We start from the raw sequence: 56,858 nt of genomic DNA, 5'->3' as shown, positions 1-56,858 counted from the left end.
TTTTTCGGCGACGGGCCGAGTCGGGCCTGCAGGCGCAGGCGCAGCTGCTGCAGTCGCCGCAGCCGCTGTGGGCGCTGTGGAAGTTCGGGTCCGATCCCGGTTTCGCCCGGATCTCCATGGAATTCATGGCGCTGGCGAATCATCGCAAGGAAATGCGGGCCGAGATCGCCTACTACGGTGAGCGTTTTCGCGACGAACAACGCCGCGCGGTGTCGGCGGCGTTGCAGCGTTATGCGGTCAACACCGACGATGTGCCGCCGATGGTGTGGACCGTCTTCATGACCAGCCTCTCGCGATTCCTGGTGCTGGAGCAGGCGTTGGGCATGTCGGATGGTCACGCCGAAACCACCGAGTTCGTCGAGCGTCACCTGCGCCGTCTGGAAGGCGAACCGCAGGCGGACACGTTCGGGAGCCAGGAATCTCACCAGGTTCGCAGCGAACAAAGCACGCCCTTGTCCCCGTCCCTGGACACGACGACGTTCCCGTCGACCGACACCGTGCAGTGAAAACCGGGCGTGCCCGGCTGCCGGCCGACGCTGACGCTCACCATGGCCCACGCGTCCGGGTTGATGAGCATCACCTGCTGGCTCCACGGCCTGCCGGGGGCGATGTCGGCCTGAATGTTCGGCGTGAACGTATAGGGATTGTGGCTGTAATCGGAGTACTTCGTCGGATCTTGATCCTGGTAGTAAATGTCGGCGTAGATCGGGTTTTTGGCCGAGATGGTGTACACCACCTGATGCATGGGCGGGTCGTCGTCCGCCGTCGCCTGCCCCGGTGCCGTCAGCAGGCACCCCAGCAGCATTGTTATGCCGAACCGCCGGTGTTTCGTTGAGGTGGTTGTCATTTCGCTCCTCCGGCTGCCGGGCGCGGATTGGCTGTGCGGTTCATGACCCGCCCCGCGGCCGCCCAGTGCGCGTCAGCCACCCACAGCCGTGCAAACGATGCTATCGCCTCATCAGCGGAAACTCCGGTGATTACGCGCTTTATCTCGGCGGCGGGACGGCGGGCCAGCGAGGTGGCGATCGAACGCCATCCCTTGTCGGCCGAGTCGAACGATGCTCGCGGCAGCACCACATCGACGAGCCCGATGCGTTCGGCGTCGGTCGCGTCAAGCGCAGTTCCGCTGCCCGCCAACAACAGTGCCCGGCTCTTGCCGACCAGCGCGGCCAGGCGCTCGGCGCCGCCCCACGCCGGCATGATCTCCAGCTGCACCTGGTTGAAGGCGATCTTGACGTCGTCGGCGGCAACCCGGATGTCCGCGGCCACAGCGACTTCGGCGCCGCCCCCGAAGGCGTGACCGTTCAGCGCCGCGATCACCGGAGCCGGGAACCCGGCGATCCGATCGCAGACGTCGCGCATCCGTTTCGCCATCGCCGCTGCGTCCTGCTCGGTGCGCAGCGCGCTGAGTTCTTTGAGATCTCCGCCGGATATGAAAGCCCGATCGCCGGCGCCCTTGATGACCAGCGCCAGGGCGCCGACGGCCGAATGCAGTGCCTGCTCAAGCTGCCCCATGGTCTCCAGCGCGATGGCGTTGCGAGCATGGGGGCGGTCGATGGTGAGTACCGCCAGTCCGGTGTCGAAATCGTCGAACTCTAGCTCGACCATGCGTGATCACTCCTTGGACGCGAGAACTGCGATATTGGCATTCTCGTTCTTGGAGAATAACATCATCAGTGCAGGTCCAGAACTTGCCTGAGAGGGGTGCCAGGTGCAGAACCGAACCGCGGCGGTGTCGGCGTTGTTCGCCGTCGCCGTCCTCGGCGCCTGCAGCGCACCGTCGCAGGGCCAACTCGCCAGCACCGCGACCGTCAACATCAACGGCACCGAGGTGCGGCCCGACCTGGTCAGGTGCTATCAGCAGGAGTGGTACCGGACGATCGCCCTGGGCAACGACGACTCCGGTGCGACGGCCGTCCTCGACCAGCGCCGGCATCCGACGACCACCATCTCGGTGCGCTTCCATAACCTGGGCGGGTTCACCGGCACCACCACGGCCGCGCCGGGCGGTGGCGGCGCGGCCGAGACCCGCTTCGACGGTGGCAACTTCATCATCAGCGGCACCGCCAACGGCGCCACCACCGCCAAGCCGACCGAAGCCGCGACGGTGGATTTCAAGATCAAGGCCACCTGCTGAGCCTGGGTCCCCGTCTCCGGCGAGCAGACGTAAAAGCCCCTGATTTCGCGTCGAAACAGGGGCTTTTGCGTCTGCTCGCGCGACCTGTCGTTGCGGATGCCCGCGTGAGAGAATAGTATTCTCACAAATCGCGAAGGAGGATTTCATGGGGCAGTTGTCGCACCGGGTGGACGTCCCGTTCCCGCTGTTCGACGCGGATAACCATCTCTACGAACCGCCGGAGGCGCTGACCAAGTTCCTGCCCAAGGAGTACAAGGACTACGTCCAGTACGTACAGATCAACGGCCGCACCAAGATTGCGCTGCGCGGCGTCATCAGCAATTACATTCCCAACCCGACCTTCGAGGTCGTTGCCCGGCCGGGTGCCTGGGAGGAGTACTTCAAGTACGGCAACCCCGACGGCAAGACCAAACGCGAGCTGTTCGGTGAGCCGATGCGCGCGATTCCGGCATTTTTCGAGCCCGGCCCGCGGCTGGAGAAGATGAACGAGCTGGGGTTGGACCGCACCCTGATGTTCCCGACGCTGGCCAGCCTGATCGAGGAGCGACTGCGCGACGACCCGGTCGCCATCCACGTCCTGATCCACGCGCTCAACCAGTGGCTCGACGAGGTCTGGGGCTTCAACTACCAGAACCGCATCTTCACCACACCGGTCATCACCCTGCCGATCGTGGAGAAGGCGATCGAGGAGCTGGAATGGGTGGTCAAGCGGGGGGCGCGGTGCATCCTGATCCGCCCCGCGCCGGTCCCCGGGTTTCGCGGTCCCCGGTCGTTCGCGCTGCCCGAATTCGACCCGTTCTGGGAACGCGTCGTCGAGCACGACCTGCTGGTCGGCATGCACTCCAGCGACAGCGGCTATTCCCGGTACACCTCCGAGTGGGACGGTGCCGACCAGGAGATGCTGCCGTTCCAGACCAACGCGATGGGCATTCTCAACGAGTGGCGGCCGATCCAGGACGCAGTGGGCTCGTGGGTGATTCACGGTGCGCTCTACCGCCACCCCAAGCTGAAGGTCGCGATCGTCGAGGCCGGTTCGAAATGGATGACTCCGCTGCTGGACGGTCTTGCCGAGGTCTTTCGCAAAGCGCCGGAAGCTTTCCCGAGCGACCCGGTCGAAACGGTGAAGAACCGGATCTACGTCAGCCCCTTCTTCGAGGAGGGCATCGACGACCTGATCAGCCTGGTCGGCGTGGACCAGGTGCTCTACGGCTCGGACTGGCCGCATCCGGAAGGGCTGGCGGAGCCGACCTATTACATCAATGCGTTGTCGCACTTACCCGTTGAGTCGCAGGCGAAGATCATGGGCGGTAACCTCGGGCGCCTTGTCTCGGTGTGACGGCCCACCCGGCCAATCAGGTCCACCCGGCCAATCAGGTCTGGCAGACCATCCCTGGGATGGTCTTGAGCGCGGCGGACCGCTTCGGGGAGGCCGAAGCGGTCGTGGACGGCGCGCTGCGCTACACCTTCACTGAACTCTGCAATCGGATCCGCTGTGCCGCAGGTGCGTTCGCTGATCTAGGCATTCAAAAGGGCGAGCGGGTGGCGATCTGGGCGCCCAATTCGGCAGCGTGGATTGTCGCCGCGTTCGGGCTGCTCACCGCCGGCGGTGTGCTGGTACCGGTCAATACGAGGTTCAAGGCCGACGAGGCGGGCGACATCATCGTACGCAGCGGGGTCAGGGCCGTCCTGGTGCAGCAAGGCTTCCTGGGGCAGGAATACCACGCGCCCGCGGGCGTCCCCGTCATCGACCTCAAGTCTGACTTCCTTTCCAGCGGTGAACCTTTCGAACGACCGATCAACGGCAGCGACATCTCGGACATCATCTTCACCTCCGGCACCACCGGCCGTCCGAAGGGCGCGATGATGAATCACCGCCAAACGCTGCGCATGTACGAGGAATGGGCGACCCTGGCGGACCTGCGGGAGGGTGACCGCTATCTGCAGATCAATCCCTACTTCCACACGTTCGGTTTGAAGGCCGGACTGGTCACATCGTTTCTGCGCGGCGCGACGATGTTGCCGGTGGCGGTGTTCGATCTGGATTCGGTGGTGGATCTCATTGACCGCGAACGTGTCACGATGCTGCCCGGCCCGCCGACCCTCTATCACTCGTTGCTGACTGTCGCCGACAAATCCCGGCTCTCGACGTTGCGCGCAGGTGTGACCGGGGCGGCGGACATCCCCGTCGAACTGGTTCGTCGCATCCACGGCGAGTTGCCGTTCCAGACGTTGATGACCGGTTACGGCCTGACCGAAGCCGGCAACGTCACCTTGTCCAGGCCCGGTGACTCCTTCGAAGATGTGGCCACGACGGCGGGACTGCCCTGCGCCGGCGTCGAGGTACGCATCGGAGAGGGCGGTGAGGTGCTGGTCCGCGGCTACGGTGTCATGCAGGGTTATCTGGATGACCCTATTGCGACCGCGGAAGCGATCGACGCCGAAGGCTGGTTGCACACCGGCGACCTGGGCGACTTCGACGACGCGGGGCGGCTGCGCATCGTCGGCCGCAAGAAGGACATGTTCATCGTCGGCGGCTTCAACGCCTATCCGGCCGAGATCGAGGGCCATCTGATCAGCCATCCAGCCGTCGCCCAAGCCGCGGTCATCGGTGTGCCCGACGAGCGGCTCGGACAGGTCGGCAAGGCGTTCGTCGTTCGGAAAAGCCCGGTCGGCGCAACGGAATTGATCGACTGGTGCCGTGACCGCATGGCGGGCTTCAAGGTACCGCGGGCGGTGGAGTTCCTTGAGGCGCTGCCGCTCAATGCGACCGGCAAGGTGGTCAAGGACCTGTTGCGATGAGAAGCCGAGTGCCGATATGTCGCATTTAAGAACGCTATTCCCACTGCATAGTGGTGCTTTATCGGCCGAGACCGGCGGCGGCACCGGTAGCGTGTGGGGTGGAAGGTGATAATCTGCCTCTCCGCCGGGCTAACGACGCAGGTGGTCGCAGGCCGCCCGATTGCTCGCCGCCCTTCCCGGCGCCGAGTAGGGTTTGAGCAGCGGCGGCACCGGTCGCGTTCCGGCGGCAACAAGCTGATTCATCACCGACGGGCAAGCGGTAGAGGAGTTCAATGTGAGCGACGAGCAGCCTCGTTCGCACCTCGGTGAGCGGAGGTGGGCCATGTATTCCCCGACGCCTACGCGAGATTGGTTCCGGTGAAAAAGGGCAACACACCGCAGACCGCCGCGGAGATCCGGTCACTGGCCGACGAGGCCGAGGCCGAGGCCGCCGAAGCTGAGGCTCTTGCCGCCGCGGCCCGCGCTCGCGCCCGTGCGATCAAACTGCGCCGCGAGGCCGAAGCCGCCGATACGAAAAAGGCTGTCGAAGAAGACATCAGCGACGCGCCCGGCGACGACGAAGGCGGGTCGGCGGACACCGAGGCGACTGGAGAAGCTGAGCCGGAGGGGGCCGAGGGTGTCGAGGAACCGGACGACACCGAAGCTGCCGAGGACTCCGCGAGTGCCGACACTCGGGCAGTCGCGGATGCGGCCGAGGATGATTCGCGGGAAACCGTGGCCTTCGGGCCGGGCCGGCGGTGGCTACGCCGGCCGAAGCTGTCGTCGGTTGCCGCGGTGCTCGCCGTCGTCGTATCGCTTGTCGCCGTGGGTGCGAGCGCGGAGATGGCCGTGTTACACAGGCATGCGGTCCGCGAGCGTCAGCAGGTGGCCGAGTACACCGCAGCTGCACGTCAGGGTGTCGTCACCCTGACGTCGCTGGACTTCGAACATGCCAAAGAAGGAGTGCAGAGCATCGTCGAAGTCTCCACAGGAACGTTCAAGGACGATTTTCTCAAGATGGCCGACGATTTCATCAATGTCGTCGAACAGTCGAAGGTGGTGTCGCAGGGCACTGTGCAGGCCACTGCGGTCGACCTTGATTCGATGACCGACAATTCAGCGGTGGTGCTGGTCGCGAGCACCTCGGAAGTCACCAATGCCGCTGGTGCCAAACAGGATCCACGCAAGTATCGGCTGATCGTGACCATGACAAGAGATGGCGGACAGCTCAAGATGTCGAAAGTCGAGTTTGTTCCGTGAGTCCCAAGAAAGCGACGGCCGTCGAGGACACCCAAGAGTCGGATGTTGCTGAGCAATCCGAGGAGTCGCGGACCGGGCGATTCAGCGGGTTCGCCGAACGGGTGAAGAAGCGGTCGTCGAGGAAGCCGGGCAAGTGGTCGGGCAAGATCGGTGCCGCATTATTGATCCTGGTGGTGGTGGGCTCGCTTTCGGCTCTGGCGGGACTGTTCTGGTTCTCCTACCGGCCGGACCGCGCCGTCGATGCCGACGCCGCAAAGGCGGCGATCTCGGCCGCCAGCGACGGAACAATTGCGATCCTCTCGTATTCACCGGACACCCTCGACCGCGATTTCTCCACCGCACGGTCCCATCTGACGGGCGACTTCCTCTCGTACTACGACCAATTCACCCAGCAGATCGTCGCCCCGGCCGCCAAGCAGAAGGCGGTGAAGACGACTGCCGTGGTGTTGCGCGGCGCGCTCACGGAATTCCACCCCGACTCGGCCACCGTGCTGCTGTTCATCAACCAGAGCACGCAGAGCCGCGACCGACCGGAGCCCGCTACGACGTCGAGCAGCGTGCTGGTGACGCTGACCAAAGCTGATGGGAAGTGGCTCATTTCGCAGTTCAATCCAGCGTAGGGGGCGCGATGAGCGACGGCGACATTCACTCGATGGTGATTGCGTCGGACTACCGGATCCCGGATCCGACGCGGGTGTGGCCGCTGCTCGAACGCAACAAGACGGCGCTGGCCGACATCGGCGCCCACCATGTGTTGGTGTATGTGTCGACGCACGATTACGGCCGGGTACTGGTCATGATCGGCGTGCACAGTCGCGAGCCGATCGTGGAACTGCTGCGCTCCCGGGTGTTTTTCGACTGGTTCGACGAGGCCGGTGTCGAGGACATTCCGGCGGTGTTCGCCGGTGAGATCGTCGAACGATTCATCACCACCGCGCCCGCCGCGCCGAAGGTTCCGGGTGTGGTGTTGGCCGCATTCGCGTCGGTCGACGACGTGTCGACGCTGACCGCGCGGGTCGGGCTGGCGATGGACCGATTCACCGCCGCCGGTGTCCGAAAGACCTGGGTTTTCCGGGCTTTTGACGATTCCCATGAAGTCTTGATCCTGCAAGAGTTCCCCGACGAGGAAAGTGCGCGGCAGTGGATCGATCATCCCGACGCCACCGCCCAGTGGATGGGGGGCGGCGCGGGAGTGGGCGCCTACCCGCCACTGTTCGTCGGTCGTTATTTCGACATGATGCGGATCGAGGCGGAGTGATCGGATCACTCGATGTTCGTGTGCCTGTGTAACGGCATCACCAGCCAGATGGTGGCTGACGCCGTTGCGGCCGGAGCGGCGACGACGAATCAGGTGGCCGCCGCCTGCGGAGCGGGTGCCGATTGCGGGCGCTGTCGACGTACCGTCCGGGCGATCATCACGTCGAGGGGTCCGGATCATGCTGCCGCGGAACCGACGGCACCTCCATGTCGACGCGGGATGGGCTCGCCAGGCCCCTGACCCCGGCTTACGGAAACCTTAGATTTTCTCGACACCTCAAACAGCTGACACGCTGTTGCGCGTCAGCAATTGACCTTGTGATGCGTTCGTTATAAAGAAGTAATTATTACGTGATCAAGGAAGATGGCATGTCATATCAGAGCACAGCACCAGAAGCCCTGATGGTGGCCGCAAACTCTATCTCAGAAATCGGTTCTAATCTAGATGCGGTGAATAAAGCCGCGACGGTTCCCACGGCGAGGATACTGGCGGCCGCCGCCGATGAGGTGTCAGGAGCCGTCGCGGGCCTGTTCAACTCCTATGCGCGCTAATATCAGCTGCTCAGCGCCGAAGCTTCGGCGTTTCAGGCTCGAGTGGTCCAAGGGCTGGCGGCCGCTGTCGGGTCTTACACCGCGGCCGAGGCCAGCGGTGCGGCCATGCTGCGAGGAGTTGGTCAGCAGGTGGGCGCTGCAGTGAATGCCCGCACCGACCGTGCCGGCGGTAGTGGCGCTGCCACAGCCGCTTCGACGTCTCCCGACGCCGCGAAAGCGCAGTTAAGTGCGGTGGCTCCCGAGGTGCCAACATCTCAGGCGGCGATGGCTCAGTTTCCCACCGGCATCTCTTCGGGTGCGGCGACGACGAGTGCCGCAGCGTCCGGCGCGGCGGGGGATGGCAGCGCGGGGGTTGCCGTGAGTGCGGCGAGCACCTCGGCCGGCGGCGCCGCGGCAACTACGGCGACGAGCGCGGCGACGGCCGCCACGACGACCGCTGCTGGGGCCGCGACACTCGCCGCCGGCACTGCCGACACCAGTCTGACAGCGACGTATGCGACCTCGTCGCAACGGGGCAACGGGTTTATTGCTAATTACACGATCACCACCACGCGACACCCCTGAGTAACTGGCAGCTGCAATTCAATCTGCCAGCAAATGAATCCATAACCAATCTGTGGAACGGACATGTTTCACAATCGGGCACTCAGTACACCGTGACGCCGGAAAGTTATAACAACACTATTGCGCCAGGCAGTTCGGTCACCGTTGGCTTCCAAGGGGCGCACTCCGGGTCGTACTCGGCTCCTGCAAACCTCCTGGTGAACGGGCATGCGGTCGGTGACCCGGGCGCGGCTGCTGGAATCGGAACCGGAACGGGCACCGCCGGCGGGACGGGCACCGCCGGGGGAACGGGCACCGCCGGGGGAACGGGCACCGCCGGCGGGACGGGCACTACCGGGGGCACTGGCACCACCGGGGGCACTGGCACTACCGGCGGGACGGGCACCGGCACCGGGACGGGGACGGGAAGCGCGGGTGGCACGGGGACGGGCACCGGCACTGGCACCGGCACGACCGTGGGTACGACGACCGGCACTGGAAGCGGCGCCGCCGCCGCCAATGGGCTCACCGCCTCCTACACGGCGACGTCGCGCTGGGACAGCGGCTTCGTGGCCGACTACAAGATCACCAACACCGGAACCGCGCCGGTGGCCAACTGGCCCGGACCCAACGGATACGACTTCGCGACCGCCGCGCAGAACGGGGTCAAGCACGCCACGCTCGCCTTCATCAACGCCGACCCCGCTGGACACCCGGCCTGGGGTGGATACTCGGCGTACGACGTCGCGGGCGGATCGGAGAGTTCGTTCGTCAACAACCAGCTCACCAGCATGCGCAACGCCGGCATCACCGGCACCATCTCGTTCGGCGGCGCCTTCCGGCACCGACCTGTCAGCGGTTGGCGGACAGACGCCCGCTGCGCTGGCGGAACAGTACGCGTCGGTGGTGAACACCTATCACATCTACGACCTCGACTTCGATGTCGAAGGTGCGTTGCAGGGCAACACCCAGGCGATGTCGACGCAGTCTAAGGCCATCGCCCTGCTGCAGCAGCAGATGGCGGCGAAGGGTACACCGGTATCTGTGTCCTACACGCTGCCGGTGCTGCCGACCGGTTTGGTTCCCGGCCAGGGCGGTGGGTTGAGCGTTCTGCAGACCGCGGTCGCCAACGGTGTGAACATCTCGCAGGTCAACATCATGGCCATGAACTACGGTCCCGCCTACGATCAGCCTGGTAACCCGGGTATGGGCCAGTACGCGATCGACGCCGCGACGGCCACCCACGGCCAGTTGCTGACGCTGTACCCGACGATGTCGAGTCAGCAGGCGTGGTCGATGCTTGCGGTGACGCCGCTGATCGGCATCAACGATGACCCACTGGAGATCTTCACCCTGGCCGACGCGCAGCAGCTGACCACGTTCGCCGTGCAGAACCACATCGGCGAGTTGTCCATGTGGGAGTTGCCCCGCGACGTGTCCGGCACGTTGGGCGCGATCGATGCCGTCGACGGCAGCGGGATCGTGCAGACGCCGTTCCAGTTCTCGAAGATCTTCGAGCAGATCGAAGGCGCGCCCCGGCTATGAGCGGGGCGTGGGGTGCATGTTCCCGACCAGTTGGGCAAGCAACGGCGGGATTTCGAGCCGTGGCAACACCACCTCGACGAAGACCATGCGGTCCTTGTGATCGGCGGCCGCGGTGAGGGCGTCGTCGAGTTCGCCGTAGGTGTGCGCCCGGAACGCCAGGTGATTGGCCACCCCCAACGTGCCGGGGACCTGCGTCCAGTTCCAACCGACGATGTCGTTATAGGGGGCGGTCTCGCCGTGAATCGCGCGCTCGACGGTGTAACCGTCGTTATTGACCACCACGATCACGGGCGACAGTCCCTCACGGCAGAACGACCCGAGTTCCTGCACGGTCAACTGCGCTGCGCCGTCGCCGATCAACAGCACAGTCCGGCGCTCCGGGCGCCCCACCGCTGCGCCGAAGGCCGCCGGCAGCGTGTAACCGATTGAGCCCCAAAGGGGTTGGCCGATGAAGGTGACGCCCTGCGGCAGCACATGGTCGGCCATCCCGTAGAACGAGGTGCCCTGGTCGGCCAACACCACGTTGCCGGGAGTGAGTGCCGCGCACAGCCGGTCCCACACCATCGATTGCGTCAGCGGCTCGTCGCGCGGCGGCGTGGGCACCGGTGGCGGGGCTACGGGTGCCGGGACGGGCGGCGACTTGACTCCGCGTTCGGTGAGGATAGCCGTCAGCGCGGTGAGCGCGGCGGCCATCTCCAGCGGCGCGAACACCTCGTCGGCCACGCTGCTCTGGTACTGGCCGATGTCAATCGTGCGCGTCGGGTCGATTCGTTGGCTGAAGAAGCCGCTGACCATGTCGGTGAACACCACCCCCGCCGTCACCAGCACGGGTGCCTGCTCGATGGCGGTGCGGACCCGTTCGGTGCTGGCCGTTCCCGCGTAGATGCCCATGAAGTTGGGTGAGCTCTCGTCCAGCAGGCTCTTTCCCCACATCAGGGTGGCATGCGGCACCACGTCTGCATTCAGCAGGGATTCGAGTTCGTCGACGGCCTGCAGGCGGTGCACCAACAGGTCGGCGAGCACGGTCAATTGATGGTCGCCGATCAGTTTGGCGGCGGCTTCGGTGAACATGGCCAGTGCGCGGGGACTGGTGCCGGCGCAATTGCTCGGCAAGGGGTTGGCCGGGGGTTCGGTGGGGAAGCGCGCCACATCGGTGGACATCAGGATGTAGCCGGGACGCTTCTGTTCGCGGACTTCGCACAGCACTCGGTCGATCTCCCGACAGGCCGTTGCCGGCATGAGATTGGTTTGAGCGCAGGTGATTTCGCGGCTGATGCGGAAGAAGTGCTCGAAGTCGCCGTCGCCGAGCGAGTGGTGCAGTGCCCGGCGGGTGGCCTGGGCGTCCTTCGACGGACCACCGACAATGTGCACAACGGGCACGTGTTCGGCGTAGCTGCCCGCGATGGCGTTGGCCAGCGAGAGCTCACCCACGCCGAAAGTGGTTACGACAGCTGATATTCCGCGAAGCCGCCCGTAACCGTCGGCGGCGTAGCCGGCGTTGAGCTCGTTGGCGTTGCCGACCCACCGCAGCCTCGGGTGTGCCACGATGTGGTCGAGGAATGCGAGGTTGTAGTCGCCCGGAACGCCGAAGATCTCCGAGATGCCGAGCTCGGCAAGGCGGTCGAGAAGATAATCACCGACCGTGTAAGCGGGATCAGTCACGAAAACGACCGTACCCCTCGAAAAAGCCTATTCCCGCCGGGGCGCTGCCCGCGATATCGTGCGGGCCATGGCAATCAAAGAATCCCGCGAGATCGTCATCGAAGCCAGTCCCGAGGAGATCCTGGATGTCATCGCCGATTTTGAGGCGATGCCCGAGTGGTCCGAACCGCATCAGAGCGCGGAGGTTCTCGAGACGGGAACCGACGGGCGGCCCAGCAAGGTCAAGATGAAGGTGAAGGTCGCCGGGATCACCGACGAGCAAGTGGTGGCCTACACGTGGGGCGACAACCAGGTGAGCTGGGAGCTGGTCAGCTCGGCCCAGCAGAAGGCTCAAGACGGCAAGTACGTGCTGGTTCCCAAGGGGGACTCCACGCTGGTCAAGTTCGACCTGCTCGCGGACCCGAATGTGCCGCTGCCCGGGTTCGTGCTCAAGCGGGCCGTCAAAGGGACGATCGATTCGGCGACGAAGGATCTGCGCGAGCGGGTGCTGAAGGTGAAGAAAGGGAAGTAGCCGACAGTGGTTGCCGGGGGGCCACTGGCCGGTGTCAAGGTCATCGAACTCGGTGGCATCGGGCCGGGGCCGCACGCCGGGATGGTGCTCGCCGATATGGGCGCCGACGTGGTGCGCGTGCGCCGGCCCGGCGGTTTGCAGATGCCCGCCGAAGACCGGGATCTGCTGCACCGGGGGAAGCGGATCGTCGACCTCGATGTCAAGGCGCAGCCCGGTGCGCTGCTGGAGTTGGCGGCCAAGGCCGATGTGCTGCTGGACTGCTTCCGGCCCGGCACCTGTGAGCGCCTGGGCATCGGTCCCAACGAGTGTGCGGCCCGCAATCCCCGGCTGATCTTTGCGCGCATCACCGGGTGGGGCCAGGACGGGCCGCTGGCGTCGTCGGCCGGTCACGACATCAATTACCTGTCCCAGACCGGCGCCATGTCGGCGCTGGGCTACCGCGACCGGCCGCCGATGCCGCCACTGAATCTGGTGGCGGACTTCGGCGGCGGTTCGATGCTGGTGCTTTTGGGGATTGTGACGGCGCTGTATGAGCGGGAGCGATCGGGCCTCGGACAGGTCATCGATGCCGCCATGGTGGACGGGGTCAGCGTGCTCGCCCAGATGATGTGGACGATGAAGTCGACCGGCGCGCTGCGCGATGAGCGTGAATCATTCCTGCTCGACGGCGGCGCACCCTTCTACCGCTGTTACGCGACCTCCGACGGTAAGTACATGGCCGTGGGCGCGATCGAGCCCCAGTTCTTCGCGGCGCTGCTGGCCGGCCTGGGTTTGTCGGCCGAGCAGGTGCCCACCCAACTCGACGCCGGCTCCTTTGCTCGCATGCGCGAGTTGTTCACCGAGAAGTTCGCCAGCCGCACCCGCGACGAGTGGACCGCGGTGTTCGCCGGCACCGATGCCTGCGTGACACCGGTGCTGAGCTGGGCCGAAGCTGCCCGGGACAGTCATCTGACCGGTCGATCGACCATCATCACCGCACACGGCGTGGAGCAGGCCGCGCCGGCTCCCCGGTTCTCCCGGACACCGGCCCCACCGGTGGGGCGACCGCCGGCGCAGACCACGACACTCACGGAAATAGGCTGGTAACAAGGTATTTGCGTGAACCGTATCCAGGTTCGCGGCGGCATTGCTAGCTTGAACTCGGTGGCCGTAAAAGCATCGCGAGAAGTCGTCATTGATGCGCCCCAGGAAGTGATCATGGAGGCGCTGGCAGACGTCAGCATGCTGACGTCTTGGTCCCCGCTGCACAAAAGCGTCGAAGTGATCGACTATTACCCCGACGGCCGGCCCCACCACGTGCGGGCGACGGTCAAGATTCTCGGCCTGGTCGACAAGGAGATTCTCGAATACCACTGGGGCCCGGACTGGGCCTGTTGGGACGCGGACAAGACGTTCCAGCAGCACGGCCAACACGTCGAATACAACCTGACCCCGGTGGGTCTGGACAAGACGCGGGTGCGGTTCGACGTCACCGTCGAACCGTCGGGCCCCATTCCCGGATTCATCATCCGGCGAGCGAGCGAACAGATCCTGGATGCCGCGGCCAAGGGTCTGCAGAAACGGGTGCTGGGCGATAACTCGACTCGCGACGCCGACTGACGGTGCGGACCGGTGGACGATTGCTAGTTTGAACAACAGTGGCCATACAAGCATCGTCTGAAGTCGTTATCGACGCGCAGCCTGACGTGATCATGGATGCGCTGGCCGACATGGAAGCCGTGCCGTCCTGGTCGTCGGTACATAAGCGGGTGGAGGTCGTCGACACCCATCCCGATGGTCGTCCGCACCACGTCAAGGTCACGATCAAGGTGGTCGGCATCGTCGACACCGAGTTGCTCGAGTATCACTGGGGGCCGGACTGGATGGTGTGGGACGCGAGGAAGACCATCCAGCAACATGCCCAGCACGGCGAATACAACCTGATTCGTGAGGGCGCAGATCAGACTCGGGTGCGGTTCATGATCACCGTCGAACCGTCGGCACCGTTGCCTGAGTTCCTGGTCAGCCGGGCCCGCAAGAAAATCTTGCATTCCGCACTGGAGGGGCTGCGCAAGCGCGTCCTGGAAGGCTAGGACCCTGGTTGGTTGCGCAGCGCGGTCAGTCGCCTGATCGCCTCGTCCAGGGTGTCCTCTCGCTTGCAGAACGTGAAGCGCACCAAGTGATTCCACAGGTCGGCATGCTTGGCCGCCGGATCGCAGAAGGCCGACATCGGAATCGCCGCCACACCGACTTTCTCCGGTAGCGCCGCGCAGAACGCCGAGCTGTCGTCGTATCCCAGCGGGCGCGGGTCGGCGCACAGAAAGTAGGTGCCGTAGCTGTCGTGGACGCCGAAGCCGATGTCCGTGAGCCCTTGCGCGAGCCAGTCCCGGCGGGCCTGCAGCGAATCGCGCAGGGCTGACACCCAGTGGTCCTGGGTGTCCAGCGCCAGCGCCACCGCGGGCTGGAACGGTGCCCCGCCCACATAGCTCAGGTACTGCTTGGCCGCGCGCACACCGGCGATCAGGTTCGCGGGTCCGCACGCCCAGCCGATCTTCCAGCCGGTGCAGTTGAACATCTTGGCCGCGCTGGAGATGGTGACGGTGCGTTGCGCCATGCCGTCGAAGCCGACGAGCGGGATGTGGGTGTGATCGTCGTAGACGAGGTGCTCGTAGACCTCGTCGGTGATCACCAGTAGGTCGGCGGCGACCGCGACCTCGGCGATGGCCTGCAATTCGGGCCGGCTCAAGACGGCGCCGGTGGGATTGTGCGGCGAGTTGACGATCAGGGCCCTGGTCCGGGGTGTGACCGCGCGCCGCAGCGCGTCGGCGTCGAGCGCGAAACCACGGCCGTCGGCAACCAGTGGCACCGCGACCCGGTGCGCCCCGGCCATCGCCACCACCGGGGAATAGGAGTCGTAGAACGGTTCGATCAACAGCACTTCCGAGCCGGGTTCGACCAGGCCCAGCACGGCGCCGGCGATGGCCTCGGTGGCGCCTACGGTGACCAGCACCTCGGTGTCGGGGTCGTAGTCGATGGCGAAACGCCGGCGGCGCTGGGCGGCGATGGCCTGCCTCAGCGGTGGGATGCCCAGGCCGGGTGGATACTGGTTGACGCCGGCGGCGATGGCGTCCTGCGCGGCCAGGAGCATTTCCGGGGGGCCGTCCTCGTCGGGAAAGCCCTGGCCCAGGTTCACCGCGCCGACCCGCGCCGCCAACGCTGACATCTCGGCGAACACCGTGGTCGCGTAGGGCTGCAGCCGCGTGACCGTCATGGTGATCGAGCTTAGGGCGCGCTGTCAGGGCGTCGAACGTGAAGCCGGCTTCACGTTCGGGGCCGAACGTGCCGCCCGCTTGCCGTTCGCGGCCGCGTGGTCACCGGGCACACAAGCCCTGACCTGCCAGCTGCCGCCCAACCAACAGGTTGGCCGAGGGCCCTGTTAGTGTTCCCCTGCTGGACCTAGTCTTGAAGACGGATCCAAACCCCCCTTTTTGGAACAGGAAACCGACATGTCCGAAGAAGCCTTCATCTATGAGGCCATCCGCACGCCGCGCGGCAAGCAACGCAACGGCGCGCTCAACGAAGTCAAGCCACTGAGCCTGGTCGTGGGCCTCATCGAGGAGCTGCGCAGGCGCAACCCCGACCTCGACGAGAACCTGATCAGCGACGTCATCCTGGGGTGCGTTTCGCCCGTGGGCGACCAGGGCGGTGACATCGCCCGCGCCGCGGTCCTGGCCTCGGGCATGCCCGTGACCTCGGGTGGCGTCCAGCTCAACCGGTTCTGCGCATCGGGCCTCGAAGCCGTCAACACCGCAGCGCAGAAGGTGCGCTCGGGCTGGGACGACCTGGTGCTGGCCGGTGGTGTGGAGTCCATGAGCCGCGTGCCGATGGGATCCGACGGCGGCGCCATGGGCCTGGACCCGGCGACCAACTACGACGTGATGTTCGTTCCGCAGGGCATCGGCGCCGACCTGATCGCCACCACCGAGGGCTTCTCCCGTGACGACGTGGACAACTACGCGCTGCGCAGCCAGGAGAAAGCGGCCGAAGCGTGGTCGGGGGGCTACTTCGCCAAGTCCGTGGTGCCGGTCCGCGACCAGAACGGTCTGCTGATCCTCGACCACGACGAGCACATGCGGCCCGATACCACCAAGGAAGGCCTGGGCAAGCTCAAGCCGGCCTTCGAGGCCCTGGCGGCCATGGGTGGCTTCGATGACGTGGCTCTGCAGAAGTACCACTGGGTGGAGAAGATCAACCACGTGCACACCGGCGGCAATAGCTCGGGCATCGTCGACGGCGCCGCGCTGGTCATGATCGGTAGCGAGAAGGCCGGGGCGGCCATCAACGCTACTCCGCGCGCCCGCATCGTCGCCACCGCGACCAGCGGAGCGGACCCGGTGATCATGCTCACTGGCCCCACGCCGGCCACCTTGAAGGTGCTCGACCGGGCCGGTCTCACGGTCGACGACATCGACCTGTTCGAGCTGAACGAGGCGTTCGCCTCGGTGGTGCTGAAGTTCCAGAAGGATCTCAACATTCCGGACGAGAAGCTCAACGTCAACGGTGGCGCGATCGCCATGGGCCACCCGCTGGGCGCCACCGGCGCCATGATCCTGGGCACCATGGTCGACGAGCTGGAGCGCCGCAATGCCCGGCGCGCCTTGGTAACGCTTTGTATTGGCGGCGGCATGGGTGTCGCGACGATCATCGAGAGGGTTTAAGTACATGTCCGACAACACAATTCAGTGGGACAAGGATGCCGATGGCATCGTCACGCTGACCCTGGACGACCCGTCGGGCTCGGCCAACGTCATGAACGAGGGCTACATCGAGTCGATGGGCAAGGCAGTGGATCGCCTTGTCGCCGAGAAGGATTCGATTACCGGCGTGGTGATCACCAGCGCAAAGAAGACGTTCTTCGCCGGCGGTGACGTCAAGAGCATGATCAAGATCGGGCCGGAGAACGCCGGTGAGGCTTTCGATCTGGTGGAGAACGTCAAGAAGCAGCTGCGTACGCTCGAGACCCTGGGCAAGCCTGTGGTGGCGGCACTCAACGGCGCGGCACTGGGCGGCGGCTTGGAGATCGCGCTGGCCTGTCATCACCGCATCGCGGCCGATGTGAAGGGATCGCAGTTCGGCTTTCCCGAGGCGACGTTGGGCCTGCTGCCCGGTGCCGGCGGAGTCACCCGCTCGGTGCGGATGTTCGGCATCCAGAACGCCTTCGTCAACATCCTGTCGCAGGGAACTCGGTTCAAGCCGGCCAAGGCCAAGGAACTCGGCCTGATCGACGAGTTGCTGCCGACGGTCGAGGAACTGGTGCCGGCCGCCAAGGCGTGGATCAAGGCCAACCCGGACAGCCACGAACAGCCCTGGGACAAGAAGGGCTACAAGATGCCCGGCGGCACTCCGTCGTCGCCGTCGCTGGCGTCCATCCTGCCGTCGTTCCCGGCGTTGCTGCGTAAGCAGATCAAGGGTGCGCCGATGCCGGCGCCGAAGGCCATCCTGTCCGCCGCTGTCGAGGGCGCGCAGGTGGACTTCGACACCGCCAGCCGCATCGAGAGCCGGTACTTCACCACGCTGGTCACCGGCCAGGTCTCCAAGAACATGATCCAGGCGTTCTTCTTCGACCTGCAGGCCATCAACGCCGGCAAGTCTCGGCCGGACGGCATCGAGCCGGTCAAGATCAACAAGATCGGTGTGCTCGGGGCCGGCATGATGGGTGCGGGCATCGCCTACGTCTCGGCCAAGGCCGGCTACGACGTGGTGCTCAAGGACGTCAGCATCGAAGCCGCGGAAAAGGGCAAGAGCTACTCGCAGAAGCTGGAAGCCAAGGCGCTCGAACGGGGCCGCACCACGCAGGAGAAGAGCGAGGCCCTGCTGGCGCGGATCACGCCGACCGCCGACCCCGCCGACTTCAAGGGCGTCGACTTCGTGATCGAGGCGGTGTTCGAGAGTCAGGACCTCAAGCACAAGGTGTTCCAGGAGATCGAAGACATCGTCGAGCCCAACGCGCTGTTAGGTTCCAACACCTCGACGCTGCCGATCACCGGCCTGGCGACCGGCGTCAAGCGGCAGGAAGACTTCATCGGGATTCACTTCTTCTCGCCGGTCGACAAGATGCCGCTGGTCGAAATCATCAAGGGTGAGAAGACTTCTGACGAGGCACTGGCCCGGGTGTTCGACTACACACTTGCCATCGGCAAGACTCCGATCGTCGTCAACGACAGTCGCGGCTTCTTCACCTCCCGGGTCATCGGCACCTTCGTCAACGAGGCGCTGGCGATGCTGGGCGAGGGTGTCGAGCCGGCCAGCATCGAGCAGGCCGGATCGCAGGCCGGCTACCCGGCTCCGCCGCTGCAGCTCTCCGACGAGCTCAACCTGGAGCTGATGCACAAAATCGCCGTCGCCACCCGCAAGGGCGTCGAGGACGCCGGCGGCACCTACGAGCCGCACCCGGCGGAAGCCGTGGTGGAGAAGATGATTGAGCTCGGCCGGTCCGGGCGGCTCAAGGGTGCCGGCTTCTATGAGTACCCCGAGGGCAAGCGTTCGGGGTTGTGGACGGGCCTGCGGGAGGCGTTCAAGTCGGGTACCTCGGAGCCGCCGCTGCAGGACATGATCGACCGGATGCTGTTCGCCGAGGCGCTGGAAACCCAGAAGTGCCTCGACGAGAACGTGCTGATGACCACGGCCGACGCGAACATCGGGTCGATCATGGGCATCGGGTTCCCGCCGTGGACCGGTGGCAGCGCGCAGTACATCGTCGGTTACGAGGGTCCGCTCGGCCGCGGGAAGGAAGCCTTTGTGGCCCGTGCCCGCGAGCTGGCCGAGAAGTACGGCGACCGGTTCCTGCCGCCGGACTCACTCACTTAGAGGCTGCCGACCAGACACAAAGTCGCCCTTTCGCCTAGCGAAATGGGCGATTTTGTGTCTGCTCGCCCAAGTAGAGTCCTGGCTATGCGCTTCGGTCTCTTCATCCCGCAAGGCTGGCGGATGGATCTCGTCGGCATCGAACCCGAGCGGCACTGGGCGGTGCTGCGCGATCTGGCGACCTATGCCGACGGCGGCGCGTGGGATTCGCTGTGGGTCTATGACCACTTCCACACCGTGCCGCTGCCCAGCGACGAAGCGACCCACGAGGCGTGGTCGCTGATGTCGGCCTACGCCGCCGTCACATCGCGAATCAAGCTGGGCCAGATGTGCACCGCGATGAGTTATCGCAACCCGGTGTATCTTGCCAAAGTCGCGGCCACCGTCGATATCATTTCCGGCGGCCGCATCCAGATGGGCATCGGGGGCGGCTGGTACGAGCACGAATGGCGGGCCTACGGTTACGGATTCCCATCAGCCGGGGTGCGGCTGGCGCGCCTGGACGAGGGCGTGCAGATCATGCGCGATGCCTGGCGGGACGGGCGAGTTAGCTTCGACGGCAAGCAGTATCAGGTAGACGACGCGATCGTGGCTCCGAAGCCGTTGCAGAGAAATGGTATTCCGTTGTGGATTGCCGGCGGGGGCGAGAAGGTGACGTTACGCATCGCCGCCGCCTATGCGCAGTACACCAACTTCACCCCCGACCTCGAAGCATTCGCCCACAAGTCCGCGGTGCTCGCCGAACACTGCCGCAAGCTGGGCACCGACTTCGACGCGATCGTGCGATCGGCCAACTTCACCGCCGTGGTGGGCACCTCCGAAGCCGACGTCGCCGACCGCAAGCAGCGGGTGCGCGACCGCTTGGCCGGTTATGTCCCGGACGCGGTGGCGGATTCGATGGTCGGCGGCATGCCGGATTCGGCGATGGGCACCACGGAGCAGGTGATCGAGGGGCTCGGTAGGGTCCGTGATCTCGGCTGCGAGTACGCGATCTGCTATTTCCCGGAGGCCGCCTTCGACCGCTCCGGCATCGAGTTGTTCGAGCGGGAAGTGATCCCAGCGCTGAGTTAATCGCCGGTGCGGGTGAAGGTTTCGTCGAAGGTGGTGTTGATCGCGCACGCCCCGGTCTGCTCCTGGTGTCCGTGTCCGCTGAGTACCGAGATCGGATCCTGCGGCGGTTGTGGTAGCGGGAACTCCGCGATAACGCTGAAATGCGTTGTGCCACCCGCTGGGCACTGGTAATCGGTGTTCGCGGCCAGGGCCCAGGCGCCGTTGGCGAACAACAGCGGAGAGTCGCCCGAGGGTCCGTGGAAGTAGCTCATACACCGCTCGCCGGTGCGCAGGCATGCGGTGGTGACGGCGGAATCTCCTGGCTGCGGGGGGATGGGGGCGGCGAAGGTGCGCAGCACACGATACTGGCCGTGCAACGCTTCGGCCGGGGACACCACCCGCGGTGCCACGGTGGCCGGATCGGCGACGGTGTCAACATCGAGATCGCCTGTGCGGGTGAAGGTTACCGGCCTCTTGTCCCGGCAGTTGCTCGCGCTGGTCCGGCTGAACTCGCCGGTGAGCTTGCCGTCGGGACCCAGCTCCAGGGTGAACACCTGCCAGAATTCGGACGGCGCGGAGCGGCACTGATCGGTGATGACGGCCACTGCCAGCCAGCGTCCGCCGATCTCGTCGAACACCAAGGGCGTGGCGAACCCGCTGCCGCCGCCCAGGTAAGCCGCCGTCGCGACGCATGCGGTGCTTCTGCACGCCGAGCGCAGCCCGTAGCTACCCGTGGCCGGTCCCGGTCCGCCGCCGTTGCCGTCGAGATCGGTTGCGGCGCCGAAATCCGCTTGATATCGGCCGTCCAACGGTCCGGGGGTTGGTGGCAGAGAAGAGGTGCTGGACGGCGTGCCGACCGGTGTGGCAGACGTCGGCGCCGATGATGTGGCCGGTGCTGTGGTGGTGACCGGCTCAGGTGCGAATTTGACCGCGAAGATGCCCCCGGCGACCAGGGCCACCATACCCACGGCGGCGGCGATCAGGACACCTGGTCGTTTCCGGCGCGGGCGGACGAGGGGCGCGGTGACGACGGGGTAGGGCGCGGTGATCTGAGAGCCGGACGCCAGGTGGCCGCGCAGCGCGGCGGCGAACTCGCTGCAGGTGGTGAACCGGTCTGACGGTTGTTTGGCCATGGCCCGCGCGAACACCGGATCGAGCCCGAGCAGCTCGGCACGCTGGGCCCCCAGCGACGGGGGTGGGGCGTACAGGTGGTGGGTGATAACGACCGCGAGGTTGGCGTCCGGGTAGGGGGGCGCGCCGGTCAGAAGGTGAAAAGCGGTGCATGCCAACGCATATTGATCGGCGCGTCCGTCGACCGGATCACCTTTGAGTTGCTCGGGGGCGGCGTAGGCCACGGTGCCGACGGCCACGTTGGTCTCGGTCAGCCCCGCCGAATCGTCAATGCGTCGCGCGATGCCGAAATCGGCCAGATAGATTCGCCCGTTCTGGCCGTCGGGGTCGGCCAGCAGGATGTTCGCCGGCTTGACGTCGCGGTGCAACAGGCCGCGGTCGTGGGCGTAGTCGAGCGCCGACGCGACCGCGGTGACAATGTCGAGTACCTCTTCGACCGGCATGCCCGTCGCGTAGCGCTCGTCCAGCCTCCGGGAGGCGTCGGTGCCGGCCACGTAATCCATCGATATCCAGAACTGGCCGTCGTGTTCACCGCGGTCCTGGACCCCCACGATGTGCGGATGGGACAAGCCCGCGGCCAGGTCGGCCTCACGAGCGAACCGCGCCCGGTACTCCGCGTCGTTGGTGAATTCCGCGGGCAGCACCTTCAGCGCGTCCTCACGCGGTAGCCGCGGATGCGTCGCCAGATACACCGTGCCCATGCCACCGGCACCGAGCACACGCAAGATCTGGTATCCGGCGAACTCCTGGCCGGCGCGCAGTGACACGATGCTAATCGCCTGTGCGCGTGAATATCTCGTCGAAGTCCACGTTGACCGCGCAGGTTCCCGTCTGAGTCCAGTGGCCGTGACCGGCCAGCGACATCAACGTTTCCGGCACCGGTTGTGGCAGCGGGAAAGTTGCGCTGGCCCGCAGCGTCGCCGGGTTGCCGTCCGGACATGTGCCGGTGCTCAGGTCGTCCCACGTCCAGCCGCCACCGGCGAAGATCAGCGGGACGTCACCGGACTTATTGTGAAAGTAGCTCATGCACCGATCGCCGGTGCGTAGGCAATTGGTGGCGATCGCCGACTCGCCCAACTGCTGCGGGTTCCCGCCCGCAAAAGTCCGTGTCAGTTGGTAGCGGCCGTGGAACGCCTCGGCCACCGAGACGACCCGCGGCGGCAGGGTGGCCGGGTCGGGAAGCCCGGGCGCGGCGTCGCCGGTGCGGGTGAATGTCACCGTCCGTTTCTCCTGGCAATTGTTGCGGGCCGTACGGGTCTGCTCGCCGGTGAGGGTTCCGTCGGGCCGGGCCTGTAGCGTGAACACCTCCCAGATCTCGCTGGTGTTGTCACGGCACGGGTGGGTGGACAGGGCCACTGCCACCCAGTTGCCGGCCAGCTCGTCGAACACCATGGTCGAGGCGAATGCCGCGTCGCCCTTCAGGCGTGATGCCGTTGCCACACACCCGGCGCCTCCGCACACCGAGCGCACCCCGTAGGTTCCCGTGCTGGGGCGCGCATCGGGAACCGGTTTGCCGTCCAAGTCGGTGACCGCACCGAAGTCGGCGCGGTAATTGCCGGTGAACGGGCCCTGCGCCGCTGCCGGCGTGGGCGGCGGAGCCGCTGTCGGCGAGCCCAGCGGTGGGGCGGTGTGCTTACCGGAATGGGTGAGTTTGCTGCCGGCGAAGACACCGCCGACGATCAGCAACGCGACGGCCACCAGGATGCTGAACAACACAGCCGGGCGCCGTGCCCAGCCTCTCGGTTCCGGGTCGGTCTGGCTGAGTAGGGAGATCGAGGGCTGGGTCTGCCGGGCGTGCAGGTTGATCGGAGTGTCGTAGTCGTACGGCGCAAGGTGCTTGGTCAGTTCCAGGGCGAAGTCGCTGCAGCTGGCGTAGCGGCCGTTGGGGTCCTTGGACATCGCGATGGCGAATACCGGGTCCAGCGCGCCCAACTCGGGGCGGCGGGTGCCGATCGAGGGCGGTGGCGAACTGATCTGCTGGGTGATCACCACCGTAGGACTGCTGTCGGTGAAGGGCGGAGCACCGGTGAGCAGGTGGTAAGCCGTGCACGCCAGCGCATATTGGTCGGTGCGCCCGTCGACGGGCTCGCCCTTGAGCTGCTCGGGCGCGGCGTAGGCGACCGTGCCCACCGCCACGTTGACGGCTGTGATGGCCGTCGCGTCATCGATTCGGCGCGCGATGCCGAAGTCGGCCAGATAGATTCGGCGGGCCTGCCCGCCGTCGGGGTCGGTGAGCAGGATGTTGGCGGGTTTGACGTCGCGGTGCAGCAGTCCACGATGATGGGCGTAGTCCAGCGCCGAGGCGACGGCGGAGATGATGGCGATGACTTCGTCGATCGGCATACCCCGCTGATAGCGCTCGTTCAGCAGGTGGGAGGCGTCGGTGCCGGCGACGTAGTCCATCGAGATCCACAACTGGCCGTCGTTCTCGCCACGGTCATAGATCCGCACGATGTGGGGATGTGACAAGCCTGCCGCCAGGTCGGCTTCGCGGGCGAACCTGGTCCGGTACTCGGGATCGGCCGTGTATTCCGGCGCCAACACCTTCAGCGCGTCCTCGCGCGGCAGGCGCGGATGGGTCGCTAGATATACCCGGCCCATCCCGCCAGCACCCAGCACTCGCAGGATCGTGTACCCGGCGAACTCCTGGCCTACCTCAAGGGACATGGCCAAATGGTAATTGCTGCCATTTTCCGGCGGTGCCGAACGATCCCTCTGCGCCGGGACGTGCGAGAATGCAATTTCCATTTTTATCGAACACTGTTGTACCTTTTTGTGAGTCGCATTATTCTCGTGCTTCACGGAGGACCTCGATGCAGAAGGCGCTGGCCCCTGAAATCACTACCTGGCCCGACGAGAACCCACAGCTGATCGGCAGCCGCTGCGCTTGCTGCGGGGCAACCACTTTCCCGGTGCAGCGGCACTGTCCGCGCTGTAGTGGCAGCGAGATGGCCGACGTGCTGCTGCCGCGTCGCGGCACGCTGATCGCGTGGACCACTCAGGGCTTCCCGCCCGGTGCGCCGTATGCCGGGCCGGTCGGCAAGGACTTCGTGCCATTCGGGGTGGGGCTGGTCCAACTCGGCGACGTGATCCGAGTCGAGGGCCGGCTCACCGAGAACAATCCGGCCAAGCTGCGGTTCGGCCAGGAGGTCGAACTCACGATGGTGCCGTTGAACCGGGACGACGACGGCGCCGAGCTCATGACCTTCGCGTTCCAGCCGGTCTAGAGCGGGTTGCTGCGTACCGAGAGGAGTCTTCGGATGACCAACGATGTCGCCATCATCGGTGTCGGCCTGCACCCCTTCGGCAGGTTCGACAAGACGGCCATGGAGATGGGCGCCGAGGCCATTCAGTCCGCCTTGGCGGACGCCGGTGTGGCGTGGAAGGACATCCAGTTCGGCTTCGGCGGCAGTCACGAGGTGTCCAACCCCGACGCGGTGACCCGCTTGGTCGGGCTCACGGGCATCACGTTCACCAACGTCTTCAATGCCTGTGCCACTGCTGCCAGCGCCATCCAACAGACCGCTGACACTATTCGGTTAGGCAAGTACGACCTCGGGATCGCGATCGGATTGGACAAGCACCCGCGTGGCGCGTTCACCGATGACCCCGCCAAACTTGCGCTGCCGCAGTGGTATGCGCAGAACGGGCAGTTCGTCACCACGAAGTTCTTCGGCATGAAGGCCAACAAGTACATCCACGACCACAACATCTCCCAGACAACGCTCGCCAAGGTGGCCGCCAAGAACTTCCGCAATGGCGCGATGAATCCGAAAGCGTTCCGCCGCAAGGCCATCCCGGAGGAGGAGATCCTCAACTCGACGGTGCTTAACTATCCACTCACGCAGTACATGTTCTGCGCGCCCGACGAGGGAGCCGCGGCGGTGATCATGTGCCGGGCCGACCTGGCGCACAAGTACACCGACAAACCCGTGTATGTGCGGGCCTGCGAGATCCGCACCCGCCGGTACGGCGCCTACGAAGTGCACGCGACGTTCGCGCCGCTGGACGGCGACGCTTCCCCGACGGTGTATGCCGCCAGGGCCGCCTACGAGGCGGCCGGCATCGGACCGGAGGACGTCGACGTGGCGCAGTTGCAGGACACCGACGCCGGCGCAGAGGTGATCCACATGGCCGAGACGGGACTGTGCGCGGACGGCGAGCAGGAGAAGCTGATTGTCGACGGTGCCACCGAGATTCACGGCTCGATCCCGGTCAACACCGACGGGGGTCTCATCGCCAACGGGGAACCCATCGGTGCCTCCGGGCTCCGGCAGATGCACGAGCTGGTCCGGCAGCTGCGCGGCGAGGCCGGCGAGCGCCAGGTGCCGGGCAACCCGCGGGTGGGCCTAGCCCAGGTCTACGGCGCACCGGGTACCGCGTCGGCGACCATCCTGTCCCTCTAGTCCCACGCCGAACAGACGCTCTTGCGTCTGCTCGCGGTCCTAGATCGCCGGGCCCAGCAGGTCGTCGGCGTCGCGAATGATGTATCCGTAGCCCTGCTCGGCCAGGAAGCGCTGTCGGTGTGCGGCATATTCGGCGTCCAGGCTGTCGCGCGCCACCACCGAGTAGAAGATGGCGCCGCCGCCGTCGGCCTTGGGCCGCAGCAACCGGCCCAACCGTTGCGCCTCCTCCTGGCGTGATCCGAATGTTCCCGAAACCTGCACCGCGACAGAGGCTTCCGGCAGATCGATGGAGAAGTTGGCCACCTTGGACACCACCAGGGTGGTGATCTCGCCACGGCGGAACTGGTCGAACAGGTCCTCGCGTTCCCGGGTCTTCGTCGAACCCTGGATCACCGGGGCGCCGAGCTCGGCACCCAATTCATCGAGCTGATCGAGGTAGGCGCCGATCACCAGCGTCTGCTCGCCGGGGTGATTCTTCAGAATCGACTTGACCACAGCGATTTTGGTGTGCACCGTCGAACACAGCTTGTAGCGTTCCTCGGGTTCGGCGGTGGCGTAGATCATCCGTTCGTTGTCGGTCATGGTGACCCGGACTTCCACGCACTCGGCCGGTGCGATCCAGCCCTGGGCCTCGATGTCCTTCCACGGCGCGTCATACCGCTTCGGCCCGATGAGCGAGAACACGTCGCCCTCGCGGCCGTCCTCGCGGATCAGGGTGGCGGTCAGGCCCAGGCGGCGCTTGGACTGCAGATCGGCGGTCATCCGGAACACCGGTGCCGGCAGCAGGTGCACTTCGTCGTAGACGATGAGCCCCCAGTCACGGCTGTCGAACAACTCCAGGTGCCGATACTCGCCCTTGGTGCGGCGGGTGATCATCTGGTAGGTCGAGATGGTGACAGGCCGAATCTCCTTGCGTTCACCGGAGTATTCGCCGATCTCGTCCTCGGTCAGCGAGGTGCGCGCCACCAGCTCCCGTTTCCACTGCCGGGCCGCCACGATGTTGGTGACCAGAATCAGCGTCGTCGCTTGGGCCTTGGCCATCGCGGCGGCGCCGACCAGCGTCTTGCCGGCACCGCAGGGCAGCACTACCACGCCCGAGCCACCGGCCCAGAACGAGTCGGCGGCCAGCTGCTGGTAGTCGCGCAGTTCCCACCCGTCGGGTTCCAGGCTGATCGGGTGTGCTTCGCCGTCCACATAACCGGCGAGATCCTCTGCCGGCCAGCCGATCTTGAGGAGCATCTGCTTGACCCGGCCACGCTCGCTGGGGTGGACGGTGACCGTGTCGTCGTCAATGCGGGCGCCCAGCATCGGCGCGATCTTCTTGTGGCGCAGCACTTCTTCGAGAACGGCCCGGTCGAAGCTCACCAGCGTCAAGCCGTGCGCTGGGTGCTTGACCAGTTGCAGGCGGCCGTACCGTGCCATGGTGTCGACGATGTCGACCAGCAGCGGTTGGGGCACCGCGTAGCGGGAGAAGCTGACCAGCGCGTCGACCACCTGCTCGGCATCGTGGCCGGCGGCGCGGGCGTTCCACAGGGCCAGCGGCGTGATGCGATAGGTGTGGATGTGCTCGGGTGCGCGTTCCAGTTCGGCGAACGGTGCGATGGCGGCGCGCGCCGCGCCGGCCTGCTCGTGGTCGACCTCGAGCAGCACCGTTTTGTCGGACTGCACGATCAACGGCCCGTCAGTCATGGGCGCTGCTCCTCTCCCCCGCAAGCGGGTGGTGCCCCCAGTCGCTGCGTCCCCGGCAGGCGGTGCGCGGGGAGCAACGTCCATTATCCTTCGTCGGCCGACATCACCGATGTGATGCGGTGGATGGCGAAGTCCCGCATCCGCCCGGACCCCGAGTCGAAGGCCACCAGCTGGCCGCCGCGCACCACGATCGGGGACACCACCCGCTGAGTGGCCACACCCGCGGCGTCGAGATAGCCGATGAGCACCGTGTCCTGGTCTTTGGCGGCACGCTGCAACAGCGACATCGACACCGCCGGGTCGACGCGGATGTTGCCGAACGGGGCGGCGGTCACCTTGCGCAGCACCCCGACGACGGCGTGCAGCGTTTCGCTGTTCGGTCGGGGGACCGGCCGGTAGGCCCGGCGGTGCACCGGTGCGGGTACCCGCGCGCCGCGGCTGCGCACGTCGACAATCGCGCCGGTGGAGTCTTCGGCCGCCGGGGCGAACCCCGCCGTGCGCAACGCGGTGAGCACTTCGGCGATGTTCGCCGGTGACACCGCCACCGTCGGGGCCAGCGCCCGCAGCTGAAGCCCCTCGGTGGCCGGTGCCGCGACCGCCTGCGCCAGCAGCGCCGGGTCCTCACAGCGCACGAACGACGAGGCCATTCCGATTCGCAATTGACCGTGCCGGCGGGCCACGTCATCGATGAGATAGGTAAGGCCCTGTGGCACCGGCGTTTTGGAGTGGTCGACGAAGAACGCTTGCATCCAGTCCCGGGTTCTGCCGATGTCCAGCGCATGCCGGATCGATTGTTCGCTGACTCGGAAGACCATTGCCGCGCCGGCTGATTCGACGGTGGCGACGGTGGCCAGGTCGTCGGCCAGATCACGTTCCAGCGGACCCGGTACCACCACGGTCAGGTCGGCCTGGACCAGGAAGTGGTCGATCGGTTTGGGCAGAGCCCGGGTCATCGCGTCGACGACCACCGCAGGGTCCGCGTCGTCCTCGAGCAGGGCGCGGCCCGGCGTGCTGATCGCTCCCCGCCCGATCAGTCCCACCGCGTGGCCCTCGGCCAGTAAGTCGGCGACCGGTTCGGGCTGTAGCCGTCGGACCCAGCGCGGCCGTCGCCAGATCAACGCTGCCGACGCCGTTTTCGCATCGACACCGGCGCCGGGCGGCAACCCGGCCAGCAATTCCAGGAGAAGTTGCCGGTCCAGCGGAGCCGCGGTGGAGAACAGTGAATTCGACAGTGCGCCGAAGGGTTTGCCGTCGGGACCGCGGCCGCCGATCAGCGTCGGCCGGCAGGTCAAGTCCAGCCAGGTGGTGGCCAGCAGATACCAGCGGTCGGAGCCGGCCAGGGTGCTGAACCGGTCGGCCGCCGGGGTGGGCGCCCAATAGGGTCCTTCGCCGTGGGTAGGTTCGGGATCGGGCATGCCGCTGGCTATCAATCCCGCCGCCGCGGCCAGCTCCAGGATGAGGCCCAGCCGGGCCTCTTCCATCCCGGTCACCTTCGCCAGCCGCTTGAGTTCGCGAATACCTAGGCCGCCGCTGCGCAGCTCGGAAACCGGTGCGCTACTGAGGGTCTCGAGGAGCACGTCGACTTGTCGGAGCAGGTCGATGACGGCGCCGGCGGCCGCGGCGTCGGCGTCGACCGCCTTGACGGTCGACACCACGGGGTCGGGTTCGGTGAGCTGCGCCGGACCGGGCGACTCGCCGCGCAGCACCTGGGCGACGTGCCGGGGCAGGATCACCGTCTCGGCATCGACGCGCCGCAGCAGGCCCGTGGCCAGCAGCTGTGGCACCGGCCGGTCCATCGGAGCGCCGGGCGCCGCGTCACGGGTGCGTCCCATCGGGGACCCTTCGAGCAGCTTCTCCAGGACTTCGCGCTGGGCGTCGTCGGCCGCGGCGATCAGCGCCGCGATCTGCTCCCCGGTGTGCGTGCGGTCCTCGAGCGTCACCTGCCCGGGATGCCACGGCAACGCTGCCCCGGCGTCGGCGGCCACCCGCACCGTGGTTTCACCCCAGACCAGGGCGCGGTTCTTCAGGTCCTCCAGCGCGGTTGTCACGTCCGACTCCGGCGCGAGTTCGCCGAGCAGGGCCGTCAACGTGGTGACCGGGACGGGTTCGGCGTCGGCTTGCAGCACCAGTAGGGCGTCGAGCACCGCCAGCCGCAGAAAATCCAGGTCGTCGGTGGCGGCCTTGACCGACTGACGCGCCTGCGCGCGCGCGGCCAGCGCCGCGATGCTGCCGGGGGGTGGCTGGGCAAGGTCCGGCCGCAACGTCAACAGCAGGATCAGCCGCTCGTCGGGCAGGTCGGCCAGCCAGGACCCCAGCGGGATATCCGGGGTGTGTTCGGTCATCGCTGATCCAGCCTAGGCGTGAGGTTCAACCTTCCGCCGCGGACGGTGGACGGAGGTGTCAGAATAGACCGCGTGGCTGACTCGAAGGCGCGCAAAGAGAAGTATGTGGACCCCGGCTGGCCCACGACGGACCCGGACGACCATGCAGTGAGCGAACTCGTGACGGACCGCACGGGTGCACTCTCGCCGTTCGGTGAAGTGGTGTTTCCGGTGCCTGCCGAGGAGTTGCCCTACGTCCATCCGGTGACGGTCGCCACCTGGTAGGCCGTCGGCATGTCGGGGGCTGGGGCCTACGAAGAGCGCTCTGCGGCCCCCGGGTCGGCGCTGTCGCACCTGGACGAGCGTGGCGCGGCGCACATGGTCGACGTCACGGAAAAGGGCACCACGCGGCGCACCGCCATCGCCGCCGGGCTGTTGCGCACCACGGCTGACGTTGTCGCGCTGATTTCGGCGGGTGGCCTGCCGAAAGGTGATGCGCTGGCTACCGCCCGGGTGGCGGGCATCCTGGCCGCCAAACGCACCAGCGATCTGATCCCGCTGTGTCATCAGCTCGCGCTGACCAAGGTCGATGTTGACTTCACCGTGGGAGAGTCGGATGTTGAGATCGAAGCTACGGTGCGTAGCACCGACCGGACGGGGGTAGAGATGGAAGCCCTGACCGCTGTCAGTGTGGCGGCCCTGACCCTGTACGACATGATCAAGGCAGTCGACCCGGCCGCTCGGCTGGACGATATCCGGGTGCTCAGCAAAGAGGGCGGCCGCAGCGGAAGTTGGACGCGGCCGTGAGCCGCACCGCACGCGTCGTGATCGCCTCGACCCGCGCCTCGGCGGGGGTGTACGCCGATGAATGTGGACCCATCATCACCGAATGGCTGGAACAGCGCGGGTTTCTCCCGACCCACCCTCGGGTGGTGGCGGACGGCGCCGACGTGGGTGACGCGCTGCACGACGGGCTCGAGGCCGAGGTCGACGTGATCATCACCTCCGGGGGCACCGGAATCGCGCCCACCGACACCACACCGGAACAGACGGTGGCGGTGCTGGATTACATGATCCCCGGCTTGGCCGACGCCATTCGACAGTCCGGGTTGCCGAAGGTGCCGACGTCGGTGCTGTCCCGCGGTGTGTGCGGGGTGGCGGGCAAGACGCTGGTCGTCAATCTGCCGGGCTCACCGGGTGGGGTGCGAGACGGTCTCGGCGTGCTCGACGGCGTGCTCATCCATGCTCTCGAACAGCTCGCCGGCGGGGATCACAAGCGATGACGACGGTCCTGCGCGCCGCGGTGACCGACCAGCCAATCTCCCTCGCCGAACATGAGGCACTGGTGAATCATCAGTCCGCCGGAGCGGTGGTTGGATTTGTCGGCATGATCCGCGATCACGCCGGCGGCCGCCCGGTGGTGCGGCTGGAGTATTCTGCCCACCCGTCGGCCCAGGACGTGTTCGCCGAGGTAGTCGCCGAGGTCGCCGGTCACGCCGACGGGGTACGGGCAGTGGCCGCCAGCCATCGCGTCGGCGCCTTAAGCATCGGCGAAGCAGCTCTGGTGGCCGCCGTGGCGGCCGATCATCGTCAGGCGGCGTTCGCCACCTGCGCACGCCTGGTCGACGCCATCAAGGAGCGATTGCCGGTGTGGAAGCACCAGTTCTTCGACGATGGTTCGGACGAATGGGTGGGTTCGGCCTGATCCTGGGTGCGAGCCCTCGAAACAGACCCGAGCTGACTAGCTGACGGGACCCGCTACCAGGGCGTCGAGCGCGTCATTGCCGGCGATGTCCTGGCCGACGATGGCTTGCCACAGCTGCTGGTGGTAGCCGACCTCCGCGACCTGGTGGATCTCCACCGGCGCGTTCTCGTCGCCGGCAGCCGGCTGGAAACCGGTGTCCACGACCACCGGGGCGGGCGGAGCCGGCTCGTCGGCGGGGGCCGGCGACAGGTCGCCGGGCGCGGGAGCCAGGTCGGCCGGAGCGGGCGGCAGGTCGGCCGGAGCCGGTGGCAAGTCGGCCGGAGCCGGCGGCAACTCGGCCGGCGCGGGGGGCAGGTCGGCCGGCGCGGGCGCCAGCGCGAGGTCGTTGCCGGCCATCTGCACCTCGGGCGCGGGGGCCTCGACCGGCGGCGGCGCGTCCGGAACCTGCTCACCGTTGAGCGCGGGAGCGTCGACCGGTTGGTTCAGTGCGGCCGGTTCGGGGTTGCGGGGCGACGGGGCCGACAGCGGGGTTCCGCACACCGGCCAGGCGCCGCGGCCCTGCGTGGCGAGCACGCGCTCGGCGATGGCAATCTGCTGGTCCTTAGTGGCCAGCTGGGCCGACGGGGCGAACTCGGTGCCGCCGTGTGAGGCCCAGGTGCCGGCCGCGAACTGCACGCCGCCGTAGAACCCATTACCTGTGTTGATTGCCCAGTTGCCGCCAGATTCGCAACGGGCAACCGCGTCCCATTCGGCATCGGTGGCTGCCGTGGCCTGACCGGCCATAGCGATGCCGCCGCCACCGAGGACCGCACCGGTGAAGGCGATCTTGGCGACGCTGACGCTCGAGGTAGTGGGCTTGCGGTGACGTCCAGTCATACGCTCGGTAATTCCTCTCGGTAACACGCTTGCGAGGTCAGCTGTCGGGTTCGGATGGGAGAGGTCACCCGGCCAGTCGTTCACCGTTGATACGACGTTGGCTTCACCCCAAGGGGCCGTAACAGCCCCGGTCCGATCTCGGTGGACCTGGTGGGTCCCCCGCCTCCATCCGCGGGTCGGAATCCCTCGCCTACGGGATGGAGCTCAGCGCGCTGTAGGTGAAGGAGAACTCATCGCTCGGGTTGGGTTTGATGAGCCTCCCGAGACGGTAGCGGGTTACGACGATCCCGTCACGTGTGCAATTGATCGGCGTTTTCGTCACACCGGCGGCAGAAAACGCCAGGAATCGGACACGTTTGCGCAGCTCATAACACCCGACACCGGAGCGTGGCCGCGTTGTTATCGTTCCGTTACGTGAGATAACTCACACTTTTTATCCGCCGGCGAAGGGCGGGAGTACGTCAACCGTGTCGCCGGCGGATAACGCCGAGGCCTCATCTCGGACGGCAATTCCGTCGCGCAGATACGAGCATCGGCTCAAAACCGTCGCCAGGTGGGTACCCCGATTGGCGAGCTCTTGAACCAACGCCGCCACGGTCGCACCGGTAGGCAACAGAAGCGTTTCCGACTCGATACCTGCCGCGGCCCTGGCCGCCGCGAAATAGCGGACCGTCACCTCGACCCCACCGCCGCCGTTGGAAGCCGCAGCGGACCTCTCAGCCACCGATGGCGCTCATCGGACGGTCGGGCTGGATGAAGCCCGGTTCGTTGATTCCGTGGCCGGCCGGCTTGGCCCACATCGCCGCGCGCCAGGCCGCCTCGATCGCATCGTCATCGGCGCCGCCGCGCAGCAGGCTGCGCAGGTCCGTCTCCTCGCTCGAGAACAGGCAGCTGCGGATCTGACCATCGGCCGTCAGTCGGGTGCGGTCGCACGCCGAGCAGAACGCGTGGGAAACCGACGCGATGATGCCGACCTTGCCGCGCGGTGTGTCCGGTCCGGAGTCGACCAGCCAGAGCTGAGCGGGGGCAGAACCGCGCGGTGCCGGGTCCGGCTCGAGGCGAAAGTGCGGGCGCAACGCCGCTAGGACGTCGTCGGCGCTCAGCGCGGCGCCGGGACGCCACTGATGTCCCGCATCGAGCGGCATCTGCTCGATGACACGCAGCTGGTAGCCGTTCTCGAGGCAGTAACGCAGCAGGCCGACGACATCCTCGCGGCCGGTGCCGGGATCCAGGACCGCGTTGACCTTGACCGGTTGCAGGCCGGCGGCTTTGGCGGCGGCCAAACCTGCCAGCACGTCGTTCAGCCGGTCCCGGCGGGTGATGGCCGCGAAGTGGGTGGCATTGACGCTGTCCAGCGAGACGTTGACCCGGTCCAGGCCCGCTGCGGCCAGGCCCGCCGCCCGTCGCGCCAACCCCACCCCGTTGGTGGTCATAGAGATCTCGGCGCGGGGGGTCAACGCGGCCACCGCGGCGACCACGTCCTCGAGGTGCCGAACCAGCAGCGGTTCGCCGCCGGTGAAGCGGACACTGGTGATTCCCAACCGGCTGATTGCGAGACGCAGCAGCCGGGCCAACTCGTCCGGCCGGAGCAACTGATGGCCGGGCAGCCAGTCCAAGCCCTGCTCGGGCATGCAGTAGTTGCACCGCAAATTGCAGCGGTCGGTGAGCGAGACCCGCAGGTCGGTCGCGACACGGCCGTAGCTGTCCAGCAACGGCCCGTCCCGGGGCCCTGCCAGGGGCCCGGACGCGGAGCCTGGCCTGGGCACCGTCGGAAGGCCCAGCGCGGTCAGCGTCATGCGGTCACCCGTGCGTCGGCGGGAACGATCTCCTTACCCAGCGGAACCAGGGATACCGGGATCAGTTTGAGGTTCGCCACGGCTAGTGGAATCCCGATGATCGTGGCGGCCATGGCGATCGCGCTGGCCAGGTGACCGATTGCCAGCCACAACCCGAACAGCAACACCCAGATGACGTTGCCGACCAGCGCGCCCGTCCCCGCGCCGGGCTTCTCGACGATGGTGCGGCCGAAGGGCCACAGCGCATATGACGCGATTCGCAGCGCGGCGAAACCGAACGGGATGGTGACGATCAGCAGAAAGCACACCAGGGCTGCCAGCAGATAGCCGAGGGCCAGCCAGAGGCCACCGAAAATCAGCCAGATAACGTTCAGGATCAGGCGCATCTCTCCTCCAGCGGTAATGCCAGCCTACCGAGTACCCGCTAAACCGGGGTGCTTGGCGGACAGGCAGCCGAGTAGGATCTGTGATCGTCATCGCGTCCTGCGCAGGCGGGACGCGTCTTCTATGTCGCATACCAGTGATCCGTCAGACAAGCAGGTGAGAGCAGTGCCGACCGGCAAAGTGAAGTGGTACGACTCCGAGAAGGGGTTCGGCTTCCTGTCGCAAGAGGATGGCGAGGACGTCTACGTCCGCTCCTCGGCGTTGCCCGCGGGTGTCGAGGGGCTCAAAGCAGGACAGAAGGTCGAGTTCGGCATCGCCTCCGGCCGGCGTGGCCCGCAGGCGTTGAGCCTGAAGCTGATTGACCCACCGCCGAGCCTGGCCCGGTCGGCGGCCCGCCCCCGGCGCGACGCGCCGGCCGAGCACAAGCACAGTCCCGACGAGTTGCACGGCATGGTCGAGGACATGATCACATTGCTGGAGAGCACCGTGCAGCCCGAGTTGCGCAAGGGCCGCTACCCGGATCGCAAGACCGCCCGACAGATTTCCGAGGTGGTCAAGGCCGTCGCCCGGGAGTTCGAGGCCTGATTCTCGATCTTGCGGGAGCCCTTTCGGGTGGACCACACAGTCCGCACGGCCGTGGCCCCCGAGGACGTCTTCCCGGTGTGCACGTAGATCATCCCGGCCGTCCCGGCACCCGACGGCTCACCGGTTAGTGCCCGAAACGCTGAACCGCCAACAGTGACAAAAGTCAGGTGGTAAGGCTCGCGCCTACTACGAAGATCTTTCATTTGTAGGTCGGAATCCGCGCCGCGGCGCCTTGTCGCCCTGGGTCCGCCGATGACCGGCGTCGCGTTGGCTACACCAGTGGAATCAGCTCTATCGGGGGAGCGACCCGTTGAATCTGGCGATCGCGAGCAGGAATTCTTGCGTCAAGGAAGCAAACTGACTGTTGGGGTTGAAGAAAAGCCTCTGCAAAACATTGTTGAGATTTTTCAGCGACTCGGCACCGAGACCTCCCGCGGAATTAATGGCGTTAACCCATGCCTCCGCCAGCTCGTCGAGTTGTCCAGCCCGTACGGCGTTCACGATGGTTTTTTCCAGCTGTGCCTCGTCCTTGAGGATCTCTTCGGTGAATGGCTTGAAGGCTGCCGTGACTGTCTGGACCGCGGCCTCTAGGTCGTCGGTGATTTCGTCGGCCAGGTTGATCAGGGGTTGTAGTGCGGTGGTGATCGGCGAGGCGGCTTCGGCGGCGGCGGAGACCTGGCCGGTGAGGCCTGCGAGGGCGTTTTCCCAGGGACTTAGTTGTGCGGCGGCTGCTGAAGCGCCGTCGAAATAGCCCAGCATTGCGGAGATATTTCTTGCCCACATCTCTTGATATTCGATTTCTTTGGCCGCGATCGCCGGGGCGTTGAGTCCAAAGAAGTTGTGTATCGCCAGCGAGGTCATGAGTTGGCGGTTGATGACAATCTCGATCGGGTGGGCTACGGCCGCCTTGGCTGCTTCGTAGGCGCTGGCTGCTGCTTTGGCGCTGGCGGCGGCGGTGCGGCCTGGGTGGACGCCTGGTCGAGCCACAGGGTGTAGGGGGTGGACGCGGCGGCCATTGCCTGGGCTGCCGGGCCCTGCCACGCCGAGCTGGAGACGTTGGCGATATGTGTGGTGAACGAGTTCGCGGCCAGGGACAGTTCGGTGGCCAGGCCCTCCCATGCGCCGGCGGCCTCGAGCATGGGTGTGGTACCGGCGCCGGAGTACAGCTGTTTCGAGGTGAACTCTGGTGCTGAGGTCAAGAAACTCATGGCGGTTATCCTTCCCGGCCGGCCCGATCCAGCCTGCCGTCAGCGGTCAATGTCGGTTTGGCCGGCTACTTTCAGCCAAGCAGGCCCTTCGAACCTTTTGCGCCAGCCTTGCCCGCGCCGCCCTGTTGGCCGCCCAGGCCCCCTAGACCCGGGCCGTAAGCGCCGTTGCCGCCTGCGCCCCCCGATCCGCCGGTGCCGCCAGGGGTGGAAGCGGAGTTGCCCGAGCCGCCGTCGCCAGCTTTGGCGTACTCGCCCGTCGCACCGTTCTGGCCGCCGTTGCCGCCGGTGCCGCCGTTGCCGCCGCTGCCGCCGGCACCGCCGGTGCCGCCGGTGCCACCCAGTCCGGCGATGCCGTTCGCTGAGTTCCCGCCCGCGCCGCCCCCGCCGCCCACGCCGGCCGTTCCACCACCGCCGCCGACGCCGCCGGTACCCCCTGGAGTCTCTGTCACGACACCGGGGAGGCCCGGGAAGCCATTGCCGCCGGTGCCGCCGGTGCCACCGGTGCCACCCTGGCCGCCGGTGCCACCTTGGCCGCCGACACCGCCGTAACCGTTGGTCGAGGACCCGCCCATGCCGCCCGAGCCGCCGGCGCCGCCGGCACCCCCCGTGCCCCCCGTGCCCCCCGTGCCGCCGGGGTCGCCCGGGATGCCGAGGCCGCCCGGGGTGCCGTCGGCGCCTACGGTACCGATCACGCCCAAGCCCCCTTGCCCGCCAGCTCCACCTACTCCGCCGGCGCCGCCATTTCCGCCGATGGACCCGCCGGCTCCACCGGCTCCGCCGTTACCGCCTTGGCCTCCGGGACCGGGCGCGCCGCCCAAGACGCCGGCGACACCGGCCGCACCCGCGCCGCCGGCTCCACCGGCTCCGCCGGCCCCACCGTTTCCGAATAGGCCGGCGTTGCCGCCGGCACCCCCGTTTCCACCGGCAACAAGGGGATTCGGTGACGCCGCGCCCGGTGCGCCGGCCCCGCCGTCGCCGAACAGGATGCCGCCGTTACCGCCCGCCCCGCCATTGCCGCCCAGGCCCGGCAGCGCTGCCCCGCCAGCCCCGCCGCTGCCGATCAACCCGGCGTCACCGCCACGGCCGGCCGAGCTGGTCGCCGTCTGGGCGGCGCCCTGGCCGCCGTTGCCGAACAACCACCCACCGTCGGTGCCTTCGCCGCCGTTGATGCCGGCCACGCCGGTGGTGCCGTTGCCGATCAGCCCGCGGCCGGTCAACGCCACGAACGGCGCGTTGATCACCGGATCCACCACGGCACCCACCGGGCTGGTAATCCAGGCCTGGCTGAGGAATTCGAGCGGGTCGCCGATCAGCACCCCCGGAGCGGCGGTGATCGCCGCCTGCAGCGCGCCCAGCGGTGCCAACTCGACGGTGGCGGCCCACGCGGCATTGGTGGCTTCGGCGCCGGCGAACATCGCGCCGCCCGAGTTCAGGGTCGCGACGAACTGTTGATGAAACGCCGTCATCTGCGCGCTGATCGCCCGGTACTGCTGGCCATAGGCGCCGAACAGGGCCGCGAGCGCCTCCGACACCTCATCGGCGGCGGCCGCGGTCACCGCCGTGGTCGGCGCCAGTGCCGCCGCGTTAGCCGCACCAAGTGTCATGCCGATTCCGGCCAAATCCGAGGCCGCACCGACCAGCAATTCCGGAGTAGCGAACACAAACGACATAGCCTGCCCCTGTTCGATATGGCGGCAGCGGGGCTGCCTGGCCGACCCGATTCGACTGGCTCCTATCGTAGTTCGCTCGGCGGGTAATCAATCGATTGTTTATAAAACTTGACCGATTAAATTTTGGAGTTGGCGAGCCGTTGGCGCGGGCTGGTAGCGGGCCGTTCGCGAACATGTAGACCCGGGCTGCGAAATCAGCGGAGAGGCTCATGCGGTCCCAGCGGTCGGGAGTGGGCGGACCCGATTGACGGTGAGCGCGCTGCGCAGCGCGCGAGCAAGATCTCGAAGCGGTCGCATCATCGCCGGTGGGCGCAGTATTCGGGCAGGCGCCGGGTACGACAAGCCTCGACGGCAATCGTGAGCAAGGAGGCGGCGAGGGCACAGCAAGCGCGCGGGTCGCCGAGGAGCGGGCCAGGGCCCAGGCGGAGAACCGCGTGAAAGTGGCTGGGAAAAAACATCTTTCGCTAGAGATCTGTTCCGCGGTCGCTTTTCTGTTGGAGCTGATTCATCGTCGACCAGTCCGAGGGCACCAGCCCCTGGATCGCGGATTGGGAGCCCGGACCGTCCACCCAGACCGACCTGGCCTAGCGGTTCATGAACGCGTCCGTGCGGCAGGATGGATGTATGGGCTCCTACGTCGCCGGCAAGGGCGAGTTCAACCGCGACACCAACTACATCACCACCCGTATTACCGCCGATGGGCGCGACGGCTATCCGGTTGAGCCCGACCGGTACCGGCTCGTCGTCGCCCGGGCCTGCCCCTGGGCCAACCGGACCATCATCGTGCGGAGACTGCTGGGCCTGGAATCGGTTCTCTCCATTGGTTTTTGCGGACCCACCCACGACGAGCGCAGCTGGACGTTCGACCTGGATTCCGGTGGGGTGGACCCGGTGCTGAAAATCCCGCGGCTACAGGACGCCTACTTCAAACGTGATCCCGACTACTCCGAAGGCATCACCGTCCCGGCGATCGTCGACATTCCGACCGGCGCCGTCGTCACCAACGACTTCGCGCAGATCACCCTCGACTTCTCCACGGAGTGGACGGCCTACCATCGGGCGGGGGCGCCGCAGCTCTACCCGGAGGAGCTGCGCGCCGAGATCGACGAGGTGAGCCAGCGGATCTACACCGAGATCAACAACGGGGTGTACCGGTGCGGGTTCGCGGGCTCTCAGGATTCCTACGAAGCGTCCTACGACCGGCTGTTCACCGCCCTGGACTGGGTGAGTGAGCGCTTAGCCAGGCAGCGATATCTGGTGGGGGACACCATCACCGAGGCCGATGTCCGGTTGTTCACCACGCTGGCCCGCTTCGACCCGGTGTATCACGGGCATTTCAAGTGCAACCGGTCCAAGTTGTCGGAGCTGCCGGTGCTGTGGGCCTATGCCCGAGACCTGTTCCAGACACCGGGTTTTGGCGACACCACCGACTTCGTCCAGATCAAGCAGCACTATTACATCGTGCATTCCGACATCAACCCCACCGGCATCGTGCCGAAAGGGCCTGACCTGTCCAGTTGGCTCACGCCGCACGGCCGGGAAGCCTTGGGAGGCAGGCCTTTCGGTGACGGCACCCCGCCCGGGCCGCCGACCGAGACGGAGCGGGTGCCGGCCGGGCACGGGGCGTAGCGGCTGTCGCGCTGACCGCTACGTCACGGGGGTGTCAACGGAAGCCACGGCCACGGTCCGATCCACAACCCGGGAGGGGTCAGATCCCTTGCGTCGTGGCTGATGCCCCTGGTGCCGGGCACGCCGGTGGTGCCGCCCTGCCCCTTGCCGCCGGATAGGCCGTCGGTGCCTCCGGCCGCCACCGTGCCGTCGCCGCTCGTTCCACCGGCCCCAGCGGCGCCGCCCTCGGCGCCCTGACCGCCGCCCCCGGCGCTCCCGCCGTCCCCGCGGGCGCCGCCGTTACCCCCGGAACCTTCTCCGAAGAGACCCTGACCGCCTTCGCCGCCGGAGCCGCCCTGGCCGCCGCCCCCGCCGGTGCCGCCGTTCCCACCGGCCCCGCCGGCGCCGCCGACGCCACCTGACCCGTTGGCGGACGAGCCCCCGGCCCCGCCTGCGCCACCAACACCCGCGTTTCCGCCGTTTCCGCCGGTACCGCCCGTTCCGCCGCTCCCGCCGTCGCCATTGCTGCTGATGAACCAGTCGTAGCCGCCCGCGCCTCCGTTAGCGCCGTACCCGCCGGTCCCACCGGTGCCACCGGTGCCGCCGGCCCCGCCGGTGCCGCCGGCTCCACCGTTGCCGTTGGTGGCCCCGCCGCCGGCCCCACCGAGCCCGCCGGTCCCGCCAGTGCCGCCATCTCCGGCAAGGCCGCCGTTGCCGCCGGCGCCGCCGCGTGCGCTCGGGCCGCCGGTGCCGCCGGTGCCGCCGGACCCGCCGCTCGCACCAAGGCCGGCGGTCCCACCCGCTCCGCCTTGACCGCCGGCACCACCGTTGCCGCTCACCGTGCCGCCGGCGCCCCCGGCGCCGCCGTTGCCGCCGGCGCCACCGCTACCCGCGTTCGAGGCGCCGGCACCGCCGTTGCCGCCGGTCCCGCCGATCCCACCGCGAGTGCCGCCACCGCCATTGCCGCCGACCCCGCCGGTGCCGGCACCCAAGCCGCCGTCGCCGCCGTCTCCACCGTTGCCGCCGTAGACACCTTGACTGGCTTGGGCAAAGGTCCCGGCATCGCCGCCGTTGCCGCCGGCGCCGCCGGTACCGCCACCGCTGCCGCCGACGCCGCCGTCGCCGCCGGTGCCGCCCGGGCCGCCGGTAATTCGGCCGAGGAGGTTATTCAGCTGACGTGTGAGGCCGAGGCCGCTGCCGCCTGAGCCGCCGGTGCCGCCGGTGCCGCCGGTGCCACCCTCGCTGCCGCCGGCGCCGCCGCTACCTCCGGTGCCACCTACCCCGCCATTCAACCCGCCACCACCGGCAGCACCGCCGGCGCCGCCGAGGCCGCCGCCGCTGCCGCCGTTGCCGCCGTTGCCGCCGTTGGCGCCGTTGCCGCGGAAATGGCCGTCACCGCCAGTACCGCCGGCGCCGCCGGCCGCGGAGACGGTGCCGTTGCTGGCGCCGCCGTTGCCGCCGTTGCCGCCGACGCCGCCGGTCGAGGACCCGACGATGGTGCCGCTGCCGCCGTGGCCGCCGTTGCCGCCGGCCTGTGCGGGTCCGCCGTCGGCGCCGTCACCGCCAGGGATGCCATTGGGGGCGTCGACGTATGGGCCCGTGGCGCCCTTGCTTGCCGGGGCTTGGGGCGACGGCGGAAGGGGCTGCGCCTTCGGGTTCTGCCCGGCCCCACCGGCTGCGCCCTGTCCGCCGTTGCCGCCGGCGCCACCGTTCCCGTTGGTGCCGGCGTCACCGCCGGCCCCGCCGGCGCCGCCGCTGCCGGGAGTGTTGTCGGGGCCGACGAGGCCGCGACCGCCGTTGCCGCCGTTGCCGCCGTTGCCGCCGGAGGCGCCGTTCCCGCCGTGGCCGCCGGCCCCGCCGTCACCGCCGTCCAGCACGCCGGTCTTCACGAATGCCAGGGCGCCGTTGCCGCCGTTGCCGCCTTTACCCGCGATGCCGCCGGTAAAGGCGGTCTCGGCGTTGCCGCCGTTGCCGCCGTTCCCGCCATGGCCGGCGGCCTGGTTGGTATTGACGCCGTTGGTGCCGTTGCCACCGTTGCCGCCGTTGCCGGCTGCCGCCGGGGCGCCAATGGTCCCCGTGTTGCCGCCGTTGCCGCCGTTGCCGCCGTCCCCGTTGCGGAATGTTGGGGTGCCGCCGTTGCCGCCGTGGCCACCGTTGCCGGCGCGACCCAGGTTGGAGTTGGCGTTGCCGCCGTTGCCGCCGTTGCCGCCATCTCCGCCGCGGTCGGTGACGGCGCTTTGGCTGTTGCCGTTGCCGCCGTTGCCGCCGTTGCCGCCGTTGGCCTCCAAGCCGATGCTGCCGGCGTTGCCGCCGGCGCCGCCGTCACCACCGCGTCCGGTTCCGGAAGTGCCGTTGACGCCGCCGTTGCCGCCGTCGCCACCGTGACCGGCGTAGCCGGTCACAGAGTTGCCGCCATCCCCGCCGGCACCGCCGTTTCCACCGAAGAGACCATCGCCACCGCGCCCGCCGGCCCCCCCGTGCGGGACGCCGCCGGAATAGTTGACGCTGGTACCGGAGTTGCCGCCGTTTCCGCCCTTACCGCCGGCTCCGCCGCTGGCGATGAGCGGCCCGGTTCCGCCGGCGCCGCCAGTGCCGCCATTGCCCGCGGTGCCGCCGATCGCGGTGGCATTGCCGCCGCTGCCACCCGAACCACCATCGCCGCCCTTGGAGCCCGCCCCGCCGGTGCCGCCGTCTCCGGCGCTGCCGGTGGTGGCGTTGCCGCCGTTGCCGCCCATACCGGCTGCGACGCCTTTGGCGCTGGTGCCGCCGCCGGTGCCGCCGTTACCGGCTGTTCCGGTGGTGGCGTGGCCGCCGTTGCCGCCGGTACCGCCGGTGGCCGTGTTGCTCAGGCCGCCGGCGCCCCCGTTGCCCGCAATCCCGCTGGTTACATTGCCGCCGTTGCCGCCGGTGCCGCCGATCCCGTTGGTGCCCAGGCCGCCGGTGCCGCCGTCGCCGCCATGACCGCTGATGTCGAAGAAGCCGACCGGGTTGCCGCCACGACCACCATTGCCACCGGTCCCGCCGGTGGTGCCGGTGCCGCCAGCGCCGCCGCTGCCGCCGGTGCCGGCCCTGCTGTTGCCGCCATCGCCGCCGGCACCGCCGGAGCCAGTCAGGCCTTGGCCGCCGGCGCCGCCGGTGCCGCCGGTGCTGGCCTCGCTTTCGCCGCCGTTACCGCCGACGCCGCCGGTGGTGCCGTTGCCGCCGTTGCCGCCGGTGCCGCCGATGCCGAAACTGTTGCCGCCGTTACCGCCATTGCCACCCGCGTCGTTGCGGCCGTCGCCGCCCCGACCGCCGTTACCGCCGGTGCCGGAGGCGCCGTCGGTGCCACCAATCGGGCTGGCGCTGCCGGGATTACCGGCATTACCGCCATTGCCGCCGTTGCCACCGACGCCATTGCCGGTCAGCGGCGACTGGCCGTCTCCGCCGTGGCCGCCGTTACCGGCCGCGCCGCCGGCGAGACCGTGAAGGCCGGACCTGCCGCCGTTGCCGCCGTTGCCGCCGTCGCCGGCGAAGTTGACGATGGCGTCCGGGTAGCCGCGGCCGCCCGTGCCGCCGTCGCCGCCGGCCCCGCCGTTGCCGGCGTCTCCGCCGTCGCCGCCGTTGCCGCCGGAACCGCCCTGTCCGCCGATACCGATGACGGCTTTGCCGATAAGGACGCCGGCATCGGCGCCCCTGCCACCGGAACCGCCGTTGCCGCCGCTGGTAGGTATGACGCCTTTGGTGCCATCGGCGCCGGTGGTTCCGCCGGTTCCGCCTGTGCCCGCGGTGCCTCCGTTGCCGCCGACCCCGACGACCGTGCCGGGGTTCCCGCCGTTGCCGCCGTTGCCGCCGTTGCCGCCGTTTGCGTCGGCAGTGGTGCCTATGAGGCCGGCCGCCCCGGCGCCGCCGTCGCCGCCGACTCCGGCGTTGCCGCCGGCGCCGCCAGCCCCGCCGTCGCCATTGACACCGCTGACGCCATTGCCTTGGGCGTGTCCGGCGTTCCCGCCGTTGCCGCCGTGCCCGCCGGCCGCGCCGGCCCCGCCGTTGCTGCCATTGCCGCCGGTGCCGTTGCCGCCGTTGTCCCAGCTGCCGGTCGCCCCGGTCTGCCCGGCCCCGCCGGCTCCGCCCTGGCCACCCACGCCGCCGACCCCGCCGTCGCCGCCATTGCCCCAGATGGTGCCGCCCATGCCGCCGGTCCCGCCGTTGCCGCCTCGGCCGCCGGCCCCGCCCGTTGCGCCGTTGCCATCCGGGCCGATCCCGCCGGTGGCCCCAGGCGCGCCCGCTCCGCCTGCTCCGCCGGCCCCGCCATGCCCGTACCGCAGGGCGTTGCCCCCGGCGCCACCATTGCCACCTGCGATCAGCGGGTTCGAGGAGGCGGCACCCGGTGCCCCCGCGCCCCCGTCGCCGAACAGCCAGCCCCCATTGCCCCCGTCACCGCCGTTTCCGCCCAGGCCGGGCAACGCGGCCCCGCCGCGCCCGCCGGTGCCGATCCAACCGGCGTCGCCGCCACGACCGGCGGGTGTGGTCGCCGTCTGGGGTGCGCCTTGCCCGCCGTTGCCGATGAGCCAGCCGCCGTCGGTACCCTCGCCGCCGTTAACGCCGACCACGCCGTTCTCGCCGTTGCCGATCAGGTCGCGGCCGGTCAGAAGTTCGAATGGTGTGTTGATCACCGGGTCGACGACCGCACCCAGGGGGCTGGTGATCCATGCTTGGCCAATGGCCTCGAGTGGGTCACCGATCAACACTTCGGGAGCGGTGGCGATGGCCGCCTGCAGCCGGGTCAAAGAGACAGGCTCGGTCGCGGCGGAGCCCAGACCTAGTTGTAGCAGCGTCGCGTTTGTGGCTTCGGCGCTGGCGAAGACGCTCCCGGCGTTGGCGAGGCGCTGCACAAATTGGTCGTAGAGCTCGGCCAGGCGCAGACTGGCGGACTGGTATTGCCGGCCGAAGGTGCCGAACAAAGCCGCAACGGCCGCCGAGACCTCATCACCCGCGGCTGCCGCGAGCATTGTGGTCGAGGCCGCGGCTGCGGCGTTGGACTCCGTAATCTGCGCGCCAACACCTGCCGCGTCCCGCGCTGCCAGCGCCAACATCTGAGGCGAAACGGTCAGGAACGACATGGCGCACCTCGGCTATCCGTTCGTGACGGAGAGCCCGAGAAGCCGCCACGACACTGGGAAGACTTCTTGAACCGTAACTCCGTAGCGTGAATCAAACAATCGATAGTTAAATTGCTGGCCCGAACACTCTGCCCGGCTGTTGACGCGGCGGTGGCTGCCTCAGTCGCGCGTGATGAGCGGACCACTGAGCTTTCAGGGTGTGACCGAGCCCTTGGTGCCATTTGCGCCGGCCTTGCCGTCGGCACCGCCCACGCCGGAGAGGCCCGACAGACCTGGGTTGCCGGTGACGCTGCCGCCGCCCTGGCCGCCCGCGCCGGCGTTGCCGCCGATGCCGCCGCCGCCACCGGTTCCGCCGACGCCGCCCTGCCCCGGGGCGGTGTAGAAGTCGGCACTGCCACTGTCGCCGCCGTTGCCGCCGGTTCCACCGGTCGCGCCGGCACCGCCATTGCCGCCGGCCCCGCCGGTTCCGCCGGTGCCGTTGGTTGCAGTGCCACCCGCGCCGCCGCCGCCGCCCGCTCCACCCGCGCCGCCGACGCCGCCTCGGCCTCCGACACCGCCGTTGCCCGACGTGCCGTTGACGCCGCCCTCGCCGCCGGTGCCACCATGACCACCGACCGCTCCCACGCCCCCGGCGCCTCCCACGCCGCCGGCCCCGCCTGCGCCGCCGTTGCCGGATACGGTCCCGCCTGCGCCACCCGCGCCACCGCTGCCGCCGGCGCTACCGTCGTTGCCGGCCGTGCCGGTGCCGCCGTTTCCGCCGACGCCACCGTTGAACCCGTTGCCGCCGGTGCCGCCGGATCCACCGCCGGCACCGCCGTTGCCGCCGTTTCCGCCGGTCGCGACGCCGCCGGGGGCATTGCCACCGTTACCGCCGGTGCCCCCGCCGATACCGCCGGTGCCGCCGGTGCCGCCGGTGCCGCCCTTGCCACTGATGCCGCCGATACCGCCGGTGCCGCCGTCGCCGCCGGTGCCGCCGCCGCTGCCACCGGTGCCGCCGTTGCCGCCGTCGCCGCCTTTGCCGCTGAAGTGGCCGTCGCCGCCACCTCCGCCGTTGCCACCCGCCGCAGCCACGGAGCCGTTGGTGGCCCCGCCGTCGCCGCCCTTGCCGCCCTTGCCGCCGTCGGATGTCTGGAAGATTTGACCGCTGCCGCCGCCGCCGCCATCGCCGCCGGGCTGTGCGGTGGTGCCCAAGGCGCCGGGTCCGCCGGGGCCTCCGGCGCCGTCGGGGCCGGTGCCGTTGTTGCCGGGTTGGCCGGTTGCTGCGGCGGTGTTGGTCGAGGCGGGCAGCGGGTGCGGGTTCTGCGCGGCCGTGCTGTTCAGCCCTCTGCCGCCGGCGCCGCCGGCCCCGCCGTTGCCGTTGGTTCCGGCGTTGCCGCCCGCGCCGCCGGCACCGCCGGTCCCGTTGTTGAAGCCAAGTGCCCCGTTCCCGCCGGCCCCGCCGTTGCCACCGTCGCCGTGGCCAGCCCCGTTGCCGCCGTCGCCGCCGTTGCCGCCGTTGCCGCCGTTTGCGCCGCCGGCCCCGCCATTGCCGCCTCTACCTGCGGTGCCGCCGTTGGCCGCGCTGCCGCCCTTTCCGCCGTTGCCGCCGCTGCCGTTGTTGATCCCGGCGCCGCCGTCGCCGCCGTGGCCGGCGGTAGCGGGAGCGCCGATCGTGCCGGTGTCTCCTCCGTCACCGCCGGCCAGCCCGGTGCCGGTGTTCAGAATTCCGGAGCCGCCTTTGCCGCCGTTGCCGCCGTTGCCCGCTTGCCCCTGCGCGGAGGTGGCATTGCCGCCGTGGCCGCCGGCCCCGCCGACTCCATTCGTGTTGCCATTGCTGCCGTTGCCGCCGTTTCCGCCGTTTCCGCCGTCGGCCGCGGCGCCGATGGTGCCCGCATTGCCGCCGGCCCCACCCTTACCGCCGCTGCCGTCGCCGAGGCTGTTGCTGCCTGCGCCGTTGCCGCCGTTTCCGCCGCTCCCCGCGGTGCCCCCGGCGGCGTTTCCGCCGTCGCCGCCACGGCCGCCGTTGCCACCGTGAGTGCCGTTTCCACCGTCGCCACCGTCGCCGGCGACACCACCCTGACTGGCGTTGCCGCCGTTGCCGCCGTCACCGCCGTCGGCCCGTGCCCCGGAGAAGCTGGTGCCGACGCCGCCCCCGCCGCCGCGGCCCCCGTTGCCGCCCGACCCGACGGTGCCGGCGTCCCCGCCCGCGCCGCCGGTGCCGCCGGGTCCGCCGTTGATGCGATCGGTGGAGCCGTTGCCGCCGTTGCCGCCGTTGCCGGCATTGCCGACGGTGGCGGCTTTGGTGCCACCGCTTCCGACGGTGCCGGCATTGCCGCCATGGCCACCCGAGCCGCCGGTGCCGGCGTTGACACTCACATTGCCGGTGGACCCGTTGCCGCCGTTGCCGCCCCCGCCGGAGTTGCCGGCCGACACACCATGGACGCCGGCGTTGCCGCCGTTGCCGCCGTTGCCTCCGTTACCTCCGTTGGCGCCCGCCGCGGTGGCGTTGGCTCCGTTGCCGCCGGCCCCGCCCGCGCCGCCGTTGCCGACGGACCCACCCAGGCCGCCGTTGCCGCCGTTGCCGCCGTTAGCGCTCGGGGTGGTGGCGCTGAATCCGGCGCCGCCGTTGCCGCCGTGACCGCTGGCCAGCGCGGCGCCACCGAGGCCCGTGGCACCGATAGTCCCCCCGGTTCCCCCGGTTCCCGCGTTGCCACCAAGGCCACCGGCGCCGCCGACTCCGGCGTCGCCGCCGTTGCCGCCGTTGCCGCCGTTGATGAACTGGGCGTTGCCCGCGGCGCCGACTCCGCCGTCGCCGGCCAGCCCGCCGTTGCCGCCGGCACCGCCGGCGCCGCCGCCGCCGTTGGTGCCGGCTTCGCCGATGCCGCTGGCGCCGCCGGCGTTGCCGCCCGTCCCACCTGCGCCGCCGGCCCCACCGTTGGTGCCGTTGGTGCCGTTGCCGCCGGTGCCGTTGCCGGTGTCGAAGTTGCCGGCCGCGCCGTTGCTGCCATTGCTGCCGTGCCCGCCGTGGCCGCCGGCACCGCCGACACCACCGTCGCCGCCATTGCCCCAGAGGGTGCCGCCTGTGCCGCCGGCGCCGCCGTTGCCTCCCGCGCCGCCCGCCGCGCCGGCGGCGCCGGGCGCGCCAGGCCCGCCGGCCCCACCTGCGCCACCTTTGCCGTACCACCCGGCGTTGCCGCCCGCCCCGCCGTTGCCGCCGGGAATCAACGGATTCAGCGAGGCCGCGCCCGGCGCGCCGGGCCCGCCGTCGCCGAAATACAGCCCGCCGTTGCCGCCGGCCCCGCCGTTGCCACCCGAGTTGGCCAGGGCAGCCCCACCAGCCCCGCCCTGGCCGAACAACCCGGCGTCACCACCACGCCCAGCGGCGGTCGTGGCCGTGGCGGCCGCGCCGTCTCCGCCGTGACCATAAAGCCAACCGCCGCTGCCGCCGTTGCCACCGTTGACCCCGACCGCCCCGGCGGCCCCGTTACCCACCAAGGCGCGCCCGGTCAGGGCGGTGAACGGCATGTTCAGCACCGGGTTGACGAGGGACCCCAGGGGACTGGTGAGCCAACCCTGACCGACGGTGTCGATCGGGTCCAGTAGCAGCGCTTCGGGAGTGCTGATCAGGGCCGCCTGGAGGCGGGCCAGCGGAGCGGTCTCGGCGGCGGCGCTCAATCGCAGGGCGTTTCCGGTTTCGGAGTCGGCATACATCAGCCCGGTGTTGTTCAGGGTGTCGACGAACTCGGCGTGCCAGCGCGCAATGCGGGTCGCAATCGTCTGGTAATCGGCGCCGTGTTGTTCGAACAGGGCGGCGACGGCCAGCGATACTTCGTCGCCTGCGGCTGTCATTACGTTCGTGGTTGCAGTCGCTGCCATGGTGGCCTTGTCGAGCAGTGAACCGATGCCAGCTATGTGTGCTGCGCCGCCGATGAGCAGCTCTGGCGACGTGTTCAGTAGCGACATCGGGCACCTCTTTTACTTTTCACGCGGCAGCTCTGCTGCGGCAGGATCCGTCTCGGTCGGCGCCAATGATATGCCTAGGCCACAGAATCAATCACTCGATTGTAAATATTTGCGGTGACTGGATTCAGCCCAGAAAGAGCCGTCTGGGGTAGGCACGCGCGTCAGCTCGGCGCGGTCGACCGCGTCCGCGCCCTACCCGCGTCAACGCGGAGGGTCGGGACGGCTATGCGGTGCGGCTGGGCCGGCGTGAATAGCGGGACATGCCGGTTGGTGACGGCAGCGCGCTCGGCCGGCCACGGTGCCTGAATCCGGCAGAGATCAGAACACCACGCGCACAGACCATTCTGCGTGCGGGGCCTCGCGCAGTTCGCCGTCGTCGACGACCAGCGTCAACAGCTGCACCACCACCCCGGTCAGCCGGCCGCGGTGCGGATCGACGGTGGGGATGGTGACAGCGAGACGGCTGTCCGGCCGGAAGAAGGTGGTCGCGGTGTTGGTCGGGTCCTCGTAGATCTGCAGCAGCCGCCACGGGGCCCGGCCGATCGCCTCGGGCACGGAAAGCTGTACCGGGAAGCGATCGCTGACATGCAACTCGCCCTGCGACTGCGGCGCTTGGCAGTCGTTGAGGTTCAGCACGTTGCAGTACAAATAGGGCCCGACCCGGACGGTGTGACCGCGCGAGTACGCGCTGATCTCCGGCAAGTGCGGACCTCGGTCGCGACCCAGCAGCCATGCTCCGAGACCGGCTCCGGCGGCCACCGCCACGACGACGGCCGCGACGATCGCGGCCACTGTGCGTTTCATCGCGGCATCACCCCGGTTGTCGCGCCTGGGCGCCGGCCCTCCTGCTCGACCATGACGGGCCGGTTACCACCGAGTCCGGGGATCAGCGAATCGCCGCGGAAGCTGACGATCGTCTGGGCCAGACCCAGAATCAACAGCGCGCTGACCACAGTGAAGCCGACCCACAACTCCGTGTACACCAGTACGCCCACCGCACCGCCGAGAACCCATGCCAGCTGCAGTGTGGACTCCGAACGCCCGAACCCCGAAGCACGTGACTCCTCCGGCAGATCGTCCTGCAGCGAGGCATCCAGGGATGCCTTGGCGATGGCGCTCGATCCCGACGTGATCAGTGTGGCAATCGCGACCACGATCAGGTTTCCCCCGACCGCGGCGGCGATGGCGAACGCCGTCACGGCCAGGGTGCACCGCACCACCAGGACCGCCGGCCGGCCCAGCTTCAGCCGCGCGCTGGCGAAGTTGCCGGCGAAGTTGCCGATGGCGGCGGCGGCGCCGATCATTCCCAGCATGGCCAGCTGCACCCAGCCGTCGGCGTCGTGCGCCTTGGCCACGAAAGCCGGGTACAGGAACAGGAAGCCGACCATCACCTTGATCGTGCAGTTACCCCACAACGAGGTGATGATGTTGCGGCCCAACGGTTGTCGTAGCTTTCCCCCGACCTTCCGGCCTTCCTCCTGCCAGCTGTGGTGCAGGTGGTCGCTGTGGCGGTGGTAACTCAAGGTGGCCGGAACCTCACCGGCGGTCACCTCGACCCAACTGGGAATCCGCATGGACAGCAGGGCGCCGACGATAGTGATGCCCACCACGACGAACAGCGCACCGGGCAACTTGAACATGTGGGTGCACGCGAATTCGACGCCGGCCGCGATGGCGCCGCCGGCGATGGTTCCGCCCAGCAGCCCGAACACGGTGAGTCGGGAGTTGACCCGGACCAGATCGATGGTCGGCGGCATCACGCGCGGTGTCACCGCGCTGCGCAGCACGCTGAACGATTTGGAGAACACCATCATGGCCAACGCGCACGGATACAACACCCATGGCGGGAAGCTGCCGCTGGCGCCGTCGTAGTTCATGATCAGGATCAAGGCCAGCGCGGTGCGCAACGCGAACGACAACGCCAACGCCACGCGCCGGCCGTGCTGCAGCTTGTCCAGAGCCGGACCGATCAGCGGCGCGATGACGGCGAACGGTGCGATGGTGATCAGCAGGTACAGGGCGACCTTGGACTTGCTCTCGCCGCTGGCCGCCGCGAAGAACAGGGTGTTGGCCAAGGCGACCGCCATCGCGGAGTCGACGGCGAAGTTCGCCATCACCGGCCAGGTCAGTGCGGTGAGCCCGGACTTGTCGGCACCGTCGGCGGTAGCGGCCCGCTGCACCATCCAGTACATCCGGGAACCCATTTCCCGGCTGCGCATGGCCGCGGCGCGGGTGACAGTGATCCGCTCAGCGGGCCCCCGCGTCGGTTCGGCGTCGCTGCTCCGCTCCGGTGGCGGTTCGTGGTCCAGTGGCGGCAGGTAGCGGTTGGCGCTGGGCGGCGGTGGGGGACGGCGCGATCGGCGGTAGTCGGTTTCCTGACTGGGATCGTCGGCCGGGTAGTTGGCCATGCCGGGATGCTGATTTCCCGATCGGGTCCGGCGGCCCGGGGGCGGGGCCATCCGGCCCGCATGATCACCTCGCCGTCCGGACACCATTCAATTCTGTCCTATGCCGACTCGCTGCGGAGTAAACCGGTGTGGCTCGTTCGCCGTGTCTTCCGGCAGTATGGGGACGCACGAAAGAACGGCATGAGCAAGGTGACATTAAGGTGACACTGTGACCGGACCCATCGAGGAGTCCTCCGTAGCGACCGTGGCCGACTGGCCCGACGAGCTCGCGGGGGTGCTCACGGGTGCGGCCGAGCAGGCCAGGACCGCGGTTGCGGAGTTCAGCGGGGCAGATGCCGTCGGCGACTACCTGGGTGTCAGCTACGAAGACCCGAACGCTGCTACCCACCGGTTCCTGGCGCATGTGCCCGGGTACCAGGGCTGGCAGTGGGCCGTTGTCGTCGCCGGCTATCCGGGTGCTGACCACGCCACCATTAGCGAGGTGGTGCTGATCCCCGGTCCGACGGCCCTGCTCGCGCCTGAGTGGATTCCGTGGGAACAGCGGGTGCGGCCCGGCGACCTGAGTCCCGGCGACCTGTTGGCCCCGGCCAATAACGACCCACGGCTAGTCCCCGGATACAGTGCCAGCGGCGATCCGTATGTGGACGAGGTCGCCGTCGAACTCGGCCTCGGCCGGCGCTGGGTGATGAGCGCCTGGGGCCGCGCGGACGCGGCTGAGCGCTGGCACCAAGGTGACTACGGGCCCGACGCGGCGATGTCGCGGGCGACGAAGCGGGTGTGCCGCGACTGTGGCTTCTTCCTGCCGCTCGCCGGGTCCCTCGGGCAGATGTTCGGGGTCTGCGGCAATCAACTGTCCGCGGACGGACATGTCGTCGACAAGTTCTACGGGTGTGGAGCCCATTCCGACACCCCCGCACCGGCGGGCACTGGCTCGCCGATGTACGAGCCGTACGACGACGGTGTGCTCGATGTGGTGGACAGACCCCGCGCCGAGTCCACCCAGCCGGAGGCCTTGGATCCGCCCGCGGAGGCCTCGGACCCGCTCGCGGCGCCCGAGTCGGAAGCCTCGGAACCGATGGTCGAGGCGGTCGAGGCGGTCGAGGCGGAGGCCGGGCCAGAGCCCGAGCCGGAGCCGGAACCAGGGCCCGAGCCTGAGCCGTCGGTGGAGCCTTCCCAGCCGGTCGAGACGTCGGAGCCGACCGAACTCTAGGACCCCGCGACTTGGTGCTGGGTTCCTGGCCGCAACTCCGGGAACTCGTGGTTCATTCGGGAAAGTTGTTGGTGCTGAAGCTGATGGTGCACAACACATACGACGCTTCGCGCTCGCAGAACAACTCTTCATATGCCATCGCATTACCCCTTACCTGACGGTCGCTGGCTGGCTGAACGGGCTATTGTCAACCATGGTTGACAATACGCCGAGCCACCGTTATGGGTCAACGTCTGACCGATCGAGCCGCCTCAGCCCTTCTCGGCGGCCGCCTTGATCCGCGCCAGGGAGGCATTCATGCCCTCGACCAATTCGCGCTCGAAGTTGTCGCTTCCGCCCAGGAACGCTCTTACCGTCAAGTTGGACACGGCGCTGGTGCCGTTTTCGGCGTGACGGCTCTCCGTCACCCGGGTGCCCGAACCCTGCGGTTCGAGTTCGTAGCTCCAAATGGTGCGGTTCGTGTCCACCCGGAACGCGAGCTTCTTCTCCGGGATGACTTCGACGACCGTGGATGTCGTCGGCCAGAACAGGCGGTTGCGCCGGTTGAAGTTCAGCGTGCGGGTCCCGTTGCGCAGGGGTCCGAACTGCCGCATCCACCGGCACTGGGGACTCCACTGCGGCATCCGCCGAAAGTCGGAGATCAGCTCCCACACTTTTGAAGGCGGCGCTTCGATGTCGATTGAAGCTTGTAGCAGGGGTGCGGCCATGCGTCCTCCTTGAGTCATTCGTGATCGAGCAACGTTTCCAGCCCGGCCTGCGCACCGCGGGCCCCGCGGCGGGCCGCCGCGAGTTGCCAGAGGAAAATGCTGGTTCCCAGCACGCCCACCCCGAGGCCGGCCAGAGCCGCCGGACGCCACGTTTCCAGGGTGGACACGAGGAACGCGGCGGCCACCGCGACCAGCCAGCCCAGTGCACCGACCAGGATTATCGGCCACACCGCGAGCAACGCCGGTGGCAGCGGCGGTGGTTCGGGAGTGGGCTGGTCAGTCATAGTGCGTTTCAACATACCGCCGGCGATGCCGGCGACGAGCGGCCCGGTGGCCCGCGACGGGTGCGGTTCACCGTTTCCGATACCCGTCTCTGTTGTAACCTCGCGCTGTGCCTGACAGCGATGCGCGGTTGGCCGCAGACTTGTCGTTGGCGGTCATGCGGCTGGCTCGCCAACTCCGGTTTCGAAACGCGTCGTCGCCGGTATCGCTGACCCAGCTCTCGGCACTGACGACGCTGGCCAACGAAGGTGCCATGACGCCCGGCGCGCTGGCGATCCGGGAGCGGGTCCGACCGCCGTCGATGACGCGAGTGATCGCATCCCTGGCCGACGAGGGCCTGGTTGACCGCGCCCCGCATCCCGTCGACGGACGGCAGGTGCTGGTCTCGGTCTCCGCGACCGGCGCCGAACTCGTCAGGGCCGCCCGCCAGGCCCGTCAGGAGTGGCTCGCAGACCGGCTCGCGACGCTGGACGATGCCCAGCGCGAAACCCTGCGGAGCGCTTCCGATCTGATCTCGGCCCTGGTCGACGAAAGCCCGTGAGTGCACCGGACATCGATGTTCAGGATGTCACCGATCCGGATGATCCCCGCCTGGACGACTTTCGCGACCTGAACAGCGTCGACCGCCGACCCGACCTGCCTACCGGAAAAGGTTTGGTGATCGCCGAGGGCGTGCTGGTGGTGCAGCGGATGCTGGCTTCCAGATTCACCCCGCGGGCCCTGCTCGGCACCGACCGTAGGCTGGCCGAGCTCAAAGACGACCTGGCGGGCACCGTGGCGCCTTACTACCGAACATCGGCCGAGGTGATGGCGCAGGCGGTGGGGTTTCATCTCAATCGCGGGGTGTTGGCCAGCGCCAGCAGGGTGACCGAGCCCAGCGTTGTGGAGGTGGTCGGCGGCGCGCACACGGTGGCGGTGCTCGAAGGCGTCAACGATCACGAGAACCTGGGCTCCATCTTTCGCAATGCGGCGGGATTGGGGGTGGATGCGGTGGTTTTCGGCAGTGGTTGTGCTGACCCGCTCTACCGCCGGGCGGTCCGGGTGTCGATGGGCCATGCGTTGCTGGTGCCTTTCGCGCGCGCCACCGACTGGCCGGCCGACCTGGTGCGGATGCGCGAGGGTGGCTTCCGGTTGTTGGCGATGACTCCCCGGGGCGACGCGCGCACCCTGCGCGAGGCGATGGCGGCGGTGCACAACGATCGGGTCGCGGTATTGGTCGGTGCCGAGGGACCCGGGCTGACCACGGCGGCGCTGCGGATCAGCGACATGCGGGTGCGGATTCCGATGTCCCGTGGGACTGACTCGCTCAATGTGGCGACGGCGGCCGCAGTGGCGTTCTACGAGCGCGTCGGCTCGGGCTAGGCTCGCGTCAGTCGTCAGTATCAGGGTGGGGTTGCCGCATGTTGCGGTGGTTGGATCCTGATCGCCTGGTGTCTGGCTCATAGGCTCGCTGCCGCCGTGGTTGGCGTTCATGCGTTTTGTCGGCATCAGGTGTGAAGGACCGGCCGGCGTGACTTGATGGGAGCGTGGCAACCGCCCCCACTGAGGTTTGTCCGCCGACCGGCCCAACCGTCACCTCACAGTGAAGGAGGCATCCACCATGGTTGTTGTTGGAGCCGATGTACACAAGCGCACCCATACGTTTGTTGCGGTCAACGAGGTTGGGCGCAAGCTCGGCGAAAAGGTCGTCAAAGCAACGACGACGGGTCATGCCGAGGCGGTGATGTGGGCCCGCGAACGGTTCGGGGCCGAGGTGGTGTGGGCGATTGAGGATTGCCGGTACTTATCGGCCAGGTTGGAGCGCGACCTGATGGGCTTTGGCCAGAGGGTGGTGCGGGTACCGCCGAAGTTGATGGCTCAGACTCGGGCCAGTGCGCGCACCCAGGGCAAGTTGGACCCGATCGACGCGTTAGCAGTCGCGCGGGGGTGTTTGCGTGAACCTGACTTGCCGGTCGCCTCCCATGATGAGGTCTCGCGCGAGTTGAAGTTATTGGTGGATCGCCGGGAAGTCCTTGTGGCGCAACGCGCGGCGACGATCAACCGGCTGTTGTGGCGGGTGCACGAGCTTGACCCTGACCACGCGCCCAAGGCCCGTTCGTTGGATCTGGCCAAGCATCGGCGCATCCTCGGTGACTGGTTAGCCAGCCTGCCCGGCCTGGTCGCGGAGTTGGCTCGCGACGAGCTGGCCGACATCACGCGGCTCACTGAAACCATCAACGCCTTGGCTAAGCGCATCGGCCAGCAAGTGCGCCCCATCGCCTCGGCCCTGCTTTTCCTTCCCGGCTGCGGGGAGTTGACCGCGGCCAAACTGGTCGGCGAATCCGCCGGGGTGACCCGGTTCAAAAGCGAGGCCGCCTTCGCCCGTCACGCCGGAGTCGCGCCAGTCCCGGTGTGGTCAGGCAACACCGCCGGGCGGGTGCGCATGACCCGCTCAGGCAACCGCCAACTCAACGCCGCCCTGCACCGCATCGCCGTCACCCAGATCCGCCTCGACGGACTCGGCCAGGACTATTACCGCCACCGCATCGACGCCGGCGACTCCAAAACCGAGGCACTGCGCTGCCTCAAACGCCGCCTGGCCCGCGTCGTGTTTCACCACCTCTACACCGACCACCAAAACCGAACCCAGCCTTGCCAACCGGCAGCGGCTTGACATAGGAGAAACACGTGAACGATGAGTCCGTGCCGTGGGCAACGGGTTTGGCGGTGGCCGCGTTCGTTGCGGCAGTCACCGGGGCCGCGATCGTGGTGCTCAGCCTCGGGTTGATCCGGGTGCACCCGCTGTTGGCTGTGGGCCTCAACGTGGTGGCGGTCGGGGGACTGGCCCCCACGTTGTGGGGGTGGCGACGCACCCTGGTGCTGCGGTGGTTCGTGCTGGGGGCAGCCGTCGGGGTGGCCGGGGCGTGGGTGTCGCTACTGGCGGTGAAGCTGGTCGGGAGCGCCTAGCTGGGCTGATTGCGGCGACCCGCCGCGCCCGGCTTCGCCGTGCTTGCGATCGCCTAGCGCTGACCGCTCGAACGAACCCCGAGCAACACGTCCTCCCAGGCGGGTATCGCGGGCTTGCCGCGCCGGCTGCCGGCAGGCTGCTCGGCCGGCGGGGGTAGTGCGCTCGGCTGCGCCAGCGTCGCGGGCTGCGCCGGCTCTGCTGCAGCTTCGAAAGCCAGACGCGCCACCGGCGCGAGCTGGCGGGGCTTGAAGTCCGGGTCGATGAGCTCGCTGGCCGCGTCGTCGATCGCGGTGACGGTGCCACCGTGTGCGCCCGGGATGAAGCGGAAGTGTGCAACGTTGTCCGACCGACCGGCCTGCCACCCCAGCTGCACAGTCCAGCGGCTGTCCTCGTTGCGCCAGGCGTCCCAGGTGAGTTTCTCCGGGCTCAGACCCCGCCCGACCAACGCTGCCGTGACCGTCTCCAGCAGGCTCAGCACCGCGGGACCGTCCGCAAGGACCGGATGCGCCGCCGTTGCCAGCTCCGCGGCGCGGAAGCGCTCAAGCAAGACCGGGTTGGCGAACCGCTGAATCCGGGCGACATCGGATCCAGATGCCGCGGCCACCTGCTCGACAGACGCGCCGGCGCGGATTCGGGCCTGAATTTCCTTGGGGCTCAGCATATTTGTGACGACGATGTCCAACGCTGGCTGCTCGGGGGGCATCGGCTTACCATCCAGTACGGCGCGCAGGCGGTCATCGGCGGGCAAT

The 56,858-nt window shown here is 68.2% G+C and carries 51 protein-coding genes, 4 pseudogenes and 1 riboswitch (2 of these 56 running past the window's edge); of the genes and pseudogenes, 34 read left to right on the top strand and 21 right to left on the bottom strand.

The annotated features are described in order from the left end of the window. A protein-coding gene (locus JX552_RS26095) for a TetR/AcrR family transcriptional regulator (protein ID WP_205874687.1) crosses the window boundary here: on the top strand, window positions 1-506 show its 3' portion. It extends 190 nt beyond the left edge of the window; the window shows 506 of its 696 coding nt (coding positions 191-696); its start codon lies off the left edge, out of view; its stop codon occupies window positions 504-506. Here JX552_RS26095 and JX552_RS26090 read toward each other — a convergent pair. Both JX552_RS26090 and JX552_RS26085 read right to left on the bottom strand, forming a co-directional pair. After that, window positions 422-805, bottom strand: coding sequence for a hypothetical protein (locus JX552_RS26090; protein ID WP_346779320.1), 384 nt, complete (start codon window positions 803-805; stop codon window positions 422-424). The genes JX552_RS26095 and JX552_RS26090 overlap by 85 nt on opposite strands. 38 nt (window positions 806-843) lie before the next feature. Further along, entirely contained in the window at window positions 844-1,608 is a 765-nt protein-coding gene (locus tag JX552_RS26085; protein WP_205874686.1) for an enoyl-CoA hydratase/isomerase family protein, read from the bottom strand. Between the two features lie 103 nt (window positions 1,609-1,711). On the opposite strand from JX552_RS26085, the gene JX552_RS26080 reads away from it, so the two are divergent. The 12 genes and pseudogenes from JX552_RS26080 (at window position 1,712) to JX552_RS26030 (ending at window position 10,072) form a co-directional block, all read left to right on the top strand. Next, window positions 1,712-2,137 (top strand): lipoprotein LpqH, encoded by a 426-nt coding sequence (locus JX552_RS26080; protein WP_205874685.1) that lies wholly within the window; start codon window positions 1,712-1,714, stop codon window positions 2,135-2,137. A gap of 145 nt (window positions 2,138-2,282) precedes the next feature. Further along, the gene (locus tag JX552_RS26075; protein WP_205874684.1) at window positions 2,283-3,473 is read left to right on the top strand and encodes an amidohydrolase family protein; all 1,191 of its coding nucleotides are present in this window, start codon (window positions 2,283-2,285) and stop codon (window positions 3,471-3,473) included. Next, a complete protein-coding gene (locus JX552_RS26070; RefSeq protein WP_277396011.1) occupies window positions 3,470-4,936 on the top strand; it encodes a FadD3 family acyl-CoA ligase in 1,467 nt (488 codons plus the stop codon). Before JX552_RS26075 ends, JX552_RS26070 begins: the two co-directional genes overlap by 4 nt. A 357-nt stretch (window positions 4,937-5,293) precedes the next feature. Next, a complete protein-coding gene (locus JX552_RS26065) occupies window positions 5,294-6,175 on the top strand; it encodes a hypothetical protein (RefSeq protein ID WP_205878692.1) in 882 nt (293 codons plus the stop codon). Continuing rightward, on the top strand, window positions 6,172-6,795 hold the full coding sequence (locus tag JX552_RS26060; protein WP_346779290.1) for a twin-arginine translocation pathway signal: 624 nt from the start codon (window positions 6,172-6,174) through the stop codon (window positions 6,793-6,795). Before JX552_RS26065 ends, JX552_RS26060 begins: the two co-directional genes overlap by 4 nt. Before the next feature lie 8 nt (window positions 6,796-6,803). After that, complete coding sequence (locus JX552_RS26055) at window positions 6,804-7,433, top strand: fatty-acid--CoA ligase (RefSeq protein WP_205874683.1); 630 nt, start codon at window positions 6,804-6,806, stop codon at window positions 7,431-7,433. 12 nt (window positions 7,434-7,445) lie between these two features. Beyond that, window positions 7,446-7,673, top strand: coding sequence for a (2Fe-2S)-binding protein (locus JX552_RS26050; protein ID WP_205874682.1), 228 nt, complete (start codon window positions 7,446-7,448; stop codon window positions 7,671-7,673). A 110-nt stretch (window positions 7,674-7,783) separates the two neighbouring features. Continuing rightward, the gene (locus JX552_RS26045) at window positions 7,784-7,984 is read left to right on the top strand and encodes a PE family protein (RefSeq protein WP_205874681.1); all 201 of its coding nucleotides are present in this window, start codon (window positions 7,784-7,786) and stop codon (window positions 7,982-7,984) included. 42 nt (window positions 7,985-8,026) lie between these two features. Further along, complete coding sequence (locus tag JX552_RS26040) at window positions 8,027-8,548, top strand: hypothetical protein (protein ID WP_205874680.1); 522 nt, start codon at window positions 8,027-8,029, stop codon at window positions 8,546-8,548. Further along, window positions 8,545-8,700: pseudogene (locus JX552_RS32820) on the top strand (cellulose binding domain-containing protein); the annotation flags it as partial. The gene JX552_RS26040 and the pseudogene JX552_RS32820, both read left to right, overlap by 4 nt. 45 nt (window positions 8,701-8,745) lie before the next feature. Then, window positions 8,746-9,519 carry a cellulose binding domain-containing protein gene (locus JX552_RS26035; RefSeq protein ID WP_241010732.1) on the top strand — a complete coding sequence of 258 codons (774 nt, stop codon included), beginning with the start codon at window positions 8,746-8,748 and terminating at the stop codon, window positions 9,517-9,519. Continuing rightward, the gene (locus JX552_RS26030; RefSeq protein WP_205874679.1) at window positions 9,434-10,072 is read left to right on the top strand and encodes a glycoside hydrolase family 18 protein; all 639 of its coding nucleotides are present in this window, start codon (window positions 9,434-9,436) and stop codon (window positions 10,070-10,072) included. Before JX552_RS26035 ends, JX552_RS26030 begins: the two co-directional genes overlap by 86 nt. Here JX552_RS26030 and JX552_RS26025 read toward each other — a convergent pair. Beyond that, the gene (locus JX552_RS26025; RefSeq protein ID WP_205874678.1) at window positions 10,067-11,734 is read right to left on the bottom strand and encodes an alpha-keto acid decarboxylase family protein; all 1,668 of its coding nucleotides are present in this window, start codon (window positions 11,732-11,734) and stop codon (window positions 10,067-10,069) included. The two genes, JX552_RS26030 and JX552_RS26025, sit on opposite strands and share 6 nt — an antisense overlap. 67 nt (window positions 11,735-11,801) lie before the next feature. Here JX552_RS26025 and JX552_RS26020 point away from each other — a divergent pair, with 67 nt between their 5' ends. From JX552_RS26020 to JX552_RS26005, 4 genes are read left to right on the top strand one after another with little or no spacing between them, the layout of a single operon-like run. Then, window positions 11,802-12,245, top strand: a complete 444-nt coding sequence (locus JX552_RS26020; protein WP_205874677.1) for an SRPBCC family protein — start codon at window positions 11,802-11,804, stop codon at window positions 12,243-12,245. 6 nt (window positions 12,246-12,251) lie between these two features. Next, window positions 12,252-13,331 carry a CaiB/BaiF CoA transferase family protein gene (locus JX552_RS26015; RefSeq protein WP_205874676.1) on the top strand — a complete coding sequence of 360 codons (1,080 nt, stop codon included), beginning with the start codon at window positions 12,252-12,254 and terminating at the stop codon, window positions 13,329-13,331. A 57-nt stretch (window positions 13,332-13,388) separates the two neighbouring features. Next, window positions 13,389-13,844, top strand: a complete 456-nt coding sequence (locus tag JX552_RS26010; RefSeq protein ID WP_205874675.1) for an SRPBCC family protein — start codon at window positions 13,389-13,391, stop codon at window positions 13,842-13,844. A gap of 38 nt (window positions 13,845-13,882) precedes the next feature. Then, window positions 13,883-14,317 (top strand): SRPBCC family protein, encoded by a 435-nt coding sequence (locus tag JX552_RS26005; protein WP_205874674.1) that lies wholly within the window; start codon window positions 13,883-13,885, stop codon window positions 14,315-14,317. Here the strand turns inward: JX552_RS26005 and JX552_RS26000 are convergent. Beyond that, a complete protein-coding gene (locus JX552_RS26000) occupies window positions 14,314-15,495 on the bottom strand; it encodes a pyridoxal phosphate-dependent aminotransferase (RefSeq protein ID WP_205874673.1) in 1,182 nt (393 codons plus the stop codon). The genes JX552_RS26005 and JX552_RS26000 overlap by 4 nt on opposite strands. Before the next feature lie 235 nt (window positions 15,496-15,730). Here JX552_RS26000 and JX552_RS25995 point away from each other — a divergent pair, with 235 nt between their 5' ends. The 3 genes from JX552_RS25995 (at window position 15,731) to JX552_RS25985 (ending at window position 20,159) form a co-directional block, all read left to right on the top strand. After that, on the top strand, window positions 15,731-16,942 hold the full coding sequence (locus tag JX552_RS25995; RefSeq protein ID WP_205874671.1) for an acetyl-CoA C-acetyltransferase: 1,212 nt from the start codon (window positions 15,731-15,733) through the stop codon (window positions 16,940-16,942). Between the two features lie 4 nt (window positions 16,943-16,946). Further along, entirely contained in the window at window positions 16,947-19,091 is a 2,145-nt protein-coding gene (locus JX552_RS25990; RefSeq protein WP_205874670.1) for a 3-hydroxyacyl-CoA dehydrogenase NAD-binding domain-containing protein, read from the top strand. A gap of 84 nt (window positions 19,092-19,175) precedes the next feature. Next, window positions 19,176-20,159: an LLM class F420-dependent oxidoreductase gene (locus JX552_RS25985; protein ID WP_205874669.1), complete on the top strand. Its 984-nt coding sequence runs from the start codon at window positions 19,176-19,178 to the stop codon at window positions 20,157-20,159. On the opposite strand, the gene JX552_RS33520 is transcribed toward JX552_RS25985, so the two are convergent. Beyond that, entirely contained in the window at window positions 20,156-22,036 is a 1,881-nt protein-coding gene (locus tag JX552_RS33520) for a serine/threonine-protein kinase (RefSeq protein WP_205874668.1), read from the bottom strand. The genes JX552_RS25985 and JX552_RS33520 overlap by 4 nt on opposite strands. 4 nt (window positions 22,037-22,040) lie before the next feature. Further along, window positions 22,041-23,936, bottom strand: coding sequence for a serine/threonine-protein kinase (locus JX552_RS33515; RefSeq protein ID WP_205874667.1), 1,896 nt, complete (start codon window positions 23,934-23,936; stop codon window positions 22,041-22,043). 146 nt (window positions 23,937-24,082) lie between these two features. Here JX552_RS33515 and JX552_RS25970 point away from each other — a divergent pair, with 146 nt between their 5' ends. Then, entirely contained in the window at window positions 24,083-24,496 is a 414-nt protein-coding gene (locus tag JX552_RS25970; RefSeq protein ID WP_205874666.1) for a Zn-ribbon domain-containing OB-fold protein, read from the top strand. A gap of 33 nt (window positions 24,497-24,529) precedes the next feature. Further along, the gene (locus tag JX552_RS25965) at window positions 24,530-25,675 is read left to right on the top strand and encodes a thiolase family protein (protein ID WP_205874660.1); all 1,146 of its coding nucleotides are present in this window, start codon (window positions 24,530-24,532) and stop codon (window positions 25,673-25,675) included. Between the two features lie 39 nt (window positions 25,676-25,714). Here JX552_RS25965 and JX552_RS25960 read toward each other — a convergent pair whose 3' ends face one another. Continuing rightward, the gene (locus tag JX552_RS25960) at window positions 25,715-27,364 is read right to left on the bottom strand and encodes a DNA repair helicase XPB (protein WP_205874658.1); all 1,650 of its coding nucleotides are present in this window, start codon (window positions 27,362-27,364) and stop codon (window positions 25,715-25,717) included. An 83-nt stretch (window positions 27,365-27,447) separates the two neighbouring features. Then, the gene (locus tag JX552_RS25955) at window positions 27,448-29,706 is read right to left on the bottom strand and encodes a helicase-associated domain-containing protein (protein WP_205874657.1); all 2,259 of its coding nucleotides are present in this window, start codon (window positions 29,704-29,706) and stop codon (window positions 27,448-27,450) included. Window positions 29,707-29,778: 72 nt separating this feature from the next. On the opposite strand from JX552_RS25955, the gene JX552_RS25950 reads away from it, so the two are divergent. The 4 genes from JX552_RS25950 to JX552_RS25935 are packed head-to-tail and all read left to right on the top strand — an operon-like array spanning window position 29,779 to window position 31,390. Further along, complete coding sequence (locus JX552_RS25950) at window positions 29,779-29,970, top strand: hypothetical protein (protein WP_371934305.1); 192 nt, start codon at window positions 29,779-29,781, stop codon at window positions 29,968-29,970. Window positions 29,971-29,979: 9 nt separating this feature from the next. Further along, window positions 29,980-30,492, top strand: a complete 513-nt coding sequence (gene moaC / locus JX552_RS25945) for a cyclic pyranopterin monophosphate synthase MoaC (protein WP_205874656.1) — start codon at window positions 29,980-29,982, stop codon at window positions 30,490-30,492. Next, window positions 30,489-30,968 carry a MogA/MoaB family molybdenum cofactor biosynthesis protein gene (locus tag JX552_RS25940; RefSeq protein ID WP_431195893.1) on the top strand — a complete coding sequence of 160 codons (480 nt, stop codon included), beginning with the start codon at window positions 30,489-30,491 and terminating at the stop codon, window positions 30,966-30,968. Before moaC ends, JX552_RS25940 begins: the two co-directional genes overlap by 4 nt. Further along, entirely contained in the window at window positions 30,965-31,390 is a 426-nt protein-coding gene (locus JX552_RS25935; RefSeq protein ID WP_205874653.1) for a molybdenum cofactor biosynthesis protein MoaE, read from the top strand. Before JX552_RS25940 ends, JX552_RS25935 begins: the two co-directional genes overlap by 4 nt. A gap of 36 nt (window positions 31,391-31,426) precedes the next feature. Here the strand turns inward: JX552_RS25935 and JX552_RS25930 are convergent, their stop codons facing one another. The 4 genes from JX552_RS25930 to JX552_RS25915 form a co-directional block, all read right to left on the bottom strand. Continuing rightward, a complete protein-coding gene (locus tag JX552_RS25930) occupies window positions 31,427-32,266 on the bottom strand; it encodes a transglycosylase family protein (RefSeq protein ID WP_205874652.1) in 840 nt (279 codons plus the stop codon). Between the two features lie 9 nt (window positions 32,267-32,275). Further along, window positions 32,276-32,450, bottom strand: a riboswitch (cyclic di-AMP (ydaO/yuaA leader). A 249-nt stretch (window positions 32,451-32,699) separates the two neighbouring features. Further along, window positions 32,700-32,990 (bottom strand): MoaD/ThiS family protein, encoded by a 291-nt coding sequence (locus JX552_RS25925; protein ID WP_205874651.1) that lies wholly within the window; start codon window positions 32,988-32,990, stop codon window positions 32,700-32,702. Next, entirely contained in the window at window positions 32,983-34,062 is a 1,080-nt protein-coding gene (gene moaA / locus JX552_RS25920) for a GTP 3',8-cyclase MoaA (protein ID WP_205874650.1), read from the bottom strand. Before moaA ends, JX552_RS25925 begins: the two co-directional genes overlap by 8 nt. Beyond that, complete coding sequence (locus tag JX552_RS25915; protein ID WP_205874649.1) at window positions 34,059-34,448, bottom strand: YccF domain-containing protein; 390 nt, start codon at window positions 34,446-34,448, stop codon at window positions 34,059-34,061. The genes moaA and JX552_RS25915 overlap by 4 nt, the downstream gene beginning before the upstream one ends. 163 nt (window positions 34,449-34,611) lie before the next feature. On the opposite strand from JX552_RS25915, the gene JX552_RS25910 reads away from it, so the two are divergent. Further along, complete coding sequence (locus tag JX552_RS25910) at window positions 34,612-35,031, top strand: cold-shock protein (RefSeq protein WP_205874648.1); 420 nt, start codon at window positions 34,612-34,614, stop codon at window positions 35,029-35,031. 291 nt (window positions 35,032-35,322) lie between these two features. Here JX552_RS25910 and JX552_RS25905 read toward each other — a convergent pair. After that, window positions 35,323-36,239 (bottom strand): annotated as a pseudogene (locus JX552_RS25905) (PPE family protein). A gap of 71 nt (window positions 36,240-36,310) precedes the next feature. Beyond that, a complete protein-coding gene (locus JX552_RS33510) occupies window positions 36,311-37,909 on the bottom strand; it encodes a PE family protein (RefSeq protein ID WP_205874643.1) in 1,599 nt (532 codons plus the stop codon). 507 nt (window positions 37,910-38,416) lie between these two features. On the opposite strand from JX552_RS33510, the pseudogene JX552_RS32790 reads away from it, so the two are divergent. Further along, window positions 38,417-38,497 (top strand): annotated as a pseudogene (locus tag JX552_RS32790) (hypothetical protein); the annotation flags it as partial. A 36-nt stretch (window positions 38,498-38,533) separates the two neighbouring features. Next, entirely contained in the window at window positions 38,534-39,538 is a 1,005-nt protein-coding gene (locus tag JX552_RS25890; protein ID WP_205874642.1) for a glutathione S-transferase family protein, read from the top strand. A gap of 23 nt (window positions 39,539-39,561) precedes the next feature. Here the strand turns inward: JX552_RS25890 and JX552_RS25885 are convergent, their stop codons facing one another. The 4 genes from JX552_RS25885 to JX552_RS25870 all read right to left on the bottom strand — a co-directional run bounded on the left by JX552_RS25885 (window position 39,562) and on the right by JX552_RS25870 (window position 51,014). Then, window positions 39,562-44,613: a PE family protein gene (locus JX552_RS25885; RefSeq protein ID WP_205874641.1), complete on the bottom strand. Its 5,052-nt coding sequence runs from the start codon at window positions 44,611-44,613 to the stop codon at window positions 39,562-39,564. A 192-nt stretch (window positions 44,614-44,805) separates the two neighbouring features. Continuing rightward, window positions 44,806-48,555 (bottom strand): PE family protein, encoded by a 3,750-nt coding sequence (locus tag JX552_RS33505; protein ID WP_205874640.1) that lies wholly within the window; start codon window positions 48,553-48,555, stop codon window positions 44,806-44,808. A 318-nt stretch (window positions 48,556-48,873) separates the two neighbouring features. Then, window positions 48,874-49,359 (bottom strand): DUF2771 domain-containing protein, encoded by a 486-nt coding sequence (locus JX552_RS25875; RefSeq protein WP_205874639.1) that lies wholly within the window; start codon window positions 49,357-49,359, stop codon window positions 48,874-48,876. Further along, window positions 49,356-51,014: an MFS transporter gene (locus tag JX552_RS25870; protein ID WP_205874638.1), complete on the bottom strand. Its 1,659-nt coding sequence runs from the start codon at window positions 51,012-51,014 to the stop codon at window positions 49,356-49,358. Before JX552_RS25870 ends, JX552_RS25875 begins: the two co-directional genes overlap by 4 nt. A gap of 157 nt (window positions 51,015-51,171) precedes the next feature. Between JX552_RS25870 and JX552_RS25865 the strand changes: the two are divergent. Continuing rightward, window positions 51,172-51,960 (top strand): annotated as a pseudogene (locus tag JX552_RS25865) (DUF3027 domain-containing protein); the annotation flags it as partial. Between the two features lie 464 nt (window positions 51,961-52,424). On the opposite strand, the gene JX552_RS25860 reads toward JX552_RS25865, so the two are convergent. Further along, complete coding sequence (locus JX552_RS25860; RefSeq protein ID WP_205874635.1) at window positions 52,425-52,880, bottom strand: SRPBCC family protein; 456 nt, start codon at window positions 52,878-52,880, stop codon at window positions 52,425-52,427. Window positions 52,881-52,894: 14 nt separating this feature from the next. Next, window positions 52,895-53,164, bottom strand: a complete 270-nt coding sequence (locus JX552_RS25855) for a DUF2530 domain-containing protein (protein WP_205874634.1) — start codon at window positions 53,162-53,164, stop codon at window positions 52,895-52,897. A gap of 107 nt (window positions 53,165-53,271) precedes the next feature. Here JX552_RS25855 and JX552_RS25850 point away from each other — a divergent pair, with 107 nt between their 5' ends. The 4 genes from JX552_RS25850 (at window position 53,272) to JX552_RS25835 (ending at window position 56,108) form a co-directional block, all read left to right on the top strand. Further along, complete coding sequence (locus tag JX552_RS25850; protein WP_205874633.1) at window positions 53,272-53,703, top strand: Rv0880 family HTH-type transcriptional regulator; 432 nt, start codon at window positions 53,272-53,274, stop codon at window positions 53,701-53,703. After that, entirely contained in the window at window positions 53,700-54,524 is an 825-nt protein-coding gene (locus tag JX552_RS25845) for a TrmH family RNA methyltransferase (protein WP_205874632.1), read from the top strand. The genes JX552_RS25850 and JX552_RS25845 overlap by 4 nt, the downstream gene beginning before the upstream one ends. A 220-nt stretch (window positions 54,525-54,744) precedes the next feature. After that, on the top strand, window positions 54,745-55,815 hold the full coding sequence (locus JX552_RS25840; protein ID WP_205874631.1) for an IS110 family RNA-guided transposase: 1,071 nt from the start codon (window positions 54,745-54,747) through the stop codon (window positions 55,813-55,815). A gap of 14 nt (window positions 55,816-55,829) precedes the next feature. Continuing rightward, window positions 55,830-56,108, top strand: coding sequence for a DUF2537 domain-containing protein (locus tag JX552_RS25835; protein WP_205874630.1), 279 nt, complete (start codon window positions 55,830-55,832; stop codon window positions 56,106-56,108). Between the two features lie 53 nt (window positions 56,109-56,161). On the opposite strand, the gene sepH is transcribed toward JX552_RS25835, so the two are convergent. Beyond that, window positions 56,162-56,858, bottom strand: the 3' portion of a protein-coding gene (sepH, locus tag JX552_RS25830; protein ID WP_205874629.1) for a septation protein SepH. 83 nt of this gene lie beyond the right edge of the window; only the last 697 of its 780 coding nucleotides appear in the window; its start codon lies beyond the right edge, outside the window; it ends in the stop codon at window positions 56,162-56,164.

It is taken from the genome of Mycobacterium gordonae (assembly GCF_017086405.1).
Lineage (GTDB): Bacteria > Actinomycetota > Actinomycetes > Mycobacteriales > Mycobacteriaceae > Mycobacterium > Mycobacterium gordonae_D.
The sequence above is the reverse complement of the archived record's forward strand: the minus strand, read 5'-3'. Positions and strand labels throughout refer to the sequence as shown.

What these genes read in the sequence shown, in the direction of transcription:
- JX552_RS25965 (WP_205874660.1), top strand. Translation starts at nt 24,530, where the DNA reads ATGACCAACGATGTCGCCATCATCGGTGTCGGCCTGCACCCCTTCGGC.
- JX552_RS25875 (WP_205874639.1), bottom strand. Translation starts at nt 49,359, where the DNA reads ATGAAACGCACAGTGGCCGCGATCGTCGCGGCCGTCGTCGTGGCGGTG.
- JX552_RS33505 (WP_205874640.1), bottom strand. Translation starts at nt 48,555, where the DNA reads ATGTCGCTACTGAACACGTCGCCAGAGCTGCTCATCGGCGGCGCAGCA.
- JX552_RS25870 (WP_205874638.1), bottom strand. Translation starts at nt 51,014, where the DNA reads ATGGCCCCGCCCCCGGGCCGCCGGACCCGATCGGGAAATCAGCATCCC.
- JX552_RS33510 (WP_205874643.1), bottom strand. Translation starts at nt 37,909, where the DNA reads ATGTCGTTTGTGTTCGCTACTCCGGAATTGCTGGTCGGTGCGGCCTCG.
- JX552_RS25960 (WP_205874658.1), bottom strand. Translation starts at nt 27,364, where the DNA reads ATGACTGACGGGCCGTTGATCGTGCAGTCCGACAAAACGGTGCTGCTC.
- JX552_RS25970 (WP_205874666.1), top strand. Translation starts at nt 24,083, where the DNA reads ATGCAGAAGGCGCTGGCCCCTGAAATCACTACCTGGCCCGACGAGAAC.
- moaC (WP_205874656.1), top strand. Translation starts at nt 29,980, where the DNA reads ATGTCGGGGGCTGGGGCCTACGAAGAGCGCTCTGCGGCCCCCGGGTCG.
- JX552_RS26075 (WP_205874684.1), top strand. Translation starts at nt 2,283, where the DNA reads ATGGGGCAGTTGTCGCACCGGGTGGACGTCCCGTTCCCGCTGTTCGAC.
- JX552_RS25885 (WP_205874641.1), bottom strand. Translation starts at nt 44,613, where the DNA reads ATGTCGTTCCTGACCGTTTCGCCTCAGATGTTGGCGCTGGCAGCGCGG.
- JX552_RS25855 (WP_205874634.1), bottom strand. Translation starts at nt 53,164, where the DNA reads ATGACTGACCAGCCCACTCCCGAACCACCGCCGCTGCCACCGGCGTTG.
- JX552_RS25935 (WP_205874653.1), top strand. Translation starts at nt 30,965, where the DNA reads ATGACGACGGTCCTGCGCGCCGCGGTGACCGACCAGCCAATCTCCCTC.
- JX552_RS25930 (WP_205874652.1), bottom strand. Translation starts at nt 32,266, where the DNA reads ATGACTGGACGTCACCGCAAGCCCACTACCTCGAGCGTCAGCGTCGCC.
- JX552_RS25985 (WP_205874669.1), top strand. Translation starts at nt 19,176, where the DNA reads ATGCGCTTCGGTCTCTTCATCCCGCAAGGCTGGCGGATGGATCTCGTC.
- JX552_RS26000 (WP_205874673.1), bottom strand. Translation starts at nt 15,495, where the DNA reads ATGACGGTCACGCGGCTGCAGCCCTACGCGACCACGGTGTTCGCCGAG.
- JX552_RS25890 (WP_205874642.1), top strand. Translation starts at nt 38,534, where the DNA reads ATGGGCTCCTACGTCGCCGGCAAGGGCGAGTTCAACCGCGACACCAAC.
- JX552_RS33515 (WP_205874667.1), bottom strand. Translation starts at nt 23,936, where the DNA reads ATGTCCCTTGAGGTAGGCCAGGAGTTCGCCGGGTACACGATCCTGCGA.
- JX552_RS25915 (WP_205874649.1), bottom strand. Translation starts at nt 34,448, where the DNA reads ATGCGCCTGATCCTGAACGTTATCTGGCTGATTTTCGGTGGCCTCTGG.
- JX552_RS25860 (WP_205874635.1), bottom strand. Translation starts at nt 52,880, where the DNA reads ATGGCCGCACCCCTGCTACAAGCTTCAATCGACATCGAAGCGCCGCCT.
- JX552_RS26055 (WP_205874683.1), top strand. Translation starts at nt 6,804, where the DNA reads ATGAGCGACGGCGACATTCACTCGATGGTGATTGCGTCGGACTACCGG.
- JX552_RS26085 (WP_205874686.1), bottom strand. Translation starts at nt 1,608, where the DNA reads ATGGTCGAGCTAGAGTTCGACGATTTCGACACCGGACTGGCGGTACTC.
- JX552_RS25990 (WP_205874670.1), top strand. Translation starts at nt 16,947, where the DNA reads ATGTCCGACAACACAATTCAGTGGGACAAGGATGCCGATGGCATCGTC.
- JX552_RS25955 (WP_205874657.1), bottom strand. Translation starts at nt 29,706, where the DNA reads ATGACCGAACACACCCCGGATATCCCGCTGGGGTCCTGGCTGGCCGAC.
- JX552_RS26020 (WP_205874677.1), top strand. Translation starts at nt 11,802, where the DNA reads ATGGCAATCAAAGAATCCCGCGAGATCGTCATCGAAGCCAGTCCCGAG.
- JX552_RS26090 (WP_346779320.1), bottom strand. Translation starts at nt 805, where the DNA reads ATGCTGCTGGGGTGCCTGCTGACGGCACCGGGGCAGGCGACGGCGGAC.
- moaA (WP_205874650.1), bottom strand. Translation starts at nt 34,062, where the DNA reads ATGACGCTGACCGCGCTGGGCCTTCCGACGGTGCCCAGGCCAGGCTCC.
- JX552_RS26050 (WP_205874682.1), top strand. Translation starts at nt 7,446, where the DNA reads ATGTTCGTGTGCCTGTGTAACGGCATCACCAGCCAGATGGTGGCTGAC.
- JX552_RS25995 (WP_205874671.1), top strand. Translation starts at nt 15,731, where the DNA reads ATGTCCGAAGAAGCCTTCATCTATGAGGCCATCCGCACGCCGCGCGGC.